Below are 57,671 nucleotides of genomic sequence, written 5' to 3'. Positions count from 1 at the left end.
ACGGCATTCAGTTACACCGAAGTTGGGGTTGCGATTGCAAAACAAGTTGTGCTCGGCGGACAAACGGTCGCGTTGGGGGTTACCCCCAAAGTGCAACAGTTGCGAACTTATCAAGATAATGCCTCAATCAAATCTTTTGACTTAAATGATTACGATAAAAGTGAAGTGAAAGACAATGCCTTTAACTTTGATATTGGCGCAGTTTGGTTGCTCGAACAGTATCGACTAGGGATGGCGGTAAAAGATCTGTTTGCGAAAGACATTGAAACGTTTAATAAAAACAATACCTATAACTTGGATACTCAAATCACCGTGTCTGGTAGTTATGTCAGCGATTTCTTTGTTGCAGCATTGGATCTGGATTTAACCAAGCAGCGTCGGTTCAGTGGTGATAAAGATGATACTCAGTTTATCCGGATCGGGATTGAAGGGAATGCATGGAATTGGGCTCAGCTTCGGGCGGGCTATGAAGTGGATTTACAAAATTCGTTAGATGATTCTGTATCGCTCGGTTTGGGTATTAGTCCTGGAGATTTGGTTAATTTGGATCTCGCGGGTTCCTACGCTGGGAGCAATCAGTATGGTGTTTCGGCGAATCTGGCCTTTACCTTCTGATTTAAATTGTTGAATAAATGAGCATTTGCAGGCATGAGAAACCATTTTTCCCATGTCTGCTCTATGAATTGTTCCTATGATGCTTAATAATCAGTGGCAACCCTTTCCCCCTCAGGGCAAAAGAGTTCACCTTCTCTTTATTATGGGTACTGGCCGCGACTGGAACCGTAATTCATTGGTTGATCCTCATGAGGAAACTATGAAAAGAAAAATATTGCTGTCGCTGCTTTTAACAGCAACGCTCTTCACCACTGCCACTCAGGCGGATTCTTTAAAGGGTTATTGGCACTACGATGCTTTTCTGAAGCAATACCCAGAGCAGCAGCATTTAACTGAGCTGCTTTCGCAAGCCGTGCGTGACAAGCCAATTCCTCTTAAAAATAAGCGAGCAAACCCAGTGATTATCTCCGTGGTTTATCCCGGACAACAAATCTCTGACTATTGGGTACGCAACATTAAAGCGTTTGAAAAACGAATGGACGAACTCCGTATTCCTTACCAAATTAACCAAGTCTTCACTCGCCCTAATTTGGACACTCGTCAGCAAAGCCTCTCTCTGATGGAAGCGTTGAAAAACAAAAGTGATTATCTGATATTCACCTTAGATACGACACGTCACCGCAAGTTTATTGAGCACGTGCTCAATTCTTCTGATACTAAGCTGATTTTGCAGAATATCACAACACCGGTGAAAGATTGGCAAGGCCGACAACCTATGATGTATATCGGGTTCGACCATGAAATTGGAGCATTACAGCTGGCCAAGGAGTATCAGGCGATCGCACCTAAACAAAAGCCTTATTCCGTACTCTATTTCTCCGAAGGTTATATCAGTGAGGCGCGTGGAGATACGTTCATCCAGAAGATGAATGAAACCAATCAGTATCAGTTGGCTTCCTCGTATTACACGAAAGCAACGGAACAAAGTGGCTATGAAGCCACCTTAAACATAGTTAAGAATAATCCAGAGATTGGCTTTATTTACGCTTGCGCAACGGACATTGCTTTAGGTGCTGCGCAGGCTTTAAAAGAACTCGGGCGAGAGGACATCCTCCTGAATGGGTGGGGCGGGGGTTCTGCTGAACTTGATGCACTGGCTAAAGGTGAATTGGATTTGACGATCATGCGTATGAATGATGATACTGGTGTTGCCATGGCCGAAGCCATTAAATGGGATCTGGAAGGAGAAGCCGTACCCTTAGTCTATTCGGGTGATTTTGAAATTGTGACTCAACAAGACTCAGCTCAACATGTTGAAATACTGAAAGCTCGAGCTTTCCGTTATTCGGACCGTTAAGGGCAAAAGAGGATTTCGTGTTTGAACATTCGACCTAGTCAGATCAAGCATAAGCAACGTATAGCCTCCTTTATTACTCATGCCGTAGTTGCAACCATGGGGCTGTTGATCCTGAGCGTTTTGTTTCAAAGCTATCAGATCAGTAGCCGCTTGATGGCACAGGAAGGGCAACGTACTTCAGTTCAAACATCGAGTTTAATCCAAAGTCTGTTCGACTTTCGGCTCGCCGCACTCAAAATTCATCAAGACAGTACGGCAAAAAATGCCAGTTTAACCAGTGCATTAGCAAGTCGACAATCAAATCAGCTCGATGAATTCTTCTCCAGTGTTGATGAGCTCGAGCTCTCCAATGCGCCAGATCTACGTTTTATCGCAAGCAATGATGAGATCCTATGGGATGATGGTAACGCGACATTTTATGGAATTTCCCCTGAAGAGCAGAAAAAACTGATCCGCAAGGTTGCCATCAGTGGCAACTGGCATCTGGTGCAAACCCCTAGTGAAGGGAAGCAGATTCACTTACTTGTTCGCCGTTCTTCATTGATTGAGCCTGGAACTGGGCAAGTGATGGGGTATCTTTATGTAGGGATAGTCCTAAACGACAACTTTGCTTTAGTCGAAACCATTCGCAGTGGCAGTAACTCAGACAATCTAGTATTAGCGGTGGATTCCACACCTCTGGCCTCAACGCTGAAAGGGAATGAACCATATTCGCTAGAAAATGTGTTGAACAGTGGTCATGATGCAATGAGTGACAGCTTTATTGTTGGAAAAACGTACTTAGATGTAGAAAGTGTTTCGACGTATCTGTGTGTCTACTCCATTCAAACCAATCAAAATGTGTTGACCCTGCGCGATAATTTTTATTTCTGGATCGCGTTTTCACTTTTGATGTTAGTGGGAGTGTCGATAGCTTCACGCTGGTGGCTGCAAAAGCGGATTCAGTCTGAAATTGAAACGCTGATGAATTACACGCACAAATTGATGGATCTTGATACCAAAAGTGATTTTGAAGGTTCCAAAATCTATGAATTTGACTACTTTGGGCGCACTTTAGAGCAGTCATTTCGCCGTTTGGCGAACAAAGAAAAGCAGTTTGAAGATCTGTTTAATTTTGCCTTGTCCCCGACCATGCTTTGGAACACTGCTGGCCGTTTGATCCGCATGAACCCTTCGGCACAAATCCAGTTTCTCCGAGAAGATTCACAGAACCACTTCTTGTTTGAAATTCTTGAAAAGCAATTGTTACCCATGATTACCTATGCTGCACAAGGTAAAAGTCCCAGTGAAGTGACAACCGAAGTGGATGGCCGAGTGTATCGCTGGAACTTGTCACCGATTAAGGTGGAAGGGCAGATCATTTCAATCATTACTCAAGGGCAGGATGTAACCTCGATTGCAGAAGCCGAGAAACAGAGCCAAGTCGCAAGGCGCGAAGCGGAAGAGTCGGCACGGGTTAGAGCTGAGTTTTTGGCTAAAATGAGTCACGAGCTACGTACACCACTCAATGGTGTGCTAGGGGTTTCCCAGTTGTTGAAACGTACACCGCTTACCGATGAACAGCGTGAGCATGTCGCCGTTCTGTGTAGCAGTGGTGAGCATTTGCTAGCAGTACTGAATGATATCTTAGATTTTTCTCGTTTAGAGCAAGGCAAATTCCGTATTCAAAAGAGCGAATTCCGGCTCAATGAATTGGTGTATGCCATCGACCGAATTTATCGCCCTCTGTGTAACGACAAAGGACTAGAGTTAGTGGTGGACTCAAACATCACCAGTGCAGTGTTAGTTCGCAGCGACCAAGTACGTATCAACCAGATACTGTTTAATCTACTGAACAATGCCATTAAGTTTACTCATCAAGGGTCTATCCGAGTCGTTCTTGAGCTGATAGAAGGTGATCCGTTAGCACAGCTCGTGATTCAGGTTGTGGATACGGGGATTGGGATCCGCGAACAAGATCTCACGGTGATTTTTGAGCCATTTGTGCAAGCCGAATCTACCACAACCCGTGAATATGGTGGCAGTGGCTTAGGGTTAGCGATTGTGCACAGCTTAGTCGAGATGTTGAGTGGGCAGCTGCATGTCAGCTCGGAGTATGGGCGTGGTACACGATTTGAGATCCAGTTACCCATTGAATTGGTAGAGGCGGTGGCAGCTCCAAAGCAACTTGCGCCGCCACAAGAACCGTATCAGTTGTTTGATAAGCCGCTGCGTGTATTGCTGGTGGAAGATAACCACACCAACGCTTTTATTGCTCAAGCATTTTGCCGTAAATATGGTTTGGATGTCAGTTGGGTCACTGATGGTTTACAAGCGCTTGAAGAGCTCAAACAACATCGCTATGACTTAGTGTTAATGGATAACCAACTGCCTTATCTAGACGGTGTTGAAACCACGCACACGATAAAAAAAGTGCTGAATTTGCCGGTTGTCGTGTATGCCTGTACGGCTGATGGCCTTGAAGAAACGCGGCAAGCATTTTTCCATGCTGGCGCCGAGTTTGTTTTAGTTAAGCCTTTGAAAGAGCAAACCTTGCATCAAGCGCTAGAGCATTTCAAAAATCAGCACTTGAGCCAAGAGGAGTTTTAGATGGAGCCAGCGAGAAAAGCTTGCTCTAACACCTGCTTTTTGAGCGTTTCTGTCAAAGTGATGGGCTGATCAAACTGAATACCGATGAGATGCCCATTGGATTGACGGCGAATATTAACGATCTGACTTTTGATTCGTTTGGGCAGAAATGGATCAAGTTCACTGTTGATTCGTACTTTGGAACCTTTGTTTAACTCATTTTCCCCATCAATGAATACCCCACAGCCTGAGATTGAAAAATCAATCAAAGTACCAGAGTAGCTTCGGTTGTTTTCATTCAATTCGGCAGGAATTGCTATCTTATAGCGCTCATGGCTGCGAATCGCTTTGGTGGCAAAGTGTTTTGGTGGGCGCATAAAGAGCATGCAGAATGGCTTGGTACTGGCTTGCAAAATGGAACTCTGAAAAGCCACTATGTGCCCTAATTCAGTATCACACATTCCTCGAAGCACGATATGGACATTCTTGAGTTTACGCATCACCAAAGCTTGATGCGCTTTGAGCGGCAAGTCCAAAATAATGTGCTGATCAATTTTGTGTCCAATCAGAGTGGTGTGAAAAGCATAAGAATCTTCTGGGCCAAATTGTATTTCAACCGACACTTTCATGCCGGGTTTTAGGAGTAATGCCAGTTTGTTTAGATCTGTTGAACTAACCGTCATGCAAAGCTCTTAACATCTTCTAAATAATGGCAAAGTTATACACCTTAACAATGGGTGTTTGCTACTTTGTGAGCGGTATTCTTACACGAAGTTGACGGTAGATATGCGCCAAGTTGAGTTGTTTTTCTCAACTTGGCTAGAACAGAGAAAGGGAGCCCAATTAAAATTGGAAGCGGACACTCATACCGATTTGAGGTCCCCAAACGCCGGCATTGCGGGTCTCTGCACTCAGTGAAAGTTGCTCGGTGGAGTGAAAGCGGACACCAGCCATAAATACCGAATGATCTCCCAAACGACCGATACGTGCATGACCTTCAACTTGGTTTGTTAGCCAAACGCGGCCTCCAAGATTGAATTCAAGTTCAGTATCTCTTTCCCCACCCAACTCTTTTGGCATGCGGATGTTGTGTACCAACATTTGCCCATACACATCGGCAAATTGATTTACTGGACCATTAAAACCAATACCGCCCGCAATATCCCAATCACTATCCAGTTGAGAATCGATACGTGCAATAAAATGTGAATTATCGGTAAAGTAAGTGCTGAACTCTGCGCCGACAGACTCTGGGCTCATTGCGGTTCTGAATTCCACAAAGTTGTAATTGAAATTGTTGGCCAAAGCTGGAGTAGAAAGCACTGAACTGAGCAGAAAAGTAAGGTGCGTTTTGTTAAGCATAAAAACGTTGTCCGCAAGCAATCAAATAAGTGGCAAAGATACCGTAATAGTAAGCAAATTACAGGCCATTTATTTCTCTTCGTTGCTTATTGGGTGATTTTGCATCAGAAAAATTAATCTGAGGAGCGATGAAATAGAGGAAAAGCATTTGGAGAGGAAAAATAACAGCGATGCCATAAGGCATCGCTGTGTGAATAATTAGGCTGAAATATTACAGCAGTTCAATATGATCCACTTCAATTTCTGGTGTGCGGCCGTTTTCAAACTCACCGAATAGGCGCACTTTGGTCTCTGGTGTCAGGGTTATGTTTAGGCGAATGTCATCATCCAGTTCAACCTGAATTTCGTTGCTACCATCAGAAAACATATAAGTGTCCTTACGCAGTTGACGAACCAAGTTGCCTTCTACTACCACTTTTTTCTCCATAAAAGGGTTTGATGAGTCAAGCAGAGATTGCACTTTCACTACTTCTACAGGGCCTTGGAATTGCACACCGGTTTGTGCTTGGTTATCGCCAACAAATTTGATGTGCTGAGAATTGTCAGCAGCTAGGGTTACTGCCGGAGCCAGAATTAGAGCAGAAGTCAGAGCGATAATAGTACGTTTCATGGTTTTTCCTTTTTAATTAATTTTTCTCTTAGCGAGAGTTGTTTGTTGTCTTGATGTGGCTATTAAACGCTATCGGAATTGAACGAATACTGAGGTGATGATTAATATTCGGTTCATTTTATTGAGTGAGCTGGGTTCAGCACTTATTATGTCGCCAAATTCAGAGAGTTAAGTTGAAATGATTCCGACATCAAAAGCCTTAATGGTGCAAGGCACCACCTCAGATGCGGGCAAAAGTGTTTTGGTTGCGGGGCTGTGCCGTGTATTGGCGCGCCGAGGCATCAAAGTAGCCCCGTTTAAGCCGCAGAATATGGCGTTAAACAGCGCAGTAACGCCGGACGGTGGTGAGATTGGCCGCGCACAAGCCGTACAAGCTCAAGCATGTGGTATTGCACCAAGCGTGCACATGAATCCGGTATTGCTCAAACCCAATTCCGATACGGGCGCACAAGTGATTTTGCAGGGGCGTGCGTTGTCCAACATGGAAGCTAACGCTTATCACGACTATAAAAAAGTCGCGATGGATACCGTCATGGATTCCTTCCTGCGTCTGCAAAACGACTACGAAGCCGTGATGATTGAAGGTGCGGGTAGTCCAGCCGAAATCAACTTACGTGCTAATGACATCGCCAATATGGGCTTTGCTGAAAAGGCCGATGTTCCGGTGATGATTGTGGCGGATATTGATCGCGGTGGCGTGTTTGCCCACTTATACGGCACGTTGGCGCTGCTTTCAGAGTCAGAGCAGGCACGAGTCAAAGGCTTTGTGATTAACCGTTTTCGCGGTGATATTGCGCTGCTGCAATCTGGACTAGACTGGTTAGAGCAGAAAACGGGTAAGCCTGTAATTGGTGTGTTGCCCTATCTACACGGGTTTGATCTGGAAGCGGAAGATGCAATTTCAGCACATCAAACACTTTCAGCGGATCGCCAACTGCGTGTTGCGGTACCTGTGTTTACGCGAATCAGTAATCACACGGATTTTGACCCGCTGCGACTGAATCCCAATATCGATTTTCGTTATGTCGGGCAGGGCGAATCACTTTCGGGATCGGATCTGATCATTCTCCCCGGTACTAAATCCACGCGAGCGGATCTCGCTTATTTACGCTCTCAAGGATGGGATAAAGAGATCCTCCGTCACATGCGCTTGGGTGGTAAAGTCATGGGGATTTGTGGCGGCTTTCAAATGCTTGGGAAATGGGTACATGACCCATTAGGTATTGAAGGTGAAGCGGGAAGCAGCGAAGGGCTGGGTCTATTTGCGATGGAAACTGAGCTCACCGCAGAAAAGCGTCTCACCAATGTGCAAGGCACTTTAATGCTCGATGGACAAGAAGTTATCGCGCAAGGTTATGAGATTCATGCTGGACGCTCGACTTGGGCTGAAGATCAAAAAAGTCCGATTTTGCTCAGTGATGGTAGCGTCGATGGGTTAGTCAGTGACTGCAATCAACTCTTTGGTACCTATTTACATGGTATTTTTGACCGCCCTGAAACCGCGCTGCGTGTTTGCCAATGGGCAGGCGCTGTCGAAATCGAACAGTATGACCACAGAGCAGTACAAGAGCGGGCAATTGACCGTATCGCCGATGCGATTGAAGAGCACCTCGATCTCAAACTCTTGTGGCCAGACTTATAAGGAAAATTCACATGTTCAAACGAATTCTGTGGCTGCTGTGTATCACTTTTAACGTGCAGGTTGTGAGTGCAAAAGAGACGCTGCACATCTATGCGGCATCGTCGATGAGCAATGCGGTCAATGCCTTGGCTGAAGCCTATCAACAGCAGCATGATGTTAAATTGGTGACGGTGTACGGTGGTTCTTCCTCTTTGGCTCGCCAAATTGAAGCGGGTGCGCCAGCTGACCTGTTTATTTCCGCCAATGAAGAGTGGGCAAATTACTTGGTTGAGAAGTCTTTGGTCAAACCACAAAACGTCACAACGCTTGCGGCAAACAGTTTGGTCTTGATTCGTCCTTCTACGCAGCCTATTGAAGCATTTGATGTGCAAAATCTATCAGCATGGCAAGCAGCATTAGCGGACTCTCGATTGGCGGTGGCACAAGTCGATACCGTACCTGCGGGTATTTATGCCAAGCAAGCTTTGCAACATGCCGGAGTATGGTCGCCACTAAAATCACGCCTTGCGCAAACCAATAATGTGCGTTTGGCTCTGGCATTGGTGGAACGTGGTGAATCGCCGCTTGGGATTGTCTATAAAACCGATGCTCTGCTCAGTGACAAAGTCACGATCGTGACGACTTTCCCAGTGCAGTCACATCAAGCGATTCGTTACCCACTGGCACAACTTAACGATAACACCGCCAGTGCCGAGTTGGTGAAGTATTTCCGCTCAGCCCAAGCACAACAAATCTTGCAAGGATTTGGTTTTGAATCTGCCAGCGAGTAATGCGTTGTGTTGACCGATTACGAATGGGCAGCGCTGGTGCTGAGTTTGAAAGTGGCGGGTTACGCCACGTTATGGTTGCTGCCGATCGGCATAGTGCTAGCGTGGGTGTTAGCACGTACTTCTTTTGTGGGGAAAGGGCTGATTGATAGTTTAGTACACTTGCCGCTGGTTTTGCCGCCGGTAGTGATTGGCTATTTGCTGCTGATCAGTATGGGTCGGCAAGGTTTTATCGGCCAATGGCTTTATCAAGTGTTTGGGCTGAGTTTCAGCTTCAGTTGGCGTGGCGCAGTGTTGGCTTGTATGGTGATTGCGCTGCCTTTAATGGTGCGATCGATTCGTCTCAGTCTGGAAAGTGTCGATCAAAAACTCGAACAAGCAGCCCGCACGTTAGGTGCATCGCCACTGCGAGTCTTTTTCACCATCACTTTGCCGTTAACTTTGCCGGGAATTTTGACTGGGGTGATGTTGGCGTTTGCGCGTAGCCTTGGCGAGTTTGGCGCCACCATCAGTTTTGTTTCTAACATCCCAGAGGAAACGCAAACCATTCCGCTGGCCATGTTCACCTTTTTAGAAACACCGGGTTCGGAAATGGAAGCCGCGCGGCTGTGTGTGATCTCCATCGTTATTGCATTGGGTTCACTGTTTACTTCTGAATGGTTAAGCCGGCGCATGAAGCATCGCCTAGGAGTACAGTAATGAACGAGGTGATTTTACAAATCCAAAAGCAATTAGGGGATACTCACCTCGATGTGGATTTACGACTGCCTGCATCAGGGATTTGCGCGATTTTTGGCCGTTCTGGAGCGGGGAAAACCTCGTTAATCAACCTGATCAGTGGATTAACCACGCCTGAGCACGGTGAAATTCACCTTGCCGGACGGACTCTGTTTAGTTCATCACAGCGCATTAACCTGCCAATTGAACGGCGCAAGATCGGTTATGTGTTCCAAGATGCACGGCTTTTTCCGCACTACACGGTGCGTGGTAACCTCAATTACGGGGTTACCCAAGCTGATCCGGATTACTTTATCAGCGTCACTCGCTTATTGGCATTAGAGCCGTTATTAGATCGCCATCCACGCGATCTCTCCGGTGGAGAAAAGCAGCGTGTGGCGATTGGCCGCGCACTGCTGTCTAAACCCGATTTGTTGCTGATGGATGAACCGCTGGCTTCGTTAGATATGCCGCGCAAGAAAGAGGTGATGCCGTTTCTGGAAAATCTCGCGCAGCATTTTCAGCTGCCGATCCTTTATGTATCACACAGCATGCAGGAAATTTTGCGCTTGGCCGATCATCTGGTGGTGTTGGATCAGGGCAAAGTTTTGAGTTCGGGGCCGATTGATCAAGTATGGTCATCCAAAGCGATGCGACCTTGGCAATCATTCAGTGAACAAAGCACGCTGTTTTCCGCGATGGTGGCCAAACATCACCAAGAATACGGTTTGACTCAAGTTCGCTTGGCGGATGAGGTTCTACTTTGGGTACAGCAAGTGGATGCTGAAATCGGCAGCAGTGTGCGCATGCAAGTGCGTGCCAATGATGTGTCGATAGCGTTAGACAAACCCACCGCGAGCTCAATTCGAAATATTTTGCCTGCGCGCATTGTGGCGATTGAACACCAACAACCGAGCAAAAAAAGTGTTTCGCTGAAACTGGAATTAGCACCGGCATGCTATTTGTGGGCGGTGGTCACTGAATGGGCTTACGCGGAGTTGGCGCTAGAAGTGGGCATGTCTGTATTCGCGCAAATTAAAGGGGTCAGCGTGTCACAACGCGATGTGATCCTGACCCACTAATCTTTTTATTCCTTAGCCTTACTGATTCTGGTATTGCTTTGCACAGGAAATGAGTTTTGCGCGCTGGGTGTTCAGCGCGCGAGCTTATGGTGCGCACGCGAAAAATGCCCTGCACAAAACGCTCCAACAATCGATAACTCACCGGCAAGACAAAGTGCGGCCGCTACTTCTGCTAAGGCTCTGGCGTGGCCTTGTCCCGCTAATCCCATTAAAGATAAGCAAGCCTGTTGGCTGGGTAGGCTAGTGCCGCCCCCAACCGTTCCCACCATCAAATTGGGTAACGTCACACTGGCATACAAACCGCCTTTCGGGTGAATTTCCATACGTGTCATCCCAATCGCTGATTCCGCGACACACGCGGCATCTTGTCCGCACGCAATGTAGAGTGCCGCTAGGGCATTCGCGTAATGCGCGTTGACTCCGATGGCTCCACTGAGCGCACCACCCACCGTGGTCATTTGGCCAAACTGCACCATTTTTTCTGGTGTGGTGTGCAGATATTTTTTGACTAACTCAGAGGATAGGTGAACTTCTGCCGTTACTTTCTTGCCACGCACACTGCGCAGCGTGTAGCTGTTGGCTTTTTTATCGCCGGAGAGATTACCGTCCAAAAAAGCTTGAGTCGGAGTGACCGGAGAGTGGCTCAAAATAAACTCGAATACCGCGTGTGTAGCGATGGTCACCATGTTCTGCCCACTCGCATCGCCAGTGGTGTATTCAAACACCAGATAGACGTGATTACCCTCAATATTGACTTGAATATCTTTGAGCTTACCGTGCGCGGTGGTGGATTGAGCGATCTCTTTCATCTGTTCAAACTGGCTGGTGACCCAACCGACAAATTGTCCTGCTTGCGCCAAAGAGAGAAAGGCAAAGACAGGCGTTCGAGTCACCCCTTCATTGATCAATAATGCACTTGCTCCCCCTGCCGCGGTGATCAGCTGGCTACCGCGGTGATATGAAGCAACTAATGCAGCTTCTGTGGTGGCAAGCGGAACCAGATAATCCCCTTGGGCATGGGAACCGTTGACGCGCAGCGGCCCGGCAATTCCGACAGGTAACTTCACGGTGCCAATGAAATATTCGATGTTTTTCTGGTAAGCCAGCATGGTCTGCTCGGTATGTTCATCGAGCAGTAACGCTTGAGCTTGGGGGGCATCCAGTTTTTGCCAGCGCTTCATGACTTGTTGTTCATTGAGTGTGGGGCTTGGCGTTAGGCGTAAATTTGGCCTGTGAAAGCGCGGAGCGAGTTGCTCAGTCAGCATATCGTTATCAAGAGTCGCCATATCCGGCGAATAAGGGGGCAGCAGAGCAAACTTAGGCATAACAGTTCTTGGTATTGAGTTTGCTGGGCATTGTAAAGCGAAAGAGGTGAATTTCAACGCGAGGATAAAAAAGCTTACAGTTTGGTTTAAACACGCACATCCAACATGGTGCCGATCATGTCTTGATCGCGCTGAATGATGTTGGTACCGATGCGACTGTAGTGTGATGCCTGATTGAGGGCATTTAAAGCATCAATATGATCAGCATACTGTTTTTTGAGTGCCGGAGGGGCAGGTTGTAGGCTTGGGTCAACATTTTTGTTGTTTGATGATTCAACAGGGAGGCTAGATTGTTGAATGTCACGTGCGGCGTCTTCCATCATTTTGGAAGATTGCATGAGCATTGAAGAGCCATTGGGGACTGCTGATACGGGCATAGTATTTACCTCACCTTTGTGCTTAAAGTTTAGCCGTACCGCTTGGGTTACTCAAGTTAAGAAAACAGGTGTGCAATTGCGTCCAGTTCTTCATCGGTTAGCAGAGAAGTTTCACCTTGGTGTAGGGAACGATCAATCTCTCCCTGTAAGGCGCGTAGTTGCTGCGGACTTAATTGGCTCAGCTGTGATTTCCAACGTTCAAATTGTTGATGATTCATTGTGTGTTCCGGTAGTAATAAAAATAGGTCGTTGTTCAGACGTTTTCGACAATCGGTGCTCATCATCCTGCTCCGCTCTATGTCGCCGTGTTGTAATACGCAAAAATTAACGCTGTGCTGGTGGATTTTTGTCCGAAAAGTGTCAGTGTTTTCAAAAGATGTGGTGATATACCTTCCTACCTGAAGCGGCAGCGGTGTTGGCTATGTTCGTTCACTCCAAGCACATATTCTGACTATGTGATTGGGTGATGAAACCACTTGCCATCCATCTGCAACGGTACCTAGTCAGAGGTTTGAGGTGGGAACTACCACTTTTTGGGGGGGGTAATCTTGCAGGTTCACGTTCTCTCTACAACACTTGATTGAAACAGAACTGTAGTGAGGTAATGGGGATGCAAGGGATTATCTATACCGTACTTTCCGATATGGTGATTGAGAAGTTTGGAGTGCTGTTTTGGGATGAGATGTTGCAAGAACTCAATCCTAGCTCACACGGTGTATATACCACAGGGCAGCAATACAATGATGATGAACTGTTGTCTATGGTTGCCTACTTAAGTGAAAAAGCACAAATTCCCGTCCCCGATTTAGTCCGTGCTTATGGCGAATATTTATTTACTCATCTTTTCAATAGTTTGCCGGAAAACTATCCACACAAAAGCGATCTCAAAACTTTTTTGCTCTCGGTGGATAAAGTGATTCACAAGGAAGTAAAGCGGTTGTATCCCGATGCCTACCTACCACAATTCGAGAACAAAGTGACCGAAAACACTTTGACCATGAATTACTACTCGAAGCGAAAGCTCTGTGCTGCAGCGGAAGGGTTAATCTTGGGTGCGGCGAAGCGCTTTAATCAGCCAGTAAAAGTATCTCAGCCTACTTGCATGCATTGCGGAGCTGAACACTGTGAAATTGTGGTGGAATTTTTGTCGTTATGAGTGCTGAAGAGCAATACCAACGTATTTATGAGCGTGAACGTAAAGCACGTCTGCTTGCCGAGAAACTGCTTGAGGAAAAAAGCCGTGCGTTGTACGACAAGGTGCTGGAATTAGAGTCGACTCTAGAGCAGCTCAATGGGGCTCAAGCTCAGCTGTTGCAGTCGGAAAAAATGGCTTCAGTGGGCCAATTGGCTGCCGGAGTGGCACATGAAATCAATAATCCGATTGGTTTTTGCCTGAGCAATTTAAATACGCTGCGTAATTACACGATGACTTTTTCCCAATTAGCCGAGTTGGTAGAACAATTTGAGCCAAGTTTGAGAGGTGGTGATTTTTACCAAGCCTATACTCGTTTTGCTCAACAGCAAGAATTAGCATTTGTCCGCGATGATGTGTTGGGATTGGTTGAGGAAAGTGCCAGTGGGTTAAACCGGGTCAAAGATATCGTGACGAGCTTGCAAAGTGTCTCTCACAGCAGTGATGGTCGCTTTGTTGATTGTAGTCTCAATGAGTGTATTGAGTCTGCGTTGCGGATTGTCTGGAATCAGTTCAAATACACCATGATGGTCGAGCGACAATTGGATGACAATCTACCGAATATCAAAGGAATTACTGCCGAGCTGCAACAAGTGTTGATGAATATGTTTATTAATGCTTCCCACGCTTGTAACGTTCATGGAGAGTTGAACATCATCACCGATTGTGTACTGGATAAAGGCAAAACTTGGGTGCGGGTGAGAATTGCGGATAATGGGCACGGCATTTCGGCAGAACATCTTACGAAAGTGTTTGATCCCTTTTTTACTACTAAGCCTGTTGGAGTAGGAACTGGGCTAGGTTTGTCGATCGCATTTGGTATTGTTGAGAAGCATCAAGGAAAAATTTCGGTGACCTCTGAGATTGGGCGAGGAACGACGTTTACATTATTGTTTCCTGCTGTATCCAATTAACCGAGTTATGAAGAGTGGCATCCACTTCTTACTTGAAGCTACTGTTTTGGTTAGGTTCATTCACCCCAATGACATAGTTTGTCTATGCTCATTGGGATGAACTCACTTGCTGTCTACCTGCAATTCCAAATAGTGTCGGTCTATTAAAGATTTATTTATCGGAATGAGGATTCACTTTGAGCGCAAACTTGCTCGCGAGAGAGTGCAACTCTGGCAACATGCGGTAAATCAAGTGCAACTGCTGAAGTACCATTCGTGCAGAACTATCATCATCTTCACGCCATTCGGCGAGCCGCTTTTCGATTCCTGAGCTGTCAATACTTTGGGTATCACACTCTTCACACTGGTTGAACAGCTGTTGATACAGCAAATCAAGGTGTTGATGGATGGCTCTGTGTGAGTCCAGCACCAATTGATGCACCGTTTCATCATCCAGTCGGGTGCGATGTGCACCTAGTGCAGAAATGTAACTGAGTAGGGCGTGATTGAGTGTTAAAAAACGAAAACTTTCATCGGTTGCCGCGCGATAACGCCCCGGCTCAGCAAGCATATTGGTTACGGCGGTAGAAAGTGCCGCATCTTGGTTATGAGCCTGACGCCGAGCAATTCGGTAACTCAAGCTGTCTTTCTTGCCAATCCGATACTGGCCAATGATCTGCGCGAGGTACTGCTTATTGGCTTCTACCGCTTCGGCCATGACTTTGTGCAGGCGTTTCGATTGCCAGTCGGGCAAAATCCATATCACAGCCGCAACGGCTAATGCACAACCAATCAAGGTGTCAGCTAACCTTGGTAGCACAACGGCATAGCCTTCCCCGAGTTGGTTAAAACAAAACAGCACCAATAAGGTAATAAAGCCCGTGGCATAGCCGTAATTGTTCAAGCGAAAGGCAAAGAACATCACTCCAGAAAGCACAATAAAGACGAGTTGGCTTTCCTGTGACGGAAAGAAAGTCAGTAACGGGACACCGACGAGCAAGCCGGCTAAAGTACCGATGATCCGCGCGGTTAGCTTTTGTTTGGTGGCCGCATAATTGGGTTGGCAAACAAAAAGGGTCGTGAGCAAAATCCAGTAGCCCCGTTCGATGCCTAGCCCTTGAATGATCCCATAACCTGCAGTGAGGGTGATAGACATCCGTAGCGCATGACGAAACAGTAATGAGTCCCTAGTGAGGTTGGCGCGAATACGTTGCCACATGCTTCTTAACGTATGAGCTTCAGTATCATCCAAGACCCCTTCATCTGGCTTGGCCACATCTGGGTTACTGACGTTATTGAGCTGTTTTTCTACCGTGGCGAGGTTATTGAACAGATACCCTAATTGGCCGAGTAAACTTTTCCAATCACGGCGATCTTGTTGACGTAAGTAACTGAGTGACAGTTGTAGCTCATCAAGCGCGACAATGGAACCAGAATTATGTTGATAACTGTGGCCCAAACGAATCGATTGGGCGATATCGCGACACGCTTTGGCTTGGGTTTCCAGCAGATATTTAAAGCGAAATAGAATATCTGAACGGCCAAAATGATCGGCCAGTTCTTGGTAGCGGTAATGGCTGGAACTCACGCGCTCATGAATATCTTGCGCCAGAAAATAGATGTTTAAAAACCGGTCACTGGCGCTATCCACATGGCCACGTTTTGAACGTGTCAAAAAGGTTGCTTTACACAGGTTAAGTGCATTCACTGTTGCCGCGTTGAGGTTGGCTTCTGTAATTCGGTATGGCTGCGGAACCATGTTCGAGCTTGGGTGAAATAATGTCGACTTGGCTTCCAAGTAATTGGCCAATTGTAAAAATACGTTAGCGAGGTTCTGCTGTACCGGCTGCATTGGCCAGAACGCGTGCCAAATCATCGACATCAGGTAGTACCACGCACTACCACTGAGTAGCAGCAAAGGTTGGAACCAAATGTTGGTGCTTTGATGTGCTCCAAGCATGGTGTAGATCGCAATCAGCAGCGAAGCAAAAGCGATGCTGGCGTAGCGAGAACCCATTGCGCCAAGCATAATGAACCCAAAGGTTGAACAGAATAAACCTAGTGCAAACAGCCAAGGAGTACGAAACAGAATCTCAATAGAGAATGCCGCAATCGCAAAACAGATCAGCGTCAGGGTGATGGATTTCAAACGACCAGAGAAACGATCATCTCGTTCGGCAAGTGCAGCCGCAATTACCCCAAGAATCAGAGGCGTGATCCACGTATTGAGCTGATAATGCCAAGTCGGGATCACTACACCCAGCAGTGTCAGCAGAATTAACACACTGTAGTTAACGGTTTTATTAGCCCAATATAGGCGCAGTTGATTGATTTTTGGCACAGTGCAGCACGTAAGTCAGTAGAGAAAGTGGGGAGTTTAGCAGATTGAGGCAATAAGATTCTGATCAAAATAAAGAAATCACCTTTTCCTCGTGCTGGTTGAATACGCATTAATCATTAAGAATATTGACATTATCTTTTCATCGGCATGATTGATTGAGTTATCATTGTCGGCAACTTTGTTAGTGGGCTTTTACCAATGCAGCTGAACGCAAATAAGACTGCACAGTTTTTTATTGCCAATGAATATTACCAAGTCCAACTTGAAAAAGAGTGGCTGGTTCTGACTTCGCTCAGTAGCGAAGAACGTATTCCATTTCATATTTGGAATGGGGAAGTACAGATCCGCAGAGGGCTAATCTGGGGGACCTTGCAAATCTTTGCCCATCCAGAAGAGGGAATACAGCGCAGCTGGTTGGTGCAAGGATTGCCTTGGCCGGAATGTCGTCACTTTGCTCATCAATTGGTCGCTCATTATCAGGCTTGGCACAATCGTCAGTGTGAGCAACTCAGTTTGTATTTTCCACGTTGGCAGCAAGAGCTGTCCCGTTTAAAACGTCTGCCATCATTTTTATCTCACTCTTCCATCGAAGCGTGGGTTGCGCAGGTCTATGCCGATTTAAAACGGATGGATATGACCTTGCATGAAGCGCAAAAACATCTCCCTACGGTATTTGATAGCTTATTGCCTTGGCTTTTAGACACCTCCGAAACTTTGTATGAACGCAATTGTGCTTGGTTAGAGGTAGAACGCGCAAACTGGACGGTGCTGTTTTCTCAGTGTGAATCTTCGCCACTTAACCACTCTCAGCAGTATGCAGTGCTGCTCAACGACGATCATAACTTGGTACTCGCGGGAGCGGGTTCAGGCAAAACAAGCGTGTTAACTGCTCGCGTTGCTTACTTGCTGCAAAGTCACTTGGCTAAACCTGAGCAAATTTTGATGGTGGCTTTTGCGCGCGATGCCGCCCAAGAAATGGCCGAACGTCTCAAGAACAAAATCGGTTTAGAAGCGGAGCGCTTACACGTCAACACCTTCCATCAGTTAGGGCTACGGATCCTCAATCGGGTGGAAGGAAAAACCGTAATGATGTCCCCACTGGCTAATGACAGTAAGCTCAAACAAGCTTGGTGTATTGATTGGCTGAAGCGTCATTGGATGACTCCCACGAATTTCAAACGTTGGCAAAAACATCTCGCCAAATGGCCGATCGCTTATCTGGCGGGTGATGACGAGCTCGGTAGCCACGTAGAAAACCCTAAATTGATTGCATGGCTAGAGAAGCAGCTTGATCAATTGGCACAACTTGGATTGAGTAAGAAAGAGTTGCAGGAGCGCTTGGTTGATCACGATGACTTCCCGCGCTTAAACAGCGAGTTGTCTTTATGCTGGCCATGCTACCAAGCGTGGCAGCAGATGCTGAAAGAGCAAAATCACATCGATTTTAACATCATGATCACCCGAGCCACGGAGTACGTCGAAAAAGGCAAATTCCGTTCACCTTGGAAATTTATCATGGTTGATGAGTACCAAGATATTTCGCCACAGCGTCTGCGTTTGCTACAAGCGCTCTGTGATCAAAACCAAGGCCAATGTAATTTGTTTGCCGTAGGGGATGACTGGCAATCCATCTACCAATTTGCCGGTTCAGATGTGGATTTAACCACCGGATTTGCCGCGCGTTTTCCACGCTCGACAGTTCACCATCTGGATACGACTTACCGTTTTAATGATCAGATTGGGGCGGTCGCTAACCGTTTTATTCAGCAAAATCCATATCAACTTCCGAAAACGCTGAATAGTTTCAAAACGCAAAAGCAAAAATCAGTCGTATTAGCATCGAATAACTCGGTTGAAAAGATACTGGATGAGGTAAATCGTGCAACCAATAAGCTCAAAACCGTACTGCTGCTTGGTCGGAATCACTACCATAAACCCGAGTTTTTGAAAGATTGGCAAAATCGTTATCTCTCACTCAAGATTGATTTTATGACTTGTCACGCAAGTAAAGGCAAAGAAGCGGATTTTGTGATTATTTTGTCGGTTGATGATGGTCAATTTCCAGCCCGAGTGAAAGCGTTACATCTGGATAGCGCATTGAGCCAAGGTGACGATGATTTTGCTTATGCGGAAGAGCGGCGTTTATTTTATGTGGCACTCACCCGCGCTAAAGAGAAAGTGTGGGTGACCTACAACGGCAACGGCTCTAGTTTTGTTCAAGAACTCCTGAATGATGACTATCCGGTTGTTAAGCAAAAATAGAATTTGGAATAATTTGAAATGGAGAGAAAAGGCGGGCTAAGCTCGCCTTTTTCAATTAAGACTGCTCACTATTTTGATTTTGCGAGGGTGTTTTAAGCCCGATAAGCATTCCATGCACATAAGGATGCCCAGTAAATTTAGACATAATAATTACCGCTGACACATGGACGGCAACGGCAGCCATGGTCAGATTAGCTAAAGTTTCATGCACATCTTTAATCCAGTCTTCACCCCAAAACAGGTCCCACTCACTCATCCAACCCGATAAACCGGTGGCGAGCAGTAAAAACCACATTGCCCAAATCATAATCGCACCGGCAGGGTTATGCCCAGTGTGGTTATCTTGTTTGGTTCGCACCACTTCTTTAATGTGCTCAATGGCTTTGGGAATGGATGGCGTAAAAGCCGTTAGCCGAGCAGGGGAGTGAGTGATTACCCCCCAACCTAAACGCAGGATAATGGCTCCCATAACCATATAGCCGACCCATTCGTGTAAATCACTGCCCTCTTCAATGGCAAAAAAATTAGCCAAGAAAAGGGCGGCAACCAACCAATGTGTTACTCGAACAAAAAGATCCCATGTGTATGGTTTAGTCATCTTTTTCCTCTTTTACTTTCTCCATATTGGTTGGGTTGAAATAGATTTCGACTCGTTTACCCTCTTGGTCGTGACCATACAATTCATAGCAACTGGTTTTGGTGATTTTGAACACTTTAATCTTATAGCCCATATCTTCCACTTGTTGCTGAGCTTGTTCAAAAGGAATCCAACTGCTTTCGGGTTCTGTTGTACAAGTCGGGTCAGCGAATGCTGCCGCAGAAAATAAGCCAAGAGAAGTAATAGCGAACAGACGAGAAATTTTGAGTAGTGACATAATGCGCTCCTTTACGTTATGCATTGATCTCATCCTACCGATTCAAGCTTAATGAATACTTAAGAGAATCGTTAGAGGAGGTTCAGAATTGAACTCAGTAAGCGTAGCGCAATAAAAAAGGTTTGCCTGAGCAAACCTTTAAATCAATATGAGGGAATATTTACAGTAGGATCCACGCCCAAGTAAAGGCGGCAAAACAGAGCGAAACAAAAACCGCAGCAGAGCCAATATCTTTAGCTCGCCCGCTTAATTCGTGGTGCTCTGAGCCAACGCGGTCAACCACTGCCTCAACGGCTGAATTGAGCAACTCTGTAATGACAATCAGCACTAAGCATCCCACCAGTAATACTTGCTCTACTTGGGTTACAGGCAGAAAAAAAGTCAAAATTGTGAGTGGTAACGTTAAGGCGACTTCTTGGCGGAATGCAGCTTCATTCTTCCAAGCAGCAGCAAATCCCTTCATTGAATATCCGGTCGCATAAACTATTCGAGCAAGACCAGTACGAGAGTGTTTCATAGTTCGTTTGCATGTTGTGTTGGTTTTTAATGGTTATGAATTATAAAGATTTACAGCGAGCTGCCAACCAATTAACCCTATTTTCAATCAAGTTTTTTGTTCTTAAGTGTTTGTTAAGTCTTTGTTGCAATTCTAACTGTGTAAGGTGATCAATACCTATTAAGTACGAATCTTTAGTATTATCACTAAGGTTGTTGAATTATTTGATGAGTGACGTAATTAGCTTTAATAGATGGCATGGAATCTGCTTGAGATAAATAATAACTACGTTATTGTCGTCACTAATTACAAATTGTTACTTAATTTGGTAGTGAAATCGAAAATTTACTAGCAATAATGAATTAGAAAAAACATGTAGAAATTAAGTTTGCATTTCAAAAAATAGAAATTTTTATAATGAATGGGCTGGGCATTATTTAATTTAAAAATAATAGGGATTGTGCTATGAAGTTTCGTCTTTTATTGGCTGCGACTATGATCAGCGTTGCTGCACCAATGGCTCATGCGGCAAAAAGTAAATTAGAAACGTATGGGGATATCGCACAGTATGGGATTCCTCTTACTGCAGGATTAATTACGGCTATTCATATGGATGGCGAAGGCATGATGCAATTGGCCGAAGGTGCATTTTGGACGGCTGCGACAACTGAACTTCTCAAAGTCTCTATTGATGCTCAACGTCCTAATGGTGGATCGCAAAGTTTTCCCTCTGGACATACTTCAGCCGCCAGTCAAGGCGCGGCTTATTTACAGTTTCGTTATGGCTCTGCTTATGGTATTCCCGCTTATGCAGCAGCAGCGTTGGTAGGATATTCCCGTGTTGATGCGAACAAACATTATTGGCGAGATGTTGCCGCAGGCATGGCATTAGCCACTGGTATTCAATATGCGATCACCGTAGGGGGTATTTCGGCGACGAATTTAGTTCTTGTTCCGTATTTTGATGGAGACGTAACCGGAATTTATGCAAGCTTATCATTTTAAAACGTCAAATTATTTTGCCTGATGATAGATACTGAAAGGGATGTTATTCTATGCGCCGCAGGCCCTACTTGAACCAGCAGCGGTGTTGGCTACGTTTGTCCATCTCAATCACATAGTGTTTCTATGTTCATGGGGATTTACTCACTAGCCGTCTGCTTGCAACTCCAAGTCGTTTGGGTACATATGAATTGCTGATGATTTTTAGGCTGAAATGAATGACTAAAGCGCTTTTGCTCGTTGATGTTCAAAATGATTTTTCTCCCTCAGGATCCTTACCCGTTCCGGAAGGAGACAAGATTGTACCGGTGATCAACCGGTTGCTTCCTCTGTTTGAACATGTGATTGCCACCAAAGACTGGCACCCAGCAACGCATGCTAGCTTTGCATCAGTGCAGGGTAAAGTGTTGGGAGAGGTGATAGACCTTTACGGTATTCCACAAGTGATGTGGCCAGATCACTGCGTGCAAGATACGCAGGGGGCGGAATTCATCACAGGGCTGGATGTATCACGCATTACGCATATTGTTGTCAAAGGTACTCACTCCGAAGTGGATAGCTACAGTGGTTTCTTCGATAACCAACGATTTCACGCAACAGGTCTAGCGGAATATCTGAGTAGTCATGGGATTTCAGATTTGTATATCGCTGGATTGGCAACCGATTACTGTGTGAAATTTACGGCTTTGGATGCGCGTTCACTCTATTTCAATACTTGGGTGATTCAGGATGCGTGCCGCGGTGTTGAGCTTAACGCTGGGGATTGTGACAAAGCATTGCAAGAGATGCAGGCAGCCGGTTGCCTGCTAACGACTTCGCAGCAATTGTTTAACGGCGAAATATAAATCCCTCCACGCTTAAATGGCTATCTTTCCTTAAAATAGGAGCGATAGCCATCACGGATTTCCTCAGTTGGTTTAAGTGCGTTCTGCTAAGTACGCTTGGTAATCTGGGATCTCAATATCGACTTCTTGTTCCATTAACGCAGAGGTAAATAGGAATTTGGCACTGGCGCGGTTGGTGGCTACTGGAATATTCCACACACTGGCGATACGCAGCAGGGCTTTTACATCAGGGTCGTGTGGCACGGCGTTGAGCGGATCCCAAAAGAAAACGAGCACATCAATTTTCCCTTCTGAAATTAATGCTCCCAGTTGTTGATCTCCGCCCATCGGACCGCTGATCATACTTTTGATGGCAAGGCCTGTTTCTTTGCTCAGCATATGACCCGTTGTACCTGTGGCGTACAGAAAATGGCGCTGCAATTTTTCTTTGTTTTCTTGTACCCAACGCAGCAGTTCACCTTTGCAGTTATCGTGAGCCACAAGAGCAACGTGTTTATGTGCTGCCATGGTGCGTGTCGTTTTTTTCATTGGTACATTTCCTAGTGTTTTTTGATTAGATGCTTGATAACCAAAAATCTGCGTTTATTCAACCGCTTTTACTTGAAATACCGGCCTGTACTCGGATGGAGATAACGAATCTGCAATGATTTTTTTCTCTAAGCGAGTTGGGGTTAACGCTTCAATTTTCGGGGCTTGCTGTTTAGCGTACGGTTTGTTGCGTAAAAAAGCGGCGGCTTGGCGTACGGAAAGTCGCCCTTGTTCAACCATTTGATCAGTTGGGGCGAATTCAACGCGCCCACGTAGTAAGCCGCGATAAACGCCATGACTCAAATAAGTTGCGATAAGGCCGATTTGCTCGCTTTTGTTGAGTGTTCGCAGCTCACTGATTGCTGTTTCTATCGCGACAGCGCTACCGACCAGATAACGAACATTTGGCACCTCCAACACTTGTTGGATTAAGTTTCGCTGCAGCTCTTTATCATTATCTGCCCATAAGGTTTCAGTAATTCGTACATCGCTGTCACGAATGGCATCTTGCAGTCCTTGTAATACGGGCTTTGTCCCACCGCTTGAGGCTGGGCCTGGTAGCACAACGATATTGACTTCGCCGCTACCTTTTGGGTGTTTACCTGCGAGGTATTCTCCGGCGTAAAACCCCATCCAGTACCAATCGACACCTACTTCGCCTTTCAGATGCTCTTGTTGTTTTTTATCCAACAAGAGTTGATTCACCGTAGCAAATACGGGGACAGAGCGGCTGTATTGTGCTAAATCGTGCTGATATAGCTGTGGTGCAACTGTGCCGAGTAAAATCGCGTCAGCCCCCCAACGGACACATAACGCAATCTGCTGTTGTTGTTTGTCATGGTTGGGATAGCCGCCAGCTTCCATGACGCGTAAATTGATATTGAGCTTACGTGCCTCTTCCACCATGCCATAATTGACCGACAACCAGTATGAGTCTTTAAGATGAGGATAGAGCGCACACAGTTTTTCTGCTGCGCTTACAGGCAGTGCGGAGAGCAGCAAAAGTGCAGAAATCAAAGAAAATGAGTGCAAGCGTAGGTTTAACATGAGGTTAATCATTGGCGAACAGGAGTAAACACTGCACAATATAGCCCAATCCGCCACGCAGAAGAAGTCAACGAGAAGGTTTTCCCCATGCGTCTCGCTAAAGCCAGTATTGGTCGCAAGCTCTTATTCTCTTTCAGCGCGATGGCGTTGCTGGTACTTCTCTCTGCACTGATTGGTGTTTTGGGATTTTCTCTGGTCGCCAAAACCGAGCGCGATGTGGTGAATAATGCCATCCCTTCGATGATTGAAGCTCGCCAAGTGGCGGAGCTCAGTCATCAGATCATCGCCACTGCACAAACACTTTCGAGCGCTAAGAGTGAGCCGGATCACCAAGAAACAGGGCAAAAAGTATTTACTCAATTAGAAACCTTACTAACCCATATTCAACAATTGGGCGAGGAGGCTTTTGATAGCGTGTTGTTGGATAGACTAGAGCAGGATGTACAGCACGTGATTGATACCCTTGCCCAGCTAGGGCGGCGAGTAGAGCATCGACTTTTTCTAGAAACGCAATTGGCGGTTAGCGTTAAAGAAATGCGTAAACTGGCGCAAGAGCTGGAGCAGTTAACCCGTACTCAGGTGCTCAATACCAGTACCATTGCCGTAGCGAACGTCACTCATATTTATGATCTGTTGAAAAAACAGCAGCAAGATCAGGTTTATCAAGCCTTAGATAATTTGGTTGAAGTAGACTTGGATCTGGCAGAACGTTTACACGAACTGCATCTATTGGCATTTAAGGTGCTTAACGAAATTGAAGAGACGCAAACGGTCACTGATTTGGAGCGCATTCTCGCCTTAGATACCGAATTTTCCGAAAACTTGAGCATTATGCAGCGCCGGGTGCAAGCGGTCGAAGATCCGACTCGTTCCAAACAGATGGCAGGTTTGCTTCGTGAATTGGAAAAACGCCGCCTCGTGTTTGAGTTACTTAAACAACGTTATGACAACGAACAAGCCGCGCAGCAATTATTGCAAGACAGTTTGACTCAGTTTGCCAGTCTCAATAAAACCGTTAACCAACTGGTCGATGCTTCAAACCAAGTCACCACTGATGCGGTGGGTAAGCTCTCTAGTTCGCTGTACTATGCTCAGCTTATTTTGACCATATTAGGTTTACTCGGCTTAGTGATAGTCGTGTGGATCGTCTGGAAAGTAGTGTACCGCTCGGTTATTCAACGATTGGATAAACACACGGCCGCGTTGCTCTCTGTGGCCAAAGGGCAGCTCGAAGTCGAAGTCTCAACCTTAGGTAAAGACGAATTGGCAGAAATGGGACAGGCGATCGCCCATGCGCGCGATACCGCGAAAGCGCTCAAGGTGGTGGCTGAAAGCGAAGTGCGAGCGAAGCGTGAGCTGCAACAGCACAAAGAGCATTTGGAAGAGTTAGTGGAACAACGAACTCATCAATTGAGTGACATGAACCATAAGCTCAACCAAGAGGTGCTCAATCACGCCAAAGCGCGTTACCAAGCTGAGCAAGCAAGCCGTGCTAAATCAGCCTTCTTGGCAACCATGAGCCATGAAATTCGCACCCCAATGAATGGCGTATTGGGGACGGCGCGTCTACTGCAAGAGACGTCTCTCACTTCGACTCAACAGCACTATGTGCAAGTGATTAACCGTAGCGGACGTTCATTGTTGGCGATCCTTAATGATGTGCTCGATTACTCCAAAATCGAAGCGGGGCATCTGGAAATCCATCAAACCCATTTTGACTTGTATCGATTAGTGCGTGAAACCCATGAACTGATGCAAAGTCGTGCTTTGGAGAAAGGCATCAAACTGCGATATCAATTTGCAGATGGGGTAACTCAGTTCTGGCAAGGGGATGAAATCCGTATCGGACAAGTGCTGAATAACTTAGTGGGGAACGGAATTAAATTTACTGAGCAAGGAGAGGTGTGCATCCAGATTTGCCAAGATCCAGCAGGGCAAGGCATCCGCTTTGAGGTTCAAGATTCAGGTATTGGGATTGCACAGGAGGAGCAAGCCTCACTGTTTGATGCCTTTACTCAAGCTGAAGCTGGCCGCCGCAAACAAGGTGGAACTGGCTTAGGTCTGGCGATCAGCCGAAAACTGGTGCAAGCGATGGGCGGAGAGATGCGGTTGTCATCGGAACAGGGGCAAGGGAGTTGCTTTAGCTTCACGCTGCCTTTGCTCGCCGGTCAGCCAGTGGAAACGCCAGCAATGACGGTTGATGACGTTCCTGTCGCTCATGTTTTAGTGGTGGAAGACAACGAGGTTAACTGTTTGGTGGTGCAAGGATTTTTAACCAGTTTAGGCCATCAAGTGACTCTGGCGAAAAGTGTGCAGGAGGCGAAGCTTTGCTTTCAACAGCAAAGGTTTGATATTGCACTGCTCGATATTAATTTGCCCGATGGCAACGGTGTGGATTTACTCCGAGATTTGCGGCGAATGGAAGACAGCACACTTGGTTCAGTGATCCCATTTATTGCGGTATCTGCCCACGTGTTTAATGAAGAAGTCGCCAGCTATCTTGCCGCAGGTTTTGATGGTTTTTTGGCAAAACCATTGGTGAAAGAGCAGTTGGCAGCCATGCTTCGTCAACAACTGGTCGGACACGGTGAAACCTTGATGTCGTCAGCGGCGGCATTGAGTCCCACTTTCGTGGAAGAGCATGAAGAGGGGGCGGAAGTATTGGATGTGGTGAAGTTTGGGCAAGATCTGCAGATCTTAGGCTTGCAAACCATGCGCGAAATTGTCGGGTATTTTGAACAAGGTTGCGATGAGTTTCTTGCTATTTGTAACGCACAAAGTGACAACGATGCAGTGATTAAAAACCAAGCCCATAAGTTAAAAGGTTCCGCAGGATCATTATGGTTGACGGAGTTATATCAGCTTTGCCAACAGATAGAGAAATCGGCATCACCAGCACAAGCGTATGGTAGGAGCGAGATTCGCGAAGTGATGGAACAAGCCAAGCAATGCTTACGCCAAACACTTGAACAAGCCGCCGGCGAACAATAAAAAAAGACCTGCGACAAGCGCAGGCCAAATCCCTATGTGGAGCATTTGGGAGAGTATGATTACAAAGTTTTGGGGGATATAAGTGACGCGAAACCCTACTTTCCGCGTTACTTATTGGGTTAGGCGAACAGGGCTTCCTGTTGCGCCAAATTCAGTAGTCGGCACACGTTAATGTGACCAACACCTTCGACTGATTCCAGTTGAGTGACCAAAATCGAGGCGATTTTTTTCTCTTGCGCGGGCTTACGCAGCAAGTGAATCAGCTGAGTCGCAATATCTCCTTGCTTGTCTAAATGCTGGAAATACGTTGGTGTGACACCACGCAAAATAGAAAGCTTACGCAGTAGAGCAGGCTTATCAGACACCGCCCAAATGGTGGCTTGGCTTTGGCAGCGTGACATCAACAGTGGCGTTTCTCCTTGTTCAGTCACAATCGCAACACCAAGATCTTTATTGACTTTGGATGCGGAAATCATGGACGACAGAGCGAAGCTTTTGCCCGCATCATTACACAGATGTTGTAGCGCATCCCAGCAATCTTGCGCACAGTGAGTTTCATGCTCAACACCTTGTGCGATGCGCACCATGGCTTGCACCGCTTCAACGGGGTAACGTCCTGCAGCGGACTCCGCAGAAAGCATGATCGCGTCAGTACCATCAATAACAGCGTTTGCCACGTCTAACACTTCAGCACGTGTTGGCAGTGGGTTTTCGATCATTGACTCCATCATTTGAGTGGCCGTGATCACAGGCTTACCTAAGTGCTTAGCACGAGCGATCAGCGCTTTTTGTACACTTGGCAAACGAGCATCGCCAATTTCTACGCCTAAATCGCCACGCGCCACCATGATCACATCTGATGCGCGAATAACGCGATCCATCGCTTCTTCACTGGCCACCACTTCAGCACGCTCAACTTTCGCGACAATGTGCGCATAGCAGCCTGCTTGAACGGCAAGTTGGCGCGCGAATTCAATATCTTCAGCATTACGAGGGAAAGACACGGCTAAGAAGTCTGCTTGCAGCTCAGCCGCAGTAATGATATCGAGCTTGTCTTTTTCTGTGAGAGCCGGAGCTGAAAGACCACCACCCAGCAGGTTAATGCCTTTACGGTTTGAAAGTTTGCCGCTGTTGAGTGCTACAGTGTGAACGATGCGAGTTTGGGCATCTACCGCGGTCACTTCAAGTTGGATACGGCCATCATCAAGGAGCAGGATATTGCCCACTTTCAGATCATCAATCAGTTCTGGGTAATCTAAACCCACGCGCTCTTGCGTGCCGGCTTGACGATCTAAATTGCCATCAAGAATAAAGGTGTCTCCTGCGGTGAGTTGAATCGCGCCTTCTTCAAAGCAAGCGATACGAATTTTAGGACCTTGCAGGTCAACCAGTACGCCAACGCTCACATTCAGCTCTTGGGCGATTTCGCGAACCATTTCGGCGCGAGCAATGTGTTCTTCAGCGCTGCCGTGAGAAAAGTTAAGGCGAACCACGTTCACGCCAGCTTGGATGAGTTGAGTCAAAGTTTCACGAGTTTGGCTAGCTGGGCCTAAAGTGGCCACAATTTTGGTTTTACACATGTTGTAATTCCTATAACGACGCTCAACAAGAAAATAAAAAGGAGAAAGTAAGCAGGAGCAAGGCTCCTGCTTGGCGTAGATTAAGAGGCTTCTTGAGTTTTCAGAGGCTTGCCTTCAGCTTCGTCGATATCGACGACTTTTTTCGCATTCCATACAGTCAGGGCGAGCAGTACTGAAACCACACCCGCGGCCAACCAGAAGTATTGAGCGTTACCGAAGTCGTAGTGTTTTACGCCTTCTACTTCAGTTACTGTTATCAGTGATGCGGAGATCAGTTCTTGAGCAGAAGCGGCGATGTAAGAACAGAGACCGATCAAACCTTTCACTGCACCGACTGCGTTTTTCGGCATCAGGTCACAAGCGATAAGGCCAGCTAGGAATACAACTAGACCACCGATTGAGAAGCCGATCATGCTCAGTGCTACCGCATCCACGATACGGTTATCTGGGCCGAAGAACATCAAACACATACCAGCGATATTGGTCAATCCGTACAGCAGGTTCGGGATGTTACGGTTACCTTTGAACACTTTGTCAGAGAGCACACCGGACAGAATCGCACCGGCCAGCCCCGCTGTTGGGTACATAGACATGGCAAAACCGGCGTCAATCAGTGAATAACCTTTTTGCTCTTGCAGGAACAGCACTGCCCAAGAAGACATCGCGTAGCGAGAGATGTACATCGCCGCACAAGCCAGAGCGATTAGCCATACCACAGGTTGCTTCAGGATGAACATTTGTGCACGGCGGGTTTCTTTTGGATCGTTGGCTTTTTTGATTTCCGTGCCTTCGTCAAACGCTGTGCCTGGATCTGGCATACCGTAAGTTTGTGGACGGTCTTTCAAAAGTTTAAACATGATGAGAGAAGCAACGATACCTGCGATACCCGCACCGATGAAACCTGCACGCCAGCCGAAGTAGCTCACCAAGCTTGCGGTTAGGATCCAAGTGATACCTTCGCCGATGTTACGTGAGCCACCCCAAATTGAGTAACGGCTACCACGTTGCTTTGGAGAGAACCATTGGTAGATTGAGACGCAAGAGGGCGCAGAACCGACTGACTGGAACCAACCATTCAAGCCCCAGAGCAGAACGAAAAAGAAAGCGACGGTGTTCATCCCCATGAAAATGGAGGCAACGCCCGATAGCAGCAGTGAGAACGACATAAAGCGGCCAATGTTGGCATAGTCAGACAGGAAGCCGTTCAGGAACTTACCAAAGGCATAAGTAAAGAAGAAGGCCGAACCCATGATGCCGAGTTCTTCGAGGGTGACGATACCCGCATCCAGCATCGGCTTTTTCACTACGCCGAGTGCCATACGAACCACGTAGAACATGGCGTAACCGAAAATCAGGCCAATAAAAACTTGCCACTGATAACTTTTGTAGCGTTTTAACATTTCCGCTTTTGAGCTGCTGAGTAAAGGCAGATCGGGGCGGGTTTTAAAGAAATTAAGCATAAGAGCTCTCCCTAGTTCACGAGATCAAACGGGCTGTTTGTCGGGAGGCATCATTAGCCAAAGCCAGTTGTGGCTCAAAAACACCTTTTTGGGACAGAAATGACCCAAATGCGCGTTAGCTGTGAGTCAAAACTGGGAATTTTTCCCTCAGTGGATAAGCAATTGCTGATAAAATTAATGACAGAAAAGGTCAGAGTTGACCCAAATGCGTGGACGACTTTTTTTCAACAAATGACAGAGATTTGAGTGAACGCACAAAACCTAGGGATTTACCCAATGCAGCGACGGATTTTTGCTTTAATTTTACCCAGCCTTTTGCTGAGTTTTGGCGTGCTGCCAATTCAAATTCAGGCCGCAGAGAGGGAGTTGGTCATTCTCACCACCTTCTCTCGTGAGCCTTTACTGCCTTTAGTGGAAGAGTTCAGCCGTCGCTATCAAGGGGTTGAAGTACAAATTATCCATCGGCGAGCTCAATCGAGTGTACAACTGCTCAATAAAAGCTATATCCAGAACATCGATCTGGTGTTGAGCTCATCGCCATACTTGATGCACCACTTAGCGCAAAGTGGCAAGTTAGTGACCTTACCCGAACCGATGCAAACGCCAGAGTGGTTGAAGCCATACGCGTTACCGATTACTGATCAGGTCGCAACCATTGGCTATTCTGGGGCGGGTTTGGTTTGGAACCAAGATTACCTCAAAACTCATCAGCTTCCCGAGCCGAAGCAATTTAGCGATCTGGCTAAACCTATTTATTTTGGGCATGTCACCATGAGTACCCCTGCGCGCTCTGGCACCACGCAGATGATGGTGGAAAGCATATTGGCCAAATATGGCTGGCAAAAAGGGTGGGAGATCTTGCTGCGAGTCGGCGCCAATCTAGCGACTGCCTCGGCCAGAAGTTTTGGCGTGAGTGACTATATTGCCAATGGTCAGTTTGGGGTTGGCCCGACCATCGACAGCTATGCCTTGATACTTGGCCGCAAACTTGACTACGTGCAATTTGTGTACGATGAGAGTTTCACCTTAATGCCGACGTATGTCGCCCAAGTTAGACAAAATCACAACGATCAGTACGCCAAAGCCTTTATTGAGCTTCTCATGTCTAGCTCAGTGCAAAGCAATATGGAAGGGAACGATTTTGCGAAACACAGTGTTCAAGATAAATCGCTGTTTAATGAGCATTTTACTCGCTTGCCAATGGGCAGCATTATTCGTCGCGAAGAGTGCATTAATGCGCTGTTCGATCTGGCCATCACCAAGCAACTTCCGCAACTGAAGGATACGCTACTGGCGGTGCTCGAAGCGAAAGTGCAGTTTGTACGTCATCCTTCCGTATTGGCTAAAATTGGGCAGATTGAACACACCGTTTTTACTATGCCTATTTCCGAACAAGAGGTTGATGCTTTAGCCATGCAAATCACACCAAACTCGGAGTTGAGTGAAGAGGAGCTAGCAGAATCCGCCATGCTGCTTGCAGAAAAAGGGCATGAATGGCAAACCCGCTTGGAAAAGCAGTTAGAGCAAGCCAATCAGCAATTAAAAATGTTGCTCTCTGAGGAAGCGCAATGAGCATGACCACTCGCCATACCATAGGCGCAAGATTGTTGCTGGCGTTTGCGTTTAGCACTTCGCTGCTCACCATAGTCAGTTTAGTGGCGTGGGGGACATGGAGCCGATTGGACTATCAGGTGGAAGAGTTGCTCAATCAAAGCGTGCCGAAATACAACACGAGTTATGTATTGGAAACCCGCAGTTCAGAAATCCGCCGGCGAATCCAATTGATCGTCAGTGCGACCAGTAAAGTCATCCTCAGTCAGCAGTATTTACGTTTGCAAGATGATCTCACCGCGATCCACTCCGCATTAGCCAGTTTACAGCAAACGGAAGAACAAGCGGCTCTGCAACGAGGCTACACGGAATTGCAACAAACCACGCAGCAGATTAACGATCTGGTTTCGGCTCGTATCGATGTGAATCGCCGTTTAGCTCTCTTTGCGGAACAGTTGGATTGGCTGCATCAAGATATTGGGATGGAGCTGTCGCCGATGCGTCAAGAATTGCAGTGGCAATTAGAACGAGGCGGCGCGGCACAACCTCAGGCTCAAATCATGTTTCAAACCATTAATCTGATCCAAACGATCTTAGATGGTGAAACACAAGCCTTTTTGTTTGTAGATGAACTACTTAAAGCTAAGCACCTCACCCAAGTGGATAACGGTATGCGTGTTTTGCAGTATCGACTTGATGAAATAAATCGATTAAGTCAGCCGCTGTTTTCCCAGCCTTCCTCCATCGCTTACCAACAACTGCTTGAAGAATGGCGAAATGTGCTGCGTCTTGAAGGGGATTTTCATCACAGTTTGCGTGATATGGTGAGATTGACGCAGCAGTTAGAACGTACGAGTGAACAGTTACAAATTCAGTTAGATCAGCAGCATACGGCAATTGCTGATCTGGTGGCGAATGCCGATTCTCTCTTTGTGCAAGTCAAAAAACAGACCGCCCAACTGGTGAAAGAAGGCAACCGAGTATTGCTAGTTTGCTTTGGCCTTTCGATTGGGCTGAGCTTATTACTGATGTATTACTTTGTTCATAAGCGCATTGTTGGACGGTTACACCGCTTAAGTGAAAGTTTGGATGCGATTATTCATAACGATCTTTCTCACCCGATCACCGTGGATGGTAAAGACGAGATCGGGGCATTGAGTGAACAGCTCATATTGTATGGCAAAAAAGTGGAGGAGATGGAACGCACTAACGCGTTAAGCCTCATCAATAACACACAAGCGAGTTTGATCACCTGTGATTTGCTGGGGAAAATTGAATCCGCCAACCCGAGTGCGATGGCAACGCTGCGTTTGGAATCTATCGCTCAACCGCTGACGTTATGGAGCTGCTTTGCTGAATACATTCAACCTAAAGTAAGCCAATTATTTGATAAAAAAGGTAATTTAATTCAGAAAGGGGCGGAGAGTTTAACCCTATCGCTCGGTAACTCGGAAAAGCCGCACTACTTGCGCCTCTATCTGCGTCGTTACAACCAAGGGCTACAAGATCAGATTATTGTCACCATCACCGACGTCACAGACCAAGAACATGCCAATCGCTTGCTGGAGCAGCGGGTCAAAGAGAAAACCCAATCACTGCGCGAGAAAAACCGAGAGTTACAAGCCGAAGTGGAAGAGCGGCAACGTACCGAAGCTCACCTGAAAAAAACGCAAGGCGAACTGATCCAAGCGGCGAAAATGGCAGTAGTAGGGCAGACGATGACGAGCTTGGCCCATGAGCTCAATCAGCCGTTGAGCGCGATGTCGACCTATCTGTTTTCTGCTCGATTGGCATTAGAAGAGCTCCCGCATGCTCCATTGTCAGAATCACTCGATCATATTGAAAGCTTAACCTCGCGGATGGGGAAAATTGTGAATAGTCTGCGCCAATTTGCTCGCAAAAATAGCAGCGATGAAACGCTACTGCCGATGCTTCTAAACAGTGTTGTTGAGCAAGCTTTTGTTTTAGTGCAAGCCAAAGCTAGACGGCAACAAGTTCAGCTTATCAATGAGTTACCCGATGACTTAATGGTGATGGCAGATGCGTTGAGTTTGGAGCAGATCTTAATCAATTTGATCGTGAATGGCTGCGATGCTTCGACAACCCACGTGCCATCGTGGGTCAAACTCATTGCGTTGGAAAGTGCGAACACAGGTATGTTGTGTATTGCAGTGGTCGATAGTGGGCAGGGTTTTGAGCACGACGTGGTCGATAAATTATTTACTCCATTTACCACCACCAAAGAGGTGGGCTTGGGGCTTGGGCTGAGCATTTGCCAGTCATTAGTGGAAAAAATGCAAGGCCAGATTGCACTGGCCTCTGACCTAGAAAAAGGTGCAATGGTAATTTTGGAGTTACAGCAAGATGAAAAGTACCGTACTGCTGATTGATGACGATCAGGATGTGTTGGATTCCTATCTACATTTGATGTCGATAGCTGGGTTGACTGCCAAAGCGGTGATCGATCCCACGCTGGCGATGAACCATATCCAGCCCGACTGGAACGGAGTGGTGCTGCTCGATATGTACATGCCACAGCTGCATGGCATGGAATTGCTCAAGCAGATCAAAGCCGTGGACGACAAAATTCCGGTCATCGTGATCACAGGACACGGTGATATCCCGATGGCGGTGGAAGCGGTAAAAATCGGTGCGTGTGATTTCCTCGAAAAACCGATCAATCCACCTCAGCTGTTGACGTTGATTAAGCAGCACCTTGAGTTGCGCCGTTCCTTCATTGAGCAAAAACTTTTACTGTCACGCTCAGTAAAACGTGAATTAGTAGGCAAATCAGCTCAAATGGAACAAATTCGCTCCCATGTTGCGCAATATGCACTGTTGAATCGCCATGTAGTGATTGTGGGAGAGTCGGGCTGTGGGCGGCACACCATTGCCTATCTTATCCATCAGCTAACCATCAATAACGGCCACTTGCCCTTGGTTGAGTTAGTAGCTTCGGCAAAAACCGAGTGGAGTACCATTGAACCTAAAGTCCAAGAGAGTGCGGGCGGAACCTTGCTGATTGATCATATTGAGCTGCTCAGCGAGGAAGTGCAGCGCAATTTAGTACAGAGTTTACTCAACCAAGAGCGACTCAATCGACCAAGAACGCGAGTGATTGCGGTGATTGACCAACAACCGGAACAACTGATTGCACAAAACCAGTTGTTACCTGAGCTTTATTATCTACTGAATCAAGGGCAGATCGATGTGCCATTACTGCGTCAACGACCAGATGATATTGCGGCGTTGTTCCATTACTTCCTAAAACAGAGCTGTTACAAGCTGGGCAAACCTATGCCCAATGTTGAGCCGCATTATCTTGCCTTGCTACGAGCGCACCAATGGCCGGGGAATGTGCGTGAGCTACGTAATGTGGCGGAACTGTACGCGATTGGCATTGTAAAACTGGCGGGCAAAGAGCGGATCTACAATCAAGAAGAAATGTTATCGCCATTGGATGAGCTGGTGGACGATTACGAAAAGCAAGTGATTGAAGATGCGCTGTTTCTGTTTTCTGGCCGCGTAGCCGATGCCGCGAACTACCTACAAGTGCCGCGTAAAAAGCTCTATTTGAGAATGAAAAAGCACGGTCTTGAAAAAGGTGCGTTTAAAGCTCGCGATTAGGGGATGACGGACAAGGTTAGTAAAGTCTGCGCGCTGTAGTAGGTGAACATCACTACATGTCGCGAAAACTGAGATGAAGAGCGAAATCGGTCAATGGCTAGTACCAGATCGGAAAGCATAAACATCGTCGCACCCATCAGAGCAAGGCGTGAGGCATTGTTGTTGTAACCAAGCCAGTATTCCGTTGCTGCGCATGTCATCAATACGATGACTACGATATATCCAGCAACAGGGAATGCCATTTTGCCAAGATTGGGCAACAACAGTAAAAATGCGATCACGCCCAATGCAGACCAAATGGCGATTGGCCACCATGTCAATTCGGTGATGGTAGTAGCAAAACCTAAGGTATAGGCGATATGTGCGAACAGAAATACTAGCAAACCGGAGACAAATTTATCTTTTGGATGCATCAGCAGAATGTCGCCGATTGCAGAGAGCAGCAAGCCTGCGACAACCCACCCAGCAAACTCAGACAAAGGGCTAGGGCAGACGGCAATAGTTAATGCCATCAGTAGGATTGGGGTAGGTTTAGAGAAATAAAAAATCCAACGTGGACCGCGATCAATTGCGATTAAGTGAACAGCACAGAGAGCAATAATCAACAGCCACATAAATCTATCCAAACTCACGTATCCATAAAAACAACAAAAATAAACACGCCATCCATATTAGATTAGCGTGCAATAAGAGTGTAACAGGATTTATCTGTTAGTCAGTAGTGCTGTTTGATCTAGACTCAAGACAAAGCGTGTTCAAGGATTTTGCGCGATTCTTGCAAGGTAATACTGCCTTGCTCGCCAAGTTTGAGCATACCGTGAGCCGTTAACTGCTGCAGCACTGCATCCACAGCGGCATCTTTTTCCATGCCGTGTTCACCAAATTGGGTCGCAACATTCAATTGGTGGTAAAAGGCTTCAATGGCAGCAATGGTTTTTTCCGCTAAATCATCGGTTTGTGGTAACCCAAACACATTTTTACCCATCTGTTCGAGTTTGGTTTTTTTGTGCTCCAGTTGATTGCGTAGCAGCCAAGGTTGCACAATTGCTAGCGAACGAGCGTGGTCTACATGCCATAATGCAGTCAGCTCATGGCCGATCATATGCGTTGCCCAATCTTGAGGCACTCCAGCACCAATCAAACCATTCAAAGCCTGATTGGCAGTCCACATCAGATTGGCTCGCCATGCATCATTGTCTCGATTCGTAAACTCTGCGCCAAGGGTTAACAGGTTTCTCAGCAGCACTTCGGCATAGCCTTCTTGCACCATGGCTTGAGTAGGTAGAGTTAAATACTGTTCACAAACATGCACCCAAGCATCGACTAAACCATTCACCAGTTGGCGTTCAGGTAGACTTTTCATCACATCAGGGTCGAGTACCGCAAAGCGTGGCTGAACGGCGGGAGAGAGAAACGCCAATTTATCTTGGGTTTCCGCTTTGGTGATCACTGCACCAGTATTGGATTCAGAGCCGGTTGCGGGCAGCGTCAAAATCGCACCGATCGGTGTTGCTTGTTGCACAGTGTGTTGCCCTGTCAAAATATCCCAACCATCTCCTTCATAATACGCAGCGGCGGCCACATATTTCGAACCATCAATGACCGAACCACCTCCTACTGCGAGAATAAAGTCGATCTGCTGGTTCTTAACCATTTCTACCGCTTTATCTAATGTTTCTTTCGTTGGATTAGGCTCAACGCCTGAAAACTCGACCCACTCATGTTCGCCCAATGCTTGAACGACTTGCTCATAAACGCCATTACGTTTGATTGATCCACCACCGTACAGCAGCAATATTTTTTTATTTTTCGCTATTTCTCGGCGAATGCTGTCGATTTGGCCCTGACCAAAAAGGATTTTGGTTGGGTTTACGTAGCTAAAATGCATCTTACTCACCTCATGGGTATGGTTATTTCTTGGCAATAGCAATGCCAGCAGACTCGGGTTTATTGTGAATGCTATTACGTATGTGTTGTGCAAAATAGGTCATTTGAGAGGTGATTTTTGTGTCTCAAGTAGTGAAATGAGCAATAAATAGGGAAAGAGATGCAAAAGAGGGAGCGGGAGTAGATGATCATTTACTCTTTTATAACATAAAGGATAGTTGTAGGCTTGAGGTCCCTATTAGGAACAATTGTCACAAAAAAATTGTTGAACCCCGTATTTTGTTCTGAAAAACGGGGCTTTTTTTTATGGTGAAAAATTTATGAGTAATTCGTTGTTGATGCAAAATAACTCGCTTTGATTTGCATAAATCAGACACTCGTTTGCGAGTCATTATTAAAATTCACACTTTTCTGAGTGCCAAATTATCCCGCTATTCTAAAGTTGTTTTACACAAGAATTTAAGTGAACCCATGTCGACGTGGTTTTATTTAATTATTGAAACAATAACTTAAGGGAAGAACAAAAATGCGTGTACTCGAAGGAAAAGCAGGAAAGAGTGTTTTTACATTAAGCACTTTAACCGCTTCATGTTTAATGGCTTTTAGCAGCTATGCTGCGGTAGATTGCTCGGCGTTACCTGAATGGCAATCGTCAGCGGTGTATACCGGTGGTGCCAAAGTGCAGCACAAGGGCAATGCTTACCAAGCCAACTACTGGACTCAAAACAACGATCCTGAAACCTTTTCTGGCAACTATGCCCAATGGAAACTGCTTGATTCTTGCACTACATCCGGTGGAACAAACCAAGCACCAAGCGTAACCTTGACCGCACCTCTTGCAACTGCACAAGTCAAAGTGGGGGATGTGGTGACACTAGCGGCTAATGCTGCTGATGCGGATGGCACTGTGGCTCGTGTTGAGTTTTCAGTAGATGGTGTATTGGTTGGTCAAGCCACCAAAGCGCCTTATTCCGCAACTTGGACAGCGACTAAAGGTGCACATGAATTTAGCGCGGTAGCCTTTGATGACAAAGGTGCCGTGAGCACGAAAAATGCTGTGACACTGACGGTAACTGAGGTCACAGGTCCCGTGAATCAAGCCCCAACTGTTGCTGTAGCTCTGTCTGCCGCCAAAGTGGATGTGGGCGCGGTAGTAACCCTCACTGCGGATGCCGCCGATGCGGATGGCTCAGTGGCTAAAGTTGATTTTTATGTGGGTGGTGCGCTCGTCGGCACATCGGCAAAAGCTCCTTACACACTTAACTACACGACAACCAAAGCCGGTTCATTAGCGGTCTACGCTCGTGCCACCGACAACTTGGGGGCTACCACCGATTCTGCATTGGCAACTTTGGTCGTTAATGGTGTTGCTCCGGTAGCAAGCTGCCGCCCTGATGGTCTGTATCAAACCGAAGGCGTACAAGTTCCATACTGTACGGTTTACGATGAAGATGGCCGTGAGAAAATGGGTGTAGATCATCCACGCCGTGTGATCGGCTACTTCACTAGCTGGCGCTCAGGGGATGATCCACAAGCCGCTTACTTGGTTAAAGACATTCCTTGGGAACAACTAACTCACATTAACTATGCGTTTGTGAGTATTGGCTCTGATGGCAAAGTGAACATCGGTGATGTGAACGATCCAAACAACGCAGCCGTTGGTAAAGAGTGGCCAGGGGTTGAAATTGATCCAACGCTAGGCTTTAAAGGCCACTTTGGTGCTCTGGCAACTTACAAACAGAAATACGGCGTGAAAACCCTGATTTCTATCGGTGGATGGGCTGAAACCGGCGGTCACTTTGATGCGAATGGTAACCGTGTGGCTGACGGTGGCTTCTACACCATGACTACCAATGCTGATGGTTCCATCAACCACGCAGCGATTGAAAAATTTGCGGCATCTGCGGTTGAGATGATCCGTAAGTACAAGTTTGATGGTGTGGATATCGATTACGAATACCCAACCTCAATGGCGGGTGCTGGAAACCCAGATGACAAAGCGCTGATGGAACCACGCCGTGCTTACCTGTGGGCTTCCTACCAAGAGTTGATGCGCGTTTTACGTGACAAGCTAGACCGTGCTTCAGCACAAGATGGTCACCATTACATGCTGACGATCGCTGCACCATCTTCTGGTTATCTGCTACGTGGTATGGAAACCTTCGATGTCACCAAGTATCTCGACTATGTCAACATCATGTCTTACGACTTGCATGGCGCGTGGAATGATCACGTTGGTCACAACGCCGCGCTCTACGATACAGGCAAAGACTCTGAGTTGGCGCAGTGGAACGTTTACGGCACAGCGCAATACGGTGGTATCGGTTATCTGAATACGGACTGGGCATATCACTACTTCCGCGGCTCAATGCCTGCAGGACGTATCAATATTGGTGTTCCTTACTACACCCGTGGTTGGCAGGGTGTAACAGGTGGTGAAAATGGCTTATGGGGCCGTGCAGCACTGCCTAACCAAAATCTCTGTGCACCGGGTACTGGTGAAGGGGAGAAAAACAACTGTGGTCACGGTGCAACCGGTATCGACAACATGTGGCATGACGTTAACGCTGCAGGTGACGAAATGGGCGCAGGCTCTAACCCAATGTGGCATGCGAAGAACCTAGAAAAAGGCATTTGGGGTTCATACGCCGCAGCTTACAAACTCGATCCAACCACAACACCACTAATTGGTACTTATACGCGCAACTATGATAGCGTGGCGGTTGCTCCTTGGTTGTGGAACGCAGAGAAGAAAGTGTTCTTGTCTACTGAAGATAAACAGTCAATTGATGTGAAAGCCGATTACGTTATCGACAAAGAGATTGGCGGTATCATGTTCTGGGAACTGGCGGGTGACTACAGCTGTTACAACCTTGATGCCAACGGCAAACGTACGTCAGTGGATCCAACTGAGCAAGCGTGTGCAACGGGCAAAGGTGAGTTCCACATGGGTAACACCATGACTAAAGCGATCTACGACAAGTTCAAAGTCGCAACACCGTATGGTAATAAGGTGGCTACTGGTGCAATTCCAACGGAAGCTGTGAATATTGCAGTGAAAGTGGGTGGCTTCAAAGTGGGCGACCAAAACTACCCAATCAATCCGAAGATTACCTTCACGAACAATACAGGTGTTGATATCCCTGGAGGTACAGAATTCCAGTTCGATATTCCTGTTTCTGCACCGGATAACGCGAAGGATCAATCGGGCGGCGGCTTAAAAGTGATTGCATCGGGTCATACACGAGCCAACAACATCGGCGGCTTAGACGGCACAATGCACCGTGTTGCGTTCTCACTGCCAGCTTGGAAGTCACTCCCTGCAGGTTCAACCTATGAATTGGATATGGTGTACTACCTGCCAATTTCAGGGCCTGCGAACTACTCAGTGAAGATCAACAACGTTGAATATGCATTCACCTTTGAACAGCCTGATTTACCAGTAGCAGATCTTTCCGCGGGTGGTAATACAGGGGGCAATACCGGAGGTGGTTCAACAGGTACGGTGATTCAATGGGTTCCTGGAGCGACAACAGTAAAAGTAGGTGATACAGTCACTTACAACGGAAAATGTTTCGTAGCTCAAAATCCTCCAGGCTCATGGGAAACACCAACACAGACTAACTGGTTCTGGAAAGAAGTGACTTGCCCTCAGGCGTAAGTGACCAAATCCGATAATATAATAAGAAACCCCGCTTTGCGGGGTTTCTTATTTAGAAAAGCGCTGGGCACTAGCACTATGAGAGTGGAGATTGGTGGGCTTTGTATTTGATGATTTTACATCACTTCTCAATGCTCACTTCTACTCACTAAAAAATTGGTAGCTTTCAGGTACGACAACAACACCGCGTTCTGAAATATGAAAGCGTTTTGAATCCTCAATCGAGTTAAGGCCAATTTCTGTGTAGGGCGGAATCTTCACGTGTTTATCAATAATACAATGTACTAGCTTACAACCTTCGCCCACTTCAACATCATCAAACAAAATACTATCGACAATCAGCGCCGAATCATTGATGCGCACATTCGAAGAAATGATGGAGTGTTGTACCGAACCCCCAGAATTGATGACACCGTTGGCAATAATCGAATTAATAAAGATTCCTTCATTACCCGTGGCAGAGGAAACCGTTCTTGCCGGCGGGTACTGCTGCTCATAAGTGCGGATCGCCCAGTTTTTTTGATACAAATTCATGGGTGGAACAGGCTGTAATAAATCCATGTTGGCATCATAAAAGGAGTCGATGGTACCCACATCCCTCCAGTAGCAGTCGCGAGCAACGCGACCTTTACCTGAACAAAATGCGTAAGCATACACACTGCCAGTCTCAATCAGCTTAGGAATGAGATCACAACCAAAATCATGAGTTGACTGTTCGTTTTCGGCATCGACTTTTAATGCTTGCTGTAATACATCCATATTGAAGATATAGATGCCCATGGAAGCTAAGCTGTGATCTGGTTTGTGTGGAATGCAAGGTGGGTCACGAGGTTTCTCAACAAAACAGGTAATGCGAGATTCTTCATCAATTGCCATTACACCAAATGCAGAAGCCTCATGTTGTGCTACCTCCATACAAGCAATAGTGAGTGTTGCATTTTTCTCAATATGCTCTTCAAGCATGGCGGCATAATCCATACGATAAATATGATCACCAGATAAAACCACCACGTATTTGGCATCACTACGTGCCAGTAGCCACATATTATGAAATAGCGCATCGGCTGTTCCTTCGTACCATTTTCCTCCTTTGCGCATTTGTGGCGGAACAACGGTGATGAATTCACCCAGTTCGGGGTTGAAAATAGACCAACCATTACGCAGATGCTTGTGCAAAGAGTGGGATTTGTATTGGGTTAACACCAAGATGCGCCGTAGACCTGAGTGCAGGCAATTGGTTAAGGTAAAATCAATAATTCGATATTTCCCGCCAAAAGGAACGGCGGGTTTGGCTCTGTCATCGGTGAGTGGTGAGAGCCGAGAGCCCATGCCTCCAGCCAAAATAACGGCTAAGGTGTCCTGCATAATTTATCTCCCGAAATTGCATTTTTGACAAAAAATTGCGTACACGATGAATGAAAAAGTGATCTAATACGAATGTATGAAGCGTAGTACAAGAAGAACGAGTTAGATGAAGAGATGACAATAGAATGACAAACACAGACTCGCTATCCACGCAAGCTGTGAACTTGCTCTTAATTATTCAGGCATAAAAAAGAGATTTGCATCATGCAAAGTGGTGCATTTCAGCATGAGTCAAAATAGAAATTTGATTTCGGCCTGAGGATTTAGATTCATACAAAGCGAGATCTGCTCGCTTATATGTCTGGTCGGGATTTGAGCAGATATTTGTGACACCACCACTGATGGTGACTCCATCATCATGAATGCGGGAGATATAGGTGCGTACTCGATTAAGAACAATTTCAGCTTCTTCAATATTAGTATGAGGAAAAATAACCGCGAACTCCTCCCCCCCAATTCTTGCGACAAAATCAGATTCACGTAATTGAGATTGAATAGCCACGGAGACAGATCTCAAGACTTGATCCCCTTCATCATGCCCCAACCTATCGTTAATGCGTTTAAAGTGGTCAATATCAACAATCGCGAAACAACTTTGTACTAAGCTAGGGTAGCGGCGAGCTTTAGCACACTCTAGATGGATGGTTTGATCAAACTTACGTCTATTCCATAAGTCGGTTAAGGAGTCCTTTTCGCTTAATTCGCGTAGGCGATTTTCCAATGCCTTATGTTGAGAAATATCCACAAAAGAAGCCACGTAAAACTGAATAACATTCTTCTCATCTCGGATGCTTTGAATGCGTAAAATTTCAGTGATGCTTTGACCATCTTTACGCTTGTTGATCACTTCGCCTTCCCATACTCCTACATCTTGCAATGCACGCCACATGTTCAAATAGAATTCAGTTTTATGTAGGCCTGAAGCCAATATTGAGGGCTGTTTACCCTTAACTTCATCAAAGGTGTAGCCGCTAAGGCGAGTAAACTCATTATTGACCTTGATAATACGGTTATTCTTGTCTGTGATTACCACTGCAGACATTCCATCCATCGCAGCGCGCGCCAATTTACTGTCGAGGCTATTTTTTAAATGATTGATATTCCATGCGGCGAAGCCTGCTGCGATGATACTGAGCAGAGAGAGTACCGTTATTGCTCGCGTGAGCAATGACCAATAGGCATTCGCATAGGTTTCATCAATCTGCTCTTTGTTGACTTTGAGTATCAGTACCAGAGGTTCAAAATCAGGCAATACAGAGTTGAGTTCGACTCTGATATAGCTGAACCAAGTTTGGTTTGAAAGGGCAAAACCTTGGTGCTTGATGAGAATTTTTTGCCAGAGTGCAGGGTGTTGTTGTGCGAAACTCTGTATAGAGAACACTTTTTGGCCTTTAGTTCGTGTATTTTCACTGAGTAGAAGCTCTCCAGCTAAATTCATCACATCGGGTGAGTCGAATTGATCATAGACGAAAGAAAGCCGTTGGTAGAGTGATTGTAATTGGACAGTAACGACAAGATAGCCATAAGTTTGTTTTTGATATTGAATACCTGTAGCAAAACGAAACGCGGGTAAAGCTCCAGATGGATCTCCAGAATTCATTGCTAATGCACTCGCCCAAACGTGGTTAGGTGGCAGGTGAGTGAACCGAGCCAAAACCTCGTTACTAAATGAGTTTATCGTCTGCGCAGATTCAACAAACACCACGTTATTTCCATCATAAATCGCTTTTAGTTGTTCTCTTCCTTGCTGATCAATTAATTGAAATGAGGAAAAAATGGCTTGGGAGCGCAGAGTGACATCCCACAAGGTTTTTAACTGATTGAGATTTATGGTGTTGAGTGTATCTGCTGCCGCAAGTAATGTGTCACTTTGAGCTAAGACTTGGGTTGACTGGCGAGCTTTTTGTAACATTTGTAATAAATCATGCTGGCTAAACTCAAGTTGTAATCGTGTCTGTTTTTCGGCTTGGCTAACGGCCTGTGTTTCTAGCTGACTTGCTTCGTGTATGAAATATAGTACGGGGATGAAACCCAGCACGAAAGCGACGATAGTGAATTGAATAAAGTATTTACTGACGGAGGTATGCATAAGTCATTTTATAAGTCGTTGAGTGCATAATGTAACGATTTTTAAATGAGATTTCGCTTCCAAAATCTCACTTCGTGCACTGGATCATGGTTCGTATCCGAATAACGCTTTTTATGCCTAACTTTTAGGCGCACAGCTCTGGTTTTCATTTACATTGTAAATTACGAATTTTTCACGTTCTGATTGAACTCACGGCAGGTTTGATTTTACTCATGCTTTTCCACCAAATGTGTTCTTGCTTCAAATTAGCGCACTAAGTGAGCAAGTGATGATCAAGTATTGCTCTAATTTCCCGCTATATTGAAAAGAAAAGCAAAGTCGATCGCATTTTTATATTGATGGGATTGTCTTTAGAGTTTTATGAGCAAGGGAAATGAAAAAAATACTGATGCTACTTGTATTATTGCTGGGATTAGGTGGGGCGGGTGCTGGGTATTACCTGTTTTATCTTAAACCACAGATGGATGCTGAAGCGGAGAAAGCCAAACTTGCCAACGAAGTTGCACCTCAATCGGCACCTTCTGTCCCAACTCCAGCTGTTGCCGCCAAGCCAGAAGTGATGGATTTTTATGTTGATGCCACTACGTTAAGTATTCGAGATAAGCCAGATTTGAATGCCTATCCAGATGTCGATAAGCAGCTTTACCGTGGTGACAAAGTTCATTTATTAGAAAAAAAAGCAGGTTGGGGGCGAATTTCGGAATATTTTGTCTATGAGGATGGCGGCCCTGAAGTTGCAGAATGGATCCCCCTAGAAGGATTAACCGTTGAGCCTCCAGTGATCACGCCTGAAGAACGCACGAAAACGTTGATGGGATACATTGAAAGTTCAGATGATTTTCTTTTACATCAAGAAAAATTCCTGACTACGACCGATACTCTATTAAAAGAGGGGAGTTGCTCCCCCAAAGATTTTGAAGAATTAGGCGGTTGGGTTCGCTCACTCACTTTTGGCGAACAGCCCGTGTATTTTATCTACTGCGGCGGCTTGAGCCAGGCAAACAAGATCTACCTTGACGTGCAAACGGGAAAAATTTTCTATCGTTAGATCACATTTTTCCGCTTGAGCTTCACTAAGCATCGGCCTACACTGCTTACTTATCTAAGAGTTGAGAACATAAGTCATGTACTTACGTGCCCTGATCCAGTGTTGGTTTGCTTTACTTGCGATGGTGCTACCTTCGCAGGTTTTGGCCTATGCGCTAGAGAGTGACACGAGCACCTTAAGTCCAGACACTGGCTTTTCGGGAAATCCGACTCTTGATTACGATTGGCTTTTTAGCCCTGCCCCGCAGCCAGCAATACCCAGCTCACAGTCAAATCTTAGTCATAGTTCTTATGCTATTTTAAATCACTCACGCCAGGTACTGACACAGCGTATTCTGACGGGATGTGGTTCTGATCTGCCTTTTGACTCTGATTATGATGAACTTAAATTAGGCACTTCACTCACTCGACTCTTCTTCGTTACCGTTTCCTACAGCAATCGAAGTTACGACTTTTTCACTTCCACCCACCGACTCGCAGGTTGGAAAGAGAGCAATGCTATGTATGTCGCTCTCAATAGCCAATATCCACGTTTCCATATTCAAAATTTACTGTGACATTGTCACTTGTTGAATAACTCAGTTTAGGCTGAGAGGGAAACTATGAAAAAAAGAGAACAAAAGCAGGCGTCAAAGCGCCTGATTAACCACTATTCTGCATGGAAATATGTGGTATTGGTAACAACCATTATTATTCTTACCTTAAGTGCTATTCCAACGTGGTATGGCGAACAACCTTCGATTCAATTGCAAAGCAAGGATGTCAAAAGTGTTCTCCTGAATTTGCCGGAACTTGCCCAACTACTAAGTAAACAAAATATTCAGGCTGATGAAATCACCCAGCATGGTGATAAAACAACCTTAGTTTTTGCCAATGAAAATGATCAGTCTCAAGCCAGAAATGTTTTGGATACCCTAGCTAAAGAAGGGGACACCATCACCTATTCTTACGTGTCGGTTGCGCCAAAATGGCTTGATAATCTTGGTTTTTCGCCCATCAAGCTGGGCCTAGATTTACGTGGCGGTGTGCAGTTTTTGTTAAATGTTGATGTCGATAAAGCATTTCAAGAACAGCGCGATAGCATGATTGATGCAGTAAAAGATTCGCTACGTGCAGAGCGTTTACGAGGTGTTACTGTACAAGCGGTTGGCAACGATGCCTTCGAAGTCAAAACAGATCAAACCAAAGCTCTAAACCATGTACGCCAATACTTGCAAGAAAATTATCGAGGCTGGGACATTCGTCAGGGTTCAGATAATTTGCAAGTGCAACCCTCGCAACAGAATAAGTCAGAGTTTCAAACGGCTACGATTCAGCAGAACTTGAAAATCATGCGTGATCGTATTGAGGAGCTAGGTATTACTGAGGCTCTAGTACAACGTCAAGGTGAGCATGCGATCCGTATCGAGTTACCCGGTGTGCAAGATCCCTCACAAGCAAAGAATGTGATTGGTGCGACCGCAAGTTTGGCTTTTTATGAAGCGAAATCGCCAACGGATGCCCGCAGTTTCGATGATTTGATCCTTGAAGATGAGAATGGACGTCCGGTTGTTCTGGCTAAACGCCCTGTGCTCAGTGGTGAGCATATCGTCAATGCCCGCGCAGGTGTGGATAACATGGGCATGTCTGAAGTGAATATTTCTCTTGATCATGCTGGTGGCAAAATCATGAGCGATTTCTCGGGCAAACACATTGGTAAGCCGATGGCTACCGTGTACCGTGAGTACAAAACCAACGCACGTGGGGAAACGGTACGCAGTGAGAAAGTGATCAGTGTTGCGACCATCCAATCGCAATTAGGCAGTCAATTCCGTATTACTGGTGCTGGCTCAATGGAAGAAGCTCAGCAATTAGCATTGTTACTGCGTGCGGGTTCATTGACCGCACCCGTCACCATTGTTGAGGAGCGAACCATCGGGGCATCACTTAGTGAAGAGAATATCGCTAACGGTTTTGCGGCTTTGGCTCTTGGCATGGCAATGACGTTAACTTTTATGGCGCTTTGGTATCGCCGTCTCGGTTGGGTAGCTAACGTTGCCTTGCTGATTAATATGGCTTGTCTGCTCGGTTTGATTGCGCTGTTACCTGGAGCGGTGTTGACTCTGCCAGGAATTGCGGGACTCGTATTAACTGTCGGTATGGCCGTGGATACCAATGTACTGATCTTTGAACGTATACGAGACAAACTCAGTGAAGGGCGTAATTTTGCACAAGCGATAGACACAGGTTTTGATAGCGCATTTAGCACTATATTGGATGCCAACGTGACGACTATGATCACAGCGGTAATTTTATATTCAATCGGTAATGGGCCGATTCAAGGCTTTGCTTTGACATTAGGCTTAGGTTTGCTCACCAGTATGTTTAGTGGCGTACTCGCGTCACGAGCATTAATTAACTTAGTTTGGGGACGTGATACACGTCGTGATGTGAGGGTATAAGCCATGGTTGAATATTTAAAATCACGAATTCGCCCAATTCGTTACATAACCGGTGTTATTTCGATTCTACTAATGGTGATTTCACTGACCGCCTTTGCGGTGAAAGGCCTAAATATGGGGCTAGACTTTACCGGTGGTATGGTTACTGAAGCTATTATTGATAGCTCGATTAGCAAAAATCAGTTGCTAGAACAGCTACAGCCTAAGCTAGGTGAGGCAGTGACAGTGACCCCCTCGGGGGAATCAGGACGATGGGTAATACGTTATCCTCTCGCAGCAGAAAATGCTGCTCCCGTTGATATTGATGGTTTACTCCACCTGGTCTCTAAGCATGTCCAGATTGTCAGTAATAGCATGGTAGGATCCCAAGTGGGGCAAGATCTTGTCGATCAAGGAGGCTTAGCATTATTAATATGTCTGCTCTCAATTTTGGGTTATTTGAGTTTCCGATTTGAATGGCGCTTAGCTAGTGGGGCATTGTTAGCGCTGTTACATGATGTAGTGCTTGTGTTGGGATTCTTTGCTATTACACAAATGGAATTTAATTTGACCGTGTTTGCGGCGGTACTCGCAGTACTCGGTTATTCATTGAATGACTCGATCATTATTGCTGACCGTATTCGCGAGCTATTATTAGCTAAGCAGCAAACACCAACAGCAGAAATCAATGATCAAGCAATCATTGCAACGTTTTCGCGCACCATGGTGACATCAGGAACAACGTTAATGACCATCTCAGCGTTATGGATCATGGGGGGAGCCCCATTGCAAGGGTTTGCAATTGCAATGTTTATCGGTGTTATTTCGGGAACGTGGTCATCCATTTCAATTGGTACTGTATTACCCGAATGGTTAGGTTTGGAGCCCAAGCATTATCTGCCAGTGGAGCTAGATACAGCACCATGAATTAATGCCAAAAAAACAAATAAAGCCAGTTTATGCTGGCTTTATTTGTTTTTTACTAATGTGGATTCTATTTGTAAATTTTAATTAGATAGCTGTTTTGGGTTCTTTATAAATTACCTATAGGGATAAGTTATAATTTTTTAGTAATGGCTACTGCTGGTTTTAGATTGTTATTTATAAGATTAAGAATACAAACTTTTATTCTGAACATGTTTGATAGTGATAGATTGTGCTGAGCATAATGATTTCCATGTAATTCCATTTTAATTTAATTCATTGATTTTTAGTGATTTTATTTTTGTGTTGTATGTTGTTTCAATAAAAAATCCTTAAGTTTCATTACGATTTATTTTTTTAACAAATTATTATCATTTCACTGGAATGGAGAGGTAGATCAACTTTTTTAAAAATACACAAATTTGAATTTGAAATGTCATAAATCTAGATTAGGTTTAAAAAGAACAAGTAAGTTGAAATAACCTATTGAATTGATTTTTTGATAAATAACTTAGTTATGGATGTTACTTGCCACTAAACATAATTATGTCAATTTGAGCGTAATATATCTTAGCCACTTGAAGAACATACTTGATTAGTCAAGCTTGCTTTAAATGGAAAGACATAAATCAATAATATTGCTGTTGCGAATGGAGTCTTTAATGAGAAAAATCGCTTTGATCACAGGATCGAAAGGCGGGATTGGGTCTGCAATTTCAACCCAGTTAGTTAGTGAAGGATATCGAGTGATTGCGACTTACTACACTGGCAATCATCAATGTGCATTAGATTGGTTTAATGAAAAACAATTTACAGAGGATCAAGTACGACTTTTGGAGTTGGATGTAACCAATACAGTAGAGTGCGCTGAGCGCTTGGCTAAATTGCTTGAGGAAGAAGGCACTATTGATGTAGTGGTAAATAACGCTGGTATCACCCGCGATAGTGTGTTTAAGAAAATGCCCCATCAAGCATGGAAAGAGGTCATCGATACCAACCTCAACAGCGTGTTCAATGTAAGCCAACCTCTATTTGCGGCTATGTGTGAAAAAGGGTTTGGCCGAATCATCAATATCTCCTCAGTTAATGGTTTAAAAGGCCAGTTTGGTCAAACTAACTATTCGGCTGCAAAAGCAGGCATGATCGGTTTCTCTAAAGCGCTGGCCGCAGAAGGAGCGCGTTATGGCGTTACTGTTAATGTTATCGCTCCTGGTTACACCCTAACTCCTATGGTTGAGCAGATGCGCGCTGATGTTCTGCAATCCATTGTTGATCAAGTCCCGATGAAGCGTTTAGCCAAGCCGGAAGAGATCGCAAGCGCAGTAAGTTATCTAGCTAGTGAAGCAGCGGCCTACATCACAGGGGAAACCTTGTCGGTGAATGGCGGCTTATACATGCGCTAAAAGCGGGGGAGGATGTATGGAAAAAATTTATATCGTGAGCGCTAAGCGCTCAGCAATTGGTGCTTTTGGTGGATCATTAAAAGATTGCACAGCAGGAGCGCTTGCCGGCCAGGTAATTCAAGCCGCACTAGAATCGGGTAAGGTTAAACCAGAATCTGTTGATGAAGTGATTGTTGGCAATGTTGTTAGCGCTGGACAAGGTATGGGCGTTGGCCGACAAGCTGCATTGGCGGCAGGTTTACCGCAAACCGTGCCTGCATATAGTATCAATATGGTGTGTGGTAGCGGCATGAAATCGGTCATGGATGCTGTAGCACACATCAAAGTGGGTGATGCTTCTGTGGTGGTTGCCGCAGGTGTTGAAGTGATGTCACAAATCCCATTTGCAACCCCAGCCCATTTGCGAGATGGGCAGAGAATGGGCTCATTTGAAGTCAAAGATCTACTTATTAACGATGGTTTGACCGATGTGTTTAATCAATATCACATGGGAGTCACTGCGGAAAATATTGCTAAGCAGTTCGACATTTCTCGCCAAATACAGGATGAGTTTGCTCTTGCTAGCCAAATGAAAGCGACTGCAGCTATTGAAGCTGGGCATTTCAAACAAGAGATCGTACCGATTGCGGTGAAAAAACGCCGTGAAACGGTGGTGTTTGAAACAGATGAATATCCCAAACCCGCAACGACTTTTGCTGCATTACAAGGTTTACGTGCTGCATTTGATCCACAAGGCACAGTGACAGCCGGTAATGCTTCTGGCATTAACGATGGTGCTAGCGCCGTGATTGTGGCCAGTGAGAGCGCAGTAAAAAAACTTGGTTTAGCACCAGTTGCAGAGATTATTAGCTACGCGCAAACGGGTTTAGATCCAAAAATTATGGGATTGGGGCCTGTGAGTGCCGTTACTCAGGCTTTAGCTAAGGCAGAATTGCCTATCGATAATATTGATCTCTTTGAGCTTAATGAAGCCTTTGCCGCACAAGCTTTAGGTGTGGTGTATGGGCTTGCTGATCAACACGATATTAAACCAGAAGCAATATTGGAAAAAGCCAACGTAAATGGTGGTGCCATTGCGTTAGGACATCCACTTGGGGCATCTGGTAACCGTATTTTGGTTTCTTTAGTCCATGAATTACAGCGTCGCCATCAACAATATGGTGTCGCTTCTCTTTGCGTCGGTGGTGGTATGGGTACTGCTATCGTCATCAAAACTGTTTAATTTAAAAATCATTCACTAGGAGATAACGTATGTACACGGAATTTTTCAAAACATTCAGCGATCAAACAGAAAAGAACTTCGAACCGTATATCAAGTTTAATAAGTTGGTAACCAAGAATGTTGAAGTATTGACTGAGTTGCAACTCAATGCGATCCGTACTTACAGCGAATTGGGTCTGGCGCAAATGAAAGCGGCCAGTGAAATTAAAGATGTGACATCGCTAACAACGTTCAATTCTCAACAGTTTGGCGTCTTAAACAAACTCTCACAGCAAATGATGGATGACAGTAAAAAACTGCAAAACATCGCGAAAGAGTTTAAAGATGATGTTGAAAAACTTGCCTCTGAAAACCTTAAGACAGTGACCCCTGCGTAACACTGTTTTTCGCGCCGCCTAAGGGCGGCGCTTTTTTCTGTTTTAAGGAGTAAGTGTATGTTCCAACATGCCTTTACGGACTACCTTGTCCAACTGCAACAAGTGAACCAGCGTTGGTGGAAAGAGGTTGAACAGAGCAAAGCAGCCGTGAATTCCCCACTCAATAAAGCGATGCAAGAAGTGAATCTGGAAGACTCGCTTAAATTCTTTGAGCAAGCCGTGAATCAGCCAACTGCTCTGCTGAAATTGCAAACTCAGTGGTGGGAACAGCAACTGCAAATTTGGCAGAAGGTCGTTCTTGAGTCCAAAGTTCAATCGGTCATGGAAGCGGAAAAAGGGGATAAGCGTTTTAGCCATGAAGCGTGGCAACAAGATCCCTTTTTCAATTTCATCAAACAATCCTATCTGCTGTTCAGTAAGACTTATTTAGACACCATCAATGCAATCGAAGGGCTTGATGAAAAAGCCAAAGAGCGGATCCTGTTCTTCTCACGTCAGATGATTAATGCACTGTCGCCCAGCAATTTTATTGCGACTAACCCAGAGTTATTGCGTCTGACTTTAGAAAAAAATGGAGAAAACCTCATCGCAGGCCTGGAGCAGTTGAAAGAGGATGTTGCTTCAAGTGCTGATATTCTCAAAATCCGCATGACCAACAATAACGCTTTCCGTCTGGGTGAAGATGTCGCGAATACGCCTGGCGAAGTTGTGTTTAAGAATGATGTCTTTGAACTCATTCAATACAAACCTTTGACTGAGCAAGTAGCGGTGACTCCGCTTTTGATTGTTCCTCCTTTTATCAACAAGTACTACATTCTCGATTTGCGTGAGAAAAATTCCATGGTGCGCTGGCTGTTAGAGCAAGGGCATAGCGTATTTATGATCTCATGGCGCAATCCGGGAGCTGCACAAGCGCAAGTCAATTTTGAAGACTATGTGCTTGAAGGTGTTGTAAAAGCGGTGAATGCGATTGAATCGATCACCGGGCAAGAACAGATCAATGCTGCGGGCTACTGTATTGGTGGCACGGTATTAGCCACAACAATTGCTTATTACGCTGCGAAGCGCATGAAAAAACGGATCAAAACGGCGAGCTTCTTTACCACCTTGCTTGATTTTTCTCAGCCGGGAGAAGTGGGTGCCTATATTAATGACACCATTATCCGCGCAATTGAGGCACAAAATAATGCCAAAGGGTATATGGATGGGCGCTCGCTCAGCGTGACATTCAGCCTACTGCGTGAAAATAGCTTGTACTGGAATTACTACGTGGACAACTACCTGAAAGGGCAGAGTCCTGTGGATTTTGATCTTTTGTATTGGAACAGTGACAGCACTAACGTGGCTGGAGCTTGCCATAACTTCTTGCTACGTGAACTCTATCTTGAAAATAAACTTGTTCAAGAGAAGGGCGTGAAAGTTGGTGGAGTATGGATTGATTTAGATAAAATCAAAGTTCCAAGTTATTTCATTTCGACTAAGGAAGATCACATCGCACTATGGCAAGGCACTTACCGTGGCGCGTTGCGTACTGGTGGTAACAAAACCTTCGTGCTGGGTGAATCTGGCCACATTGCAGGAATCGTCAATCATCCTGAAAAACGTAAATATGGTTACTGGGTCAACGATGCTTTGGATGATTCTGCTGAAGATTGGTTAGAAACCGCTCAGCATCGTGAAGGCTCGTGGTGGGTACACTGGAATGAATGGTTAAATGGCTTCGCTGAAGAGGCCAAAGTGGAGCCTTATTCATTAGGTAATACTGATTATCCTGTGCTTTATGCCGCTCCGGGAGAATATGTAAAGCAAGTTCTTCCAATTCAAGAGTCATAACATAGCGCCACCATTCGGTGGCGTTTCTTATTTTATTGCTTTCATTTCGATTAATTGTCGAATTGGAATATCCGCAATAACCTTATGTTCATTAGAGTGTTTAGATCTTTCGTTTAGCAAATTAGTAGTGCTCTACTATATTTTTATTAGGTTTTAATTAATGCAACGAAAAGCAGACAGAGCTACCTATGATGAAACCTGTAAATATCGAATGGAACGTCAATTTAAGGCAGGTGTTCTTTTGCATTGCTAGAGCGTTAGATTCGGTGGGTATTGATGATATCAATCACGGTCATCGTGTTGGATACATGGCGTATTCCTGCGCCAAAGCGATGGAATGGAGTGAGGAGGAGTGCCAATTAGTTTTCTCACTAGGCTTGATCCATGACTGTGGTGTTGCCCAGAAGCGTGATTTCTACAATCTGCTTGAAAACATGCAGCCAGATAATGTTCGTCAACACTGTATGAGAGGTTATGAACTGCTTTCGCATTGCCCCACTTTGTCCCTATTTGCCGATGCGATCTTGTATCACCATACGCCTTGGAAAGACCTGAAGAATGTTGACATTACAGATCGAAATAAACGTTTTGCCGCATTAATCTTTTTGTCAGATCGGATTGATTACCTCAAAGAATTGTACCCCAAAGATCAATTTGGCAATGTAACCCAAGAAGCGCGTAACCAAGTTTGCTTAGAGATTGGGCGTTTAAGTGGAACCTTGTTTGAGCGTGACTTAGTTCGTGAAATGCAGAACTTATTGGAGAAAGAGTTTATTTGGTTCTCCATGGATTATCAGCATGTTGAAGCACTAGGGCAGACTCTTCCATCAACTCCTTTCTTTGAGCAAAAACTTGGGGTTGATGATGTGATGTCGATTGCGATGTTGATGGCGAATATCGTCGATGCCAAAAGCCAATTCACTTTTTACCATTCGCAGAAAGTGGCGGAGATTTGCCAGCGGTTAGCCAAAGAGCTAGGGTTGGATCCTGAGATGCAAAAGGCTCTATATCTGACGGGCTTAGTCCACGACATCGGCAAGCTGCATACGCCAGAAGATATTTTACATAAACCCGGAAAACTCAATGAGAGCGAGTACTTGTGCATTCAGCGTCACTCCACCGATTCTCGCTACATGTTACAAATGATGTTTGGTAACTCAATCATTTGTGAATGGGCAAGCAATCATCATGAGCGGTTGGATGGTTCAGGTTATCCAAGAGGGTTACAAGGTTTAGACATCGATCTACCTTCACGGATCATTGCGGTAGCGGACGTATTTCAAGCGTTAACACAAGCGCGGCCTTATCGTGGGAGAATGTCACTCAAAGAGGTGATGAATATTCTTTCTCATGAAGTCAGTTGTGGACGCCTTGATAACCAAGTGTTTGAAGTGATAGTGCGTAATGACCAAGCGTTTTATGATTTGTCTATTCAGGAAAGTGTCAATGAATGGGTGTCTGTTCATTAGTGTGTATTAGTGACAATCCTAGTGGCTGATTGGGAGCGCAGTCGATTGATGTGGAATAAAAAATCCGGTGCAGGCACCGGATTTTTCTCTCTGTCGTTTCTATTTGTCTTTGGTCATGGCCAGTAAGCCAATCGAGACGATGGCAACGCCAAGGAAACCGGCCAGAATGATAACTGGCATGGCGCTGTAACCTAGCACGTGCCAAAAAATCGATTCAAGAGTACTCATAGTGGATCTCCTTATTGCCAGCCTTCAACACCATGCATGTCGGGTAGGTTATGCGCGATACCTTTATGGCAGTCAACACAGGTTTTCTCGCCAGAGGCCAGTGCCGTAGAGTGCTGTTGTACTGCGCGGCTACTTTGCTCTGAAAAATCCATGTAGTTGAACTGGTGACAGTTTCGACATTCCAACGAATCGTTCTTTTTCAACCGAGCCCACTCACGTTCCGCTAAGTGTGCGCGGCGTGCTTGGAACTTCTCTGGCGTATCGATAGTACCGATAAAGTGTGCCACCAATTCTTTGGAAGCTTGCACTTTACGCACAATTTTATCCGTCCATTCGTGAGGGACATGGCAGTCAGAACAAATTGCACGAACCCCAGAACGGTTTGAATAGTGAATCGTCTCTTGGATTTCGGCCACAATCGGCGCGTGACAGCCTGAGCAAAACTCTTCGCTGTTTGTCGCTTCCATTCCGGTGTTGAAGGCGCCCCAAAATAGCAGGCCGCCCACAAAGCCCATCAGCAAAACCACACCAACGGCGGCTTTACTTGGACGAGACAAACGAAGCCAAAACGCTTTCAGAAATTTCATAAATGGCCTCTTCTCGGTTAACGAAGTGAATCAACACGTTCGAAATCGTTCTCTACCAGCGGTTTAGCATCCGCTTGAGGTACGTGACATTGTAAACAGAAGTAGCGGCGTGGAGAAACGTCTGACAGTACAGCATCTTCACGATTCACAAAGTGAGTCACGCTGATCTTGGTTGCGCCCATTTCTTTTGCGTTTTTCCAACTGTGGCAAGCAAGACACTTGTTGGCGTTCAACGACACTTCATAGTTGCGAATGTTGTGTGGGATCAGTGGTGGTTGGTATACAAAGTCACTTTCTAGCGCTTGTTCACGTGGGTATTTTTTCATTGGATCTGCAGCGCGAGTTGCTTCAATTTCACTCGCCCCACGCAGTGATTCTAGACCACCAATACCGCCTGGATTCTCTAGCGCTGCATGAGCAACACCAGCCAGTACAGTAAACACTGAAAGTAAGACAATGAGTTGTTTTTTCATCGTAAATTCTCCGCCTTGCGGCTTAATACTTGGTCTGGGCTGACGGGCAGCCCAGTGCAATTAGGGTTACGCGACTTTGGTGATCTTAACCGGACACTTCTTGAAGTCAGTCTGCTTCGAGAGTGGGTCGGTCGCATCGAGGATCAACTTGTTGATAAGAATGCGAGCATCAAAGAAAGGCACGAACACCAAGCCTTTTGGCGGCTTATTACGACCGCGAGTTTCCACACGAACTCGAACTTCACCACGCGAGTTGGAAATCAGCACTTCATCGCCACGGCGTAAACCGCGTGCTTGCGCATCTTCATGGTGCATGAAGCACAGTGCATCTGGCACCGCTTTATACAGCTCAGGGACACGACGCGTCATGGTGCCAGTATGCCAGTGTTCCAGCACACGACCTGTACAGAGCCACAAGTCATACTCAGCATTCGGTACTTCTGGTGGTGCTTCGTAAGGAGAGGAGATGATCCACGCTTTACCATCCGGTTTGCCGTAGAAGTCCCAACCTGAACCTGCTTTCGCATAAGGGTCAGAGCCTTCTTTAAAGCGCCACTTAGTCTCTTTACCATCGACAACTGGCCAACGCAGACCGCGAACTTGGTGGTAAACATCGTAAGGCGCTAAATCGTGACCATGGCCGCGCCCGAACTCGGCATACTCTTCAAACAGACCTTTCTGAATGTAGAAGCCAAAGTGGTGTGCATCATCGTTGAGCTCACGAGCTTCGCTAACTGGGAACTTGTCCACCTGACCGTTTTTGAACAGCACGTCATACAGTGTTTTGCCACGGTATTGCGGTGCTTTCGCCAGTAATTCTTCCGGCCACACTTCTTCCACTTTGAAGCGTTTTGAAAACTCAATGACTTGCCATGAATCTGAGTGAGATTCACCCACAGTTTCAACTTGTTGATACCACACTTGGGTACGGCGCTCGGCGTTACCGTAAGCGCCTTCTTTTTCTACCCACATGGCGGTTGGCAAAACAAGATCGGCTGCTTGCGCTGTTACCGTTGGGTAAGCATCAGACACTACGATGAAGTTTTCAGGGTTACGGTAGCCCGGTAGACGCTCAGTATTGATGTTTGGACCGGCTTGCATGTTGTTATTACATTGCACCCAGTAACAGTTCAGTACACCATCTTTGAGCATGCGGTCTTGTTGTACCGCGTGGAAGCCCGGTTTAGGTGGGATAGTGCCTTCAGGCAGTTTCCACACTTTTTCCGCAATCGCGCGGTGTTTAGGGTTAGCCACCACCATGTCTGCTGGCAGACGGTGTGCAAAGGTACCGACTTCACGTGCCGTACCACACGCTGATGGTTGACCGGTCAGTGAGAATGGACTGTTGCCTGGGGTGGCGATTTTGCCAGTAAGCAGGTGCAGGTTGTACACCAAGCTTTGCATCCATACACCGCGAGTATGTTGGTTCATACCCATGGTCCAGAGTGACATCACTTTGGTGTTTGGATCAGCATACTGCTTCGCCAGTGTGATCAGTTTATCCGGTGCCACACCTGAAATTTCTGAGGCTTTTTCAACGGTGTATGGCGCAACCGATTTTTTGTACTCTTCAAACGAAATATCGCTGACATCACCAGAGTTGGGATTTTTCGCCTTTTTCTGCAGTGGGTCAT

At 45.9% G+C, this 57,671-nt stretch carries 48 protein-coding genes (2 of these 48 only partly in view); 26 read left to right on the top strand and 22 right to left on the bottom strand.

What is annotated here, in order from left to right; translation table 11 throughout:
• From VOA_RS06220 to luxQ, 3 genes are all read left to right on the top strand, one after another.
• A protein-coding gene (locus VOA_RS06220; protein ID WP_009356059.1) for a conjugal transfer protein TraF crosses the window boundary here: on the top strand, window positions 1-615 show its 3' portion. It extends 546 nt beyond the left edge of the window; 615 of the gene's 1,161 nt are visible here — the last part of the coding sequence; its start codon lies off the left edge, out of view; its stop codon occupies window positions 613-615.
• 199 nt (window positions 616-814) lie between these two features.
• On the top strand, window positions 815-1,912 hold the full coding sequence (locus tag VOA_RS06225; protein WP_009356058.1) for an autoinducer 2-binding periplasmic protein LuxP: 1,098 nt from the start codon (window positions 815-817) through the stop codon (window positions 1,910-1,912).
• Between the two features lie 21 nt (window positions 1,913-1,933).
• A complete protein-coding gene (gene luxQ / locus VOA_RS06230) occupies window positions 1,934-4,501 on the top strand; it encodes a quorum-sensing autoinducer 2 sensor kinase/phosphatase LuxQ (protein WP_001026299.1) in 2,568 nt (855 codons plus the stop codon).
• Here luxQ and VOA_RS06235 read toward each other — a convergent pair.
• The 3 genes from VOA_RS06235 to VOA_RS06240 form a co-directional block, all read right to left on the bottom strand.
• Window positions 4,498-5,163 carry a PilZ domain-containing protein gene (locus tag VOA_RS06235; RefSeq protein WP_000218844.1) on the bottom strand — a complete coding sequence of 222 codons (666 nt, stop codon included), beginning with the start codon at window positions 5,161-5,163 and terminating at the stop codon, window positions 4,498-4,500. The two genes, luxQ and VOA_RS06235, sit on opposite strands and share 4 nt — an antisense overlap.
• Before the next feature lie 160 nt (window positions 5,164-5,323).
• Window positions 5,324-5,842 (bottom strand): hypothetical protein, encoded by a 519-nt coding sequence (locus VOA_RS0118425; RefSeq protein WP_000932977.1) that lies wholly within the window; start codon window positions 5,840-5,842, stop codon window positions 5,324-5,326.
• A 211-nt stretch (window positions 5,843-6,053) separates the two neighbouring features.
• Window positions 6,054-6,452 (bottom strand): YgiW/YdeI family stress tolerance OB fold protein, encoded by a 399-nt coding sequence (locus tag VOA_RS06240; protein ID WP_000831412.1) that lies wholly within the window; start codon window positions 6,450-6,452, stop codon window positions 6,054-6,056.
• Window positions 6,453-6,630: 178 nt separating this feature from the next.
• Between VOA_RS06240 and VOA_RS06245 the strand changes: the two genes are divergently transcribed.
• The 4 genes from VOA_RS06245 to modC are packed head-to-tail and all read left to right on the top strand — an operon-like array spanning window position 6,631 to window position 10,660.
• Complete coding sequence (locus tag VOA_RS06245; protein ID WP_000613317.1) at window positions 6,631-8,094, top strand: cobyric acid synthase; 1,464 nt, start codon at window positions 6,631-6,633, stop codon at window positions 8,092-8,094.
• Window positions 8,095-8,105: 11 nt separating this feature from the next.
• Window positions 8,106-8,864, top strand: coding sequence for a molybdate ABC transporter substrate-binding protein (gene modA / locus VOA_RS06250; protein WP_000476363.1), 759 nt, complete (start codon window positions 8,106-8,108; stop codon window positions 8,862-8,864).
• Between the two features lie 6 nt (window positions 8,865-8,870).
• Entirely contained in the window at window positions 8,871-9,560 is a 690-nt protein-coding gene (gene modB / locus VOA_RS06255; RefSeq protein WP_000954632.1) for a molybdate ABC transporter permease subunit, read from the top strand.
• On the top strand, window positions 9,560-10,660 hold the full coding sequence (modC, locus tag VOA_RS06260; protein WP_001006507.1) for a molybdenum ABC transporter ATP-binding protein ModC: 1,101 nt from the start codon (window positions 9,560-9,562) through the stop codon (window positions 10,658-10,660). Before modB ends, modC begins: the two co-directional genes overlap by 1 nt.
• A 71-nt stretch (window positions 10,661-10,731) precedes the next feature.
• On the opposite strand, the gene VOA_RS06265 is transcribed toward modC, so the two are convergent.
• The 3 genes from VOA_RS06265 to VOA_RS06275 all read right to left on the bottom strand — a co-directional run bounded on the left by VOA_RS06265 (window position 10,732) and on the right by VOA_RS06275 (window position 12,580).
• A complete protein-coding gene (locus VOA_RS06265; RefSeq protein WP_001123827.1) occupies window positions 10,732-11,985 on the bottom strand; it encodes a hydroxymethylglutaryl-CoA reductase in 1,254 nt (417 codons plus the stop codon).
• A gap of 86 nt (window positions 11,986-12,071) precedes the next feature.
• Window positions 12,072-12,362: a hypothetical protein gene (locus VOA_RS06270; protein ID WP_001145311.1), complete on the bottom strand. Its 291-nt coding sequence runs from the start codon at window positions 12,360-12,362 to the stop codon at window positions 12,072-12,074.
• 56 nt (window positions 12,363-12,418) lie between these two features.
• A complete protein-coding gene (locus tag VOA_RS06275; protein ID WP_009356054.1) occupies window positions 12,419-12,580 on the bottom strand; it encodes a hypothetical protein in 162 nt (53 codons plus the stop codon).
• Window positions 12,581-12,972: 392 nt separating this feature from the next.
• On the opposite strand from VOA_RS06275, the gene VOA_RS06280 reads away from it, so the two are divergent.
• Both VOA_RS06280 and VOA_RS06285 read left to right on the top strand, forming a co-directional pair.
• Complete coding sequence (locus tag VOA_RS06280) at window positions 12,973-13,518, top strand: heme NO-binding domain-containing protein (protein WP_001161556.1); 546 nt, start codon at window positions 12,973-12,975, stop codon at window positions 13,516-13,518.
• Entirely contained in the window at window positions 13,515-14,468 is a 954-nt protein-coding gene (locus VOA_RS06285; protein ID WP_001271665.1) for a sensor histidine kinase, read from the top strand. The genes VOA_RS06280 and VOA_RS06285 overlap by 4 nt, the downstream gene beginning before the upstream one ends.
• 151 nt (window positions 14,469-14,619) lie before the next feature.
• On the opposite strand, the gene yccS is transcribed toward VOA_RS06285, so the two are convergent.
• Window positions 14,620-16,788, bottom strand: a complete 2,169-nt coding sequence (gene yccS, locus VOA_RS06290) for a YccS family putative transporter (protein ID WP_001124251.1) — start codon at window positions 16,786-16,788, stop codon at window positions 14,620-14,622.
• A 198-nt stretch (window positions 16,789-16,986) separates the two neighbouring features.
• Between yccS and helD the strand changes: the two genes are divergently transcribed.
• Entirely contained in the window at window positions 16,987-19,050 is a 2,064-nt protein-coding gene (gene helD, locus VOA_RS06295; protein ID WP_001176505.1) for a DNA helicase IV, read from the top strand.
• A 55-nt stretch (window positions 19,051-19,105) separates the two neighbouring features.
• Here the strand turns inward: helD and VOA_RS06300 are convergent, their stop codons facing one another.
• The 3 genes from VOA_RS06300 to VOA_RS06310 form a co-directional block, all read right to left on the bottom strand.
• A complete protein-coding gene (locus VOA_RS06300) occupies window positions 19,106-19,648 on the bottom strand; it encodes a cytochrome b/b6 domain-containing protein (protein WP_000165866.1) in 543 nt (180 codons plus the stop codon).
• Window positions 19,641-19,925 (bottom strand): PepSY domain-containing protein, encoded by a 285-nt coding sequence (locus tag VOA_RS06305; RefSeq protein WP_000054771.1) that lies wholly within the window; start codon window positions 19,923-19,925, stop codon window positions 19,641-19,643. The genes VOA_RS06300 and VOA_RS06305 overlap by 8 nt, the downstream gene beginning before the upstream one ends.
• 160 nt (window positions 19,926-20,085) lie before the next feature.
• Complete coding sequence (locus VOA_RS06310; RefSeq protein ID WP_032468319.1) at window positions 20,086-20,442, bottom strand: diacylglycerol kinase; 357 nt, start codon at window positions 20,440-20,442, stop codon at window positions 20,086-20,088.
• 444 nt (window positions 20,443-20,886) lie between these two features.
• On the opposite strand from VOA_RS06310, the gene VOA_RS06315 reads away from it, so the two are divergent.
• Window positions 20,887-21,426 (top strand): phosphatase PAP2 family protein, encoded by a 540-nt coding sequence (locus tag VOA_RS06315; protein ID WP_000672157.1) that lies wholly within the window; start codon window positions 20,887-20,889, stop codon window positions 21,424-21,426.
• A 215-nt stretch (window positions 21,427-21,641) separates the two neighbouring features.
• Complete coding sequence (pncA, locus tag VOA_RS06320; RefSeq protein WP_000158752.1) at window positions 21,642-22,268, top strand: bifunctional nicotinamidase/pyrazinamidase; 627 nt, start codon at window positions 21,642-21,644, stop codon at window positions 22,266-22,268.
• A gap of 72 nt (window positions 22,269-22,340) precedes the next feature.
• Here the strand turns inward: pncA and VOA_RS06325 are convergent, their stop codons facing one another.
• Together VOA_RS06325 and torT are read right to left on the bottom strand one after the other, a co-directional pair.
• A complete protein-coding gene (locus VOA_RS06325) occupies window positions 22,341-22,796 on the bottom strand; it encodes a methylglyoxal synthase (protein WP_000754100.1) in 456 nt (151 codons plus the stop codon).
• 54 nt (window positions 22,797-22,850) lie between these two features.
• Entirely contained in the window at window positions 22,851-23,843 is a 993-nt protein-coding gene (torT, locus tag VOA_RS06330) for a TMAO reductase system periplasmic protein TorT (protein WP_000933514.1), read from the bottom strand.
• An 87-nt stretch (window positions 23,844-23,930) separates the two neighbouring features.
• Between torT and torS the strand changes: the two genes are divergently transcribed.
• Complete coding sequence (gene torS / locus VOA_RS06335; protein WP_001234231.1) at window positions 23,931-26,834, top strand: TMAO reductase system sensor histidine kinase/response regulator TorS; 2,904 nt, start codon at window positions 23,931-23,933, stop codon at window positions 26,832-26,834.
• A 119-nt stretch (window positions 26,835-26,953) separates the two neighbouring features.
• Here torS and pyk read toward each other — a convergent pair whose 3' ends face one another.
• Complete coding sequence (gene pyk, locus VOA_RS06340) at window positions 26,954-28,414, bottom strand: pyruvate kinase (protein ID WP_000335351.1); 1,461 nt, start codon at window positions 28,412-28,414, stop codon at window positions 26,954-26,956.
• Window positions 28,415-28,494: 80 nt separating this feature from the next.
• Entirely contained in the window at window positions 28,495-29,874 is a 1,380-nt protein-coding gene (locus VOA_RS06345; protein WP_000931479.1) for an MFS transporter, read from the bottom strand.
• Window positions 29,875-30,150: 276 nt separating this feature from the next.
• Between VOA_RS06345 and VOA_RS06350 the strand changes: the two genes are divergently transcribed.
• From VOA_RS06350 to VOA_RS06360, 3 genes are read left to right on the top strand one after another with little or no spacing between them, the layout of a single operon-like run.
• Complete coding sequence (locus VOA_RS06350; RefSeq protein ID WP_001189675.1) at window positions 30,151-31,446, top strand: ABC transporter substrate-binding protein; 1,296 nt, start codon at window positions 30,151-30,153, stop codon at window positions 31,444-31,446.
• Window positions 31,443-33,815, top strand: a complete 2,373-nt coding sequence (locus VOA_RS06355) for an ATP-binding protein (RefSeq protein WP_000063067.1) — start codon at window positions 31,443-31,445, stop codon at window positions 33,813-33,815. The genes VOA_RS06350 and VOA_RS06355 overlap by 4 nt, the downstream gene beginning before the upstream one ends.
• Entirely contained in the window at window positions 33,790-35,052 is a 1,263-nt protein-coding gene (locus VOA_RS06360; protein ID WP_000843511.1) for a sigma-54-dependent transcriptional regulator, read from the top strand. Before VOA_RS06355 ends, VOA_RS06360 begins: the two co-directional genes overlap by 26 nt.
• On the opposite strand, the gene VOA_RS06365 is transcribed toward VOA_RS06360, so the two are convergent.
• Complete coding sequence (locus VOA_RS06365; RefSeq protein WP_000266545.1) at window positions 35,049-35,666, bottom strand: lysoplasmalogenase; 618 nt, start codon at window positions 35,664-35,666, stop codon at window positions 35,049-35,051. The two genes, VOA_RS06360 and VOA_RS06365, sit on opposite strands and share 4 nt — an antisense overlap.
• A 125-nt stretch (window positions 35,667-35,791) precedes the next feature.
• Entirely contained in the window at window positions 35,792-36,940 is a 1,149-nt protein-coding gene (locus tag VOA_RS06370; RefSeq protein WP_000545820.1) for an iron-containing alcohol dehydrogenase, read from the bottom strand.
• A gap of 525 nt (window positions 36,941-37,465) precedes the next feature.
• Between VOA_RS06370 and VOA_RS0118420 the strand changes: the two genes are divergently transcribed.
• Complete coding sequence (locus tag VOA_RS0118420) at window positions 37,466-40,600, top strand: chitinase C-terminal domain-containing protein (RefSeq protein WP_001264245.1); 3,135 nt, start codon at window positions 37,466-37,468, stop codon at window positions 40,598-40,600.
• A gap of 141 nt (window positions 40,601-40,741) precedes the next feature.
• Here VOA_RS0118420 and glgC read toward each other — a convergent pair whose 3' ends face one another.
• Entirely contained in the window at window positions 40,742-41,965 is a 1,224-nt protein-coding gene (glgC, locus tag VOA_RS06375; protein ID WP_001154333.1) for a glucose-1-phosphate adenylyltransferase, read from the bottom strand.
• 202 nt (window positions 41,966-42,167) lie between these two features.
• Window positions 42,168-44,054, bottom strand: a complete 1,887-nt coding sequence (locus VOA_RS06380; RefSeq protein ID WP_000557522.1) for a GGDEF domain-containing protein — start codon at window positions 44,052-44,054, stop codon at window positions 42,168-42,170.
• A 388-nt stretch (window positions 44,055-44,442) separates the two neighbouring features.
• On the opposite strand from VOA_RS06380, the gene VOA_RS06385 reads away from it, so the two are divergent.
• The 9 genes from VOA_RS06385 (at window position 44,443) to VOA_RS06420 (ending at window position 54,749) form a co-directional block, all read left to right on the top strand.
• Window positions 44,443-45,102 carry a hypothetical protein gene (locus VOA_RS06385; protein ID WP_009356053.1) on the top strand — a complete coding sequence of 220 codons (660 nt, stop codon included), beginning with the start codon at window positions 44,443-44,445 and terminating at the stop codon, window positions 45,100-45,102.
• Between the two features lie 76 nt (window positions 45,103-45,178).
• The gene (locus tag VOA_RS0118415) at window positions 45,179-45,658 is read left to right on the top strand and encodes a hypothetical protein (RefSeq protein ID WP_000281289.1); all 480 of its coding nucleotides are present in this window, start codon (window positions 45,179-45,181) and stop codon (window positions 45,656-45,658) included.
• Window positions 45,659-45,703: 45 nt separating this feature from the next.
• Window positions 45,704-47,542, top strand: a complete 1,839-nt coding sequence (gene secD / locus VOA_RS06390) for a protein translocase subunit SecD (protein ID WP_000745506.1) — start codon at window positions 45,704-45,706, stop codon at window positions 47,540-47,542.
• A gap of 3 nt (window positions 47,543-47,545) precedes the next feature.
• Window positions 47,546-48,448, top strand: a complete 903-nt coding sequence (gene secF, locus VOA_RS06395; protein ID WP_000230661.1) for a protein translocase subunit SecF — start codon at window positions 47,546-47,548, stop codon at window positions 48,446-48,448.
• A gap of 659 nt (window positions 48,449-49,107) precedes the next feature.
• A complete protein-coding gene (locus VOA_RS06400) occupies window positions 49,108-49,848 on the top strand; it encodes an SDR family oxidoreductase (RefSeq protein WP_001225692.1) in 741 nt (246 codons plus the stop codon).
• A 16-nt stretch (window positions 49,849-49,864) separates the two neighbouring features.
• Window positions 49,865-51,070 (top strand): acetyl-CoA C-acetyltransferase, encoded by a 1,206-nt coding sequence (locus VOA_RS06405; RefSeq protein ID WP_000412030.1) that lies wholly within the window; start codon window positions 49,865-49,867, stop codon window positions 51,068-51,070.
• Between the two features lie 29 nt (window positions 51,071-51,099).
• A complete protein-coding gene (locus VOA_RS06410; protein ID WP_000287821.1) occupies window positions 51,100-51,447 on the top strand; it encodes a phasin family protein in 348 nt (115 codons plus the stop codon).
• Between the two features lie 57 nt (window positions 51,448-51,504).
• Window positions 51,505-53,280, top strand: coding sequence for a class I poly(R)-hydroxyalkanoic acid synthase (locus tag VOA_RS06415; protein ID WP_000486236.1), 1,776 nt, complete (start codon window positions 51,505-51,507; stop codon window positions 53,278-53,280).
• A gap of 191 nt (window positions 53,281-53,471) precedes the next feature.
• Entirely contained in the window at window positions 53,472-54,749 is a 1,278-nt protein-coding gene (locus VOA_RS06420; RefSeq protein WP_032468349.1) for an HD-GYP domain-containing protein, read from the top strand.
• A 99-nt stretch (window positions 54,750-54,848) separates the two neighbouring features.
• Here the strand turns inward: VOA_RS06420 and VOA_RS06425 are convergent, their stop codons facing one another.
• From VOA_RS06425 to napA, 4 genes are all read right to left on the bottom strand, one after another.
• A complete protein-coding gene (locus VOA_RS06425; RefSeq protein WP_000105478.1) occupies window positions 54,849-54,977 on the bottom strand; it encodes a TIGR02808 family protein in 129 nt (42 codons plus the stop codon).
• Window positions 54,978-54,988: 11 nt separating this feature from the next.
• The gene (locus tag VOA_RS06430) at window positions 54,989-55,564 is read right to left on the bottom strand and encodes a NapC/NirT family cytochrome c (protein ID WP_000670281.1); all 576 of its coding nucleotides are present in this window, start codon (window positions 55,562-55,564) and stop codon (window positions 54,989-54,991) included.
• A 17-nt stretch (window positions 55,565-55,581) separates the two neighbouring features.
• Complete coding sequence (locus VOA_RS06435) at window positions 55,582-56,037, bottom strand: nitrate reductase cytochrome c-type subunit (protein ID WP_000744392.1); 456 nt, start codon at window positions 56,035-56,037, stop codon at window positions 55,582-55,584.
• Between the two features lie 66 nt (window positions 56,038-56,103).
• On the bottom strand, window positions 56,104-57,671 hold the 3' portion of the coding sequence (napA, locus tag VOA_RS06440; RefSeq protein ID WP_000784562.1) for a periplasmic nitrate reductase subunit alpha. Its footprint extends 922 nt past the window's final position; the window shows 1,568 of its 2,490 coding nt (coding positions 923-2,490); its start codon lies off the right edge, out of view — the gene reads right to left on this strand; it ends in the stop codon at window positions 56,104-56,106.

Source organism: Vibrio sp. RC586, assembly GCF_000176715.1.
GTDB lineage: Bacteria > Pseudomonadota > Gammaproteobacteria > Enterobacterales > Vibrionaceae > Vibrio.
This window is presented reverse-complemented; position numbering and strand designations above follow the sequence as displayed.

What these genes read in the sequence shown, in the direction of transcription:
- VOA_RS06225 (WP_009356058.1), top strand. Translation starts at nt 815, where the DNA reads ATGAAAAGAAAAATATTGCTGTCGCTGCTTTTAACAGCAACGCTCTTC.
- VOA_RS06235 (WP_000218844.1), bottom strand. Translation starts at nt 5,163, where the DNA reads ATGACGGTTAGTTCAACAGATCTAAACAAACTGGCATTACTCCTAAAA.
- VOA_RS0118425 (WP_000932977.1), bottom strand. Translation starts at nt 5,842, where the DNA reads ATGCTTAACAAAACGCACCTTACTTTTCTGCTCAGTTCAGTGCTTTCT.
- VOA_RS06240 (WP_000831412.1), bottom strand. Translation starts at nt 6,452, where the DNA reads ATGAAACGTACTATTATCGCTCTGACTTCTGCTCTAATTCTGGCTCCG.
- VOA_RS06245 (WP_000613317.1), top strand. Translation starts at nt 6,631, where the DNA reads ATGATTCCGACATCAAAAGCCTTAATGGTGCAAGGCACCACCTCAGAT.
- modA (WP_000476363.1), top strand. Translation starts at nt 8,106, where the DNA reads ATGTTCAAACGAATTCTGTGGCTGCTGTGTATCACTTTTAACGTGCAG.
- modC (WP_001006507.1), top strand. Translation starts at nt 9,560, where the DNA reads ATGAACGAGGTGATTTTACAAATCCAAAAGCAATTAGGGGATACTCAC.
- VOA_RS06265 (WP_001123827.1), bottom strand. Translation starts at nt 11,985, where the DNA reads ATGCCTAAGTTTGCTCTGCTGCCCCCTTATTCGCCGGATATGGCGACT.
- VOA_RS06270 (WP_001145311.1), bottom strand. Translation starts at nt 12,362, where the DNA reads ATGCCCGTATCAGCAGTCCCCAATGGCTCTTCAATGCTCATGCAATCT.
- VOA_RS06275 (WP_009356054.1), bottom strand. Translation starts at nt 12,580, where the DNA reads ATGAATCATCAACAATTTGAACGTTGGAAATCACAGCTGAGCCAATTA.
- VOA_RS06280 (WP_001161556.1), top strand. Translation starts at nt 12,973, where the DNA reads ATGCAAGGGATTATCTATACCGTACTTTCCGATATGGTGATTGAGAAG.
- VOA_RS06285 (WP_001271665.1), top strand. Translation starts at nt 13,515, where the DNA reads ATGAGTGCTGAAGAGCAATACCAACGTATTTATGAGCGTGAACGTAAA.
- helD (WP_001176505.1), top strand. Translation starts at nt 16,987, where the DNA reads ATGCAGCTGAACGCAAATAAGACTGCACAGTTTTTTATTGCCAATGAA.
- VOA_RS06300 (WP_000165866.1), bottom strand. Translation starts at nt 19,648, where the DNA reads ATGACTAAACCATACACATGGGATCTTTTTGTTCGAGTAACACATTGG.
- VOA_RS06305 (WP_000054771.1), bottom strand. Translation starts at nt 19,925, where the DNA reads ATGTCACTACTCAAAATTTCTCGTCTGTTCGCTATTACTTCTCTTGGC.
- VOA_RS06310 (WP_032468319.1), bottom strand. Translation starts at nt 20,442, where the DNA reads ATGAAACACTCTCGTACTGGTCTTGCTCGAATAGTTTATGCGACCGGA.
- VOA_RS06315 (WP_000672157.1), top strand. Translation starts at nt 20,887, where the DNA reads ATGAAGTTTCGTCTTTTATTGGCTGCGACTATGATCAGCGTTGCTGCA.
- pncA (WP_000158752.1), top strand. Translation starts at nt 21,642, where the DNA reads ATGACTAAAGCGCTTTTGCTCGTTGATGTTCAAAATGATTTTTCTCCC.
- VOA_RS06325 (WP_000754100.1), bottom strand. Translation starts at nt 22,796, where the DNA reads ATGAAAAAAACGACACGCACCATGGCAGCACATAAACACGTTGCTCTT.
- torT (WP_000933514.1), bottom strand. Translation starts at nt 23,843, where the DNA reads ATGTTAAACCTACGCTTGCACTCATTTTCTTTGATTTCTGCACTTTTG.
- torS (WP_001234231.1), top strand. Translation starts at nt 23,931, where the DNA reads ATGCGTCTCGCTAAAGCCAGTATTGGTCGCAAGCTCTTATTCTCTTTC.
- pyk (WP_000335351.1), bottom strand. Translation starts at nt 28,414, where the DNA reads ATGTGTAAAACCAAAATTGTGGCCACTTTAGGCCCAGCTAGCCAAACT.
- VOA_RS06345 (WP_000931479.1), bottom strand. Translation starts at nt 29,874, where the DNA reads ATGCTTAATTTCTTTAAAACCCGCCCCGATCTGCCTTTACTCAGCAGC.
- VOA_RS06350 (WP_001189675.1), top strand. Translation starts at nt 30,151, where the DNA reads ATGCAGCGACGGATTTTTGCTTTAATTTTACCCAGCCTTTTGCTGAGT.
- VOA_RS06355 (WP_000063067.1), top strand. Translation starts at nt 31,443, where the DNA reads ATGAGCATGACCACTCGCCATACCATAGGCGCAAGATTGTTGCTGGCG.
- VOA_RS06360 (WP_000843511.1), top strand. Translation starts at nt 33,790, where the DNA reads ATGAAAAGTACCGTACTGCTGATTGATGACGATCAGGATGTGTTGGAT.
- VOA_RS06365 (WP_000266545.1), bottom strand. Translation starts at nt 35,666, where the DNA reads ATGTGGCTGTTGATTATTGCTCTCTGTGCTGTTCACTTAATCGCAATT.
- VOA_RS06370 (WP_000545820.1), bottom strand. Translation starts at nt 36,940, where the DNA reads ATGCATTTTAGCTACGTAAACCCAACCAAAATCCTTTTTGGTCAGGGC.
- VOA_RS0118420 (WP_001264245.1), top strand. Translation starts at nt 37,466, where the DNA reads ATGCGTGTACTCGAAGGAAAAGCAGGAAAGAGTGTTTTTACATTAAGC.
- glgC (WP_001154333.1), bottom strand. Translation starts at nt 41,965, where the DNA reads ATGCAGGACACCTTAGCCGTTATTTTGGCTGGAGGCATGGGCTCTCGG.
- VOA_RS06380 (WP_000557522.1), bottom strand. Translation starts at nt 44,054, where the DNA reads ATGCATACCTCCGTCAGTAAATACTTTATTCAATTCACTATCGTCGCT.
- VOA_RS06385 (WP_009356053.1), top strand. Translation starts at nt 44,443, where the DNA reads ATGCTACTTGTATTATTGCTGGGATTAGGTGGGGCGGGTGCTGGGTAT.
- VOA_RS0118415 (WP_000281289.1), top strand. Translation starts at nt 45,179, where the DNA reads ATGTACTTACGTGCCCTGATCCAGTGTTGGTTTGCTTTACTTGCGATG.
- secD (WP_000745506.1), top strand. Translation starts at nt 45,704, where the DNA reads ATGAAAAAAAGAGAACAAAAGCAGGCGTCAAAGCGCCTGATTAACCAC.
- secF (WP_000230661.1), top strand. Translation starts at nt 47,546, where the DNA reads ATGGTTGAATATTTAAAATCACGAATTCGCCCAATTCGTTACATAACC.
- VOA_RS06400 (WP_001225692.1), top strand. Translation starts at nt 49,108, where the DNA reads ATGAGAAAAATCGCTTTGATCACAGGATCGAAAGGCGGGATTGGGTCT.
- VOA_RS06405 (WP_000412030.1), top strand. Translation starts at nt 49,865, where the DNA reads ATGGAAAAAATTTATATCGTGAGCGCTAAGCGCTCAGCAATTGGTGCT.
- VOA_RS06410 (WP_000287821.1), top strand. Translation starts at nt 51,100, where the DNA reads ATGTACACGGAATTTTTCAAAACATTCAGCGATCAAACAGAAAAGAAC.
- VOA_RS06415 (WP_000486236.1), top strand. Translation starts at nt 51,505, where the DNA reads ATGTTCCAACATGCCTTTACGGACTACCTTGTCCAACTGCAACAAGTG.
- VOA_RS06420 (WP_032468349.1), top strand. Translation starts at nt 53,472, where the DNA reads ATGAAACCTGTAAATATCGAATGGAACGTCAATTTAAGGCAGGTGTTC.
- VOA_RS06425 (WP_000105478.1), bottom strand. Translation starts at nt 54,977, where the DNA reads ATGAGTACTCTTGAATCGATTTTTTGGCACGTGCTAGGTTACAGCGCC.
- VOA_RS06430 (WP_000670281.1), bottom strand. Translation starts at nt 55,564, where the DNA reads ATGAAATTTCTGAAAGCGTTTTGGCTTCGTTTGTCTCGTCCAAGTAAA.
- VOA_RS06435 (WP_000744392.1), bottom strand. Translation starts at nt 56,037, where the DNA reads ATGAAAAAACAACTCATTGTCTTACTTTCAGTGTTTACTGTACTGGCT.